The sequence below is a fragment of the Amycolatopsis sp. 3B14 genome, assembly GCF_050958625.1.
In the GTDB taxonomy this organism is placed as follows: Bacteria; Actinomycetota; Actinomycetes; order Mycobacteriales; family Pseudonocardiaceae; genus Amycolatopsis_E; species Amycolatopsis_E thermoflava.
This window is the reverse complement of the sequence record NZ_JBHZEN010000026.1, coordinates 1-54951: the sequence shown is the minus strand read 5'-3', so window position 1 is coordinate 54951 and position 54951 is coordinate 1. Positions and strand designations below refer to the sequence as shown.

The following is a 54951-nucleotide window of genomic DNA, read 5'->3' as shown; positions in this document are numbered from 1 at the left end:
GGCCGAGGCCAAGACGATCATCAACAAGGCGCTGTCCAGCGCGCAGGCGCGGATGGCCGCCCGCCGGGCGCGTGACCTGGTGCGCCGCAAGGGCGCGCTGGAGATCGGCGGCCTGCCCGGCAAGCTCAAGGACTGCCAGTCGACCAACCCGGAGGAGTGCGAGCTCTACATCGTGGAGGGTGACTCCGCGGGCGGGTCGGCCAAGGAGGGGCGGGAGTCGCGGTTCCAGGCGATCCTGCCGATCCGGGGCAAGATCATCAACGTGGAGAAGGCCCGCATCGACCGGGTGCTCAAGAACAACGAGGTCCAGTCGCTGATCACGGCGCTGGGCACCGGCATCCACGACGACTTCGACCTGTCCAAGCTGCGGTACCACAAGATCGTGCTGATGGCCGACGCCGACGTCGACGGCCAGCACATCCGCACCCTGCTGCTGACGCTGCTGTTCCGGTTCATGCGCCCGCTGATCGAGCACGGCCACGTCTACCTCGCGCAGCCGCCGCTGTACAAGATCAAGTGGCCGCGGTCGGAGCCGGAGTACGCGTACTCGGACAAGGAGCGCGACGGCCTGCTCGCCGCCGGCGCCGAAGCCGGGCGGAAGCTGCCGAAGGAAGACGGCATCCAGCGGTACAAGGGTCTCGGCGAGATGAACGCCGAAGAGCTGTGGGAAACCACGATGGACCCGTCCCGCCGGCTGCTGCTGCAGGTCACGCTGGACGACGCCGCCGCGGCGGACGAGCTGTTCAGCGTCCTGATGGGCGAGGACGTCGAAGCCCGGCGCTCGTTCATCACCCGCAACGCCAAGGACGTCCGTTTCCTCGACGTGTAGCGCGCCCCGCCTCCGATTTCCCATTCGTCAGTAGAAGGACCCCATGACGGAAACCTTGCCGCCGGAACACGACCGCACCGAGCCGGTCGACATCCAGCAGGAGATGCAGCGCTCGTACATCGAATACGCGATGAGCGTGATCGTGTCGCGGGCGCTGCCGGACGTGCGGGACGGCCTGAAGCCGGTGCACCGCCGCGTCCTCTACTCGATGTATGACTCCGGGTTCCGGCCCGAGCGCGGGTACAACAAGTGCTCGCGCGTGGTCGGCGACGTGATGGGCAACTACCACCCGCACGGCGACTCGGCGATCTACGACGCGCTCGTGCGACTGGCCCAGCCGTGGTCGATGCGCTACCCGCTGATCGACGGCCAGGGCAACTTCGGCTCGCCGGGCAACGACCCCGCGGCGGCCATGCGGTACACCGAGTCGCGCCTCGACCCGCTGGCCATGGAGATGCTGCGGGACATCGAAGAGGAGACCGTCGACTTCTCGCCCAACTACGACGGGCGCACGCAGGAGCCGGACGTCCTGCCGGCGCGGATCCCGAACCTGCTGGTCAACGGCACGTCGGGCATCGCGGTCGGCATGGCGACCAACATCCCGCCGCACAACCTGCGCGAGGTCGCCGACGGCGTCGTGTGGGCGCTGGACAACTGGGAGGCCGGCGACGACGAGACGCTGGCCGCGCTCATGCAGCGCATCAAGGGCCCGGACTTCCCGACGAAGGGCCTGATCCTGGGCACCTCCGGCATCGAGGAGGCCTACCGGACCGGGCGCGGTTCGATCCGGATGCGCGCGGTGGTCGAGGTCGAGGAGGACTCCCGCGGCCGCACCACCCTGGTCGTCACCGAGCTGCCCTACCAGGTCAACCCGGACAACCTGGTGGAGAACATCGCGAGCCTGGTGCGCGACGGGAAGCTGACCGGCATCGCGGACATCGCCGACGAGTCCAACAGCCGCCGCGGCATGCGGATCGTGGTCACGCTCAAGCGGGACGCGGTCGCCAAGGTCGTGCTGAACAACCTCTACAAGCACACCCAGCTGCAGTACAACTTCGGCGTCAACATGCTGGCGCTGGTCGACGGCGTGCCCCGGACGCTGCGGCTGGACCAGGTCGTCCGGCACTACGTCAAGCACCAGATCGAGGTCATCGTCCGGCGGACCCGGTTCCGCCTGCGCAAGGCCGAGGAACGCGCCCACATCCTGCGTGGTCTGGTCAAGGCGCTGGACCAGCTGGACGAGGTCATCGCGTTGATCCGCCGGTCGCCGACGGTCGACGAGGCGCGCGCCGGCCTGATCGAGCTGCTGGACATCGACGAGATCCAGGCCACCGCGATCCTGGACATGCAGCTGCGCAGGCTGGCCGCCCTGGAGCGGCAGAAGATCGTCGACGAACTGGCGAAGATCGAGCTGGAGATCGCCGACCTGCAGGACATCCTGGAGAAGCCGGAGCGCCAGCGGCAGATCGTCAAGGACGAGCTGACCGAGATCGTCGACAAGTTCGGCGACGACCGGCGCACCCAGATCATCCCGTTCGACGGCGACGTGTCGGTGGAGGACCTGATCGCGGTCGAGGACGTGGTGGTCACCATCACGCGCACCGGCTACGCGAAGCGCACCAAGACCGACCTGTACCGGTCGCAGCGCCGCGGCGGCAAGGGCGTGCAGGGCGCGCAGCTCAAGCAGGACGACATCGTCCAGCACTTCTTCGTGTGCTCGACGCACGACTGGATCCTGTTCTTCACGAACAAGGGCCGCGTCTACCGCGCGAAGGCGTACGAGCTGCCCGAGGCCAACCGCGCCGCCCGCGGCCAGCACGTCGCGAACCTGCTGGCGTTCCAGCCGGACGAGACGATCGCGCAGATCATCGAGATCCCGAACTACGAGGTCGCGCCGTACCTGGTGCTGGCCACGAAGAAGGGCCTGGTCAAGAAGACGCGGCTGAGCGAGTTCGACTCGAACCGCTCCGGCGGTCTGATCGGCATCAACCTGCGCGAGGGTGACGAGCTGGTCGGCGCGGTGCTCGCCGGCCCGGAGGACGACCTGCTGCTGGTGTCGGCCGAGGGCCAATCGATCCGCTTCCACGCCACCGACGAGACGCTGCGCCCGATGGGCCGCCCGACGTCGGGTGTGCTCGGCATGCGGTTCAACGACGGCGACGAGCTGCTCGCGCTGAACGTGGTCAAGCCGGACAAGTTCCTGCTGGTCGCGACCGACGGTGGTTACGCCAAGCGGACGCCGATCGAGGACTACCCGGTGCAGGGCCGCGGCGGCAAGGGCGTGCTGACCATCCAGCACGACCGCAAGCGTGGCAGGCTGGTGGGGGCGCTCATCGTCGACGCCGACGACGAGCTCTACGCCATCACCTCCAGCGGCGGCGTCATCCGCACGCCCGCGGACCAGGTGCGCAAGGCCGGCAGGCAGACGAAGGGCGTGCGGTTGATCAACCTGGGCGAGGGGACGACTCTCCTCGCGGTCGCACGCAACGCTGATGAGCCCTCGGGCGTCGGTAATGGTGAAGGCAACGGAGGAACCGAAGAACCCGTCTCGGAAGAGAGCTAAGTGACGACACCGGAGAACCCCGAACAGCACGGTGCGCAGACCGGTGACGCGGGCACGCCGCCCTGGCAGCGGCTGAGCCGCGACGCCGGTCAGGGCACGACGACCGACCCCAAGGCCGGCGGTTACCGGGACGGGTGGTCGTCGGAAGGCCAGGCCGAGAAAACTGTGTTGTACTCGAACGGTGACGACCAGCCGGTCGTCACCGGTTCGGCGGCGCAGGGTCTGTTCGGCAACCCCGCGGCGCCCGACGACGCGTTGTCAGGGTTGAGGGGGCAGGAAACGGTGAGCGTCGCCAGTGCCGGCACCAAGGGACGTTCGACGCCCAGCGCACTGCGCCGCCCCGGCCGCGGCCCGCGGCGGGCGAGCCTGCAGATCAAGCGGTTCGACCCGTGGTCGGTGCTGAAGCTGTCGCTGGTTCTCGGTGTCGCGCTGTTCTTCGTGTGGCTGGTGGCCGTCGGCGTGCTGTACACGGTGCTCGACGGCATGGGCGTGTGGGACAAGCTGAACGGCACCTACTCGTCCCTGGTGTCCGGCGAGGGCGCCGGCGTGACCAACGAACCACTCATCAGCGCCGGCCGGGTGTTCGGCATCGCGGCCATCCTCGGCGCGATCAACATCGTGCTGCTCTCGGCGCTGGCCACGGTGAGCGCGTTCATCTACAACGTGTCCGCCGACCTGGCCGGAGGCCTAGAGGTGACCCTGTCGGAACGCGAGTAGAAGGCATGTTGTAGTCTTCTCTCCGTTCGAGGGCCCATAGCTCAGGCGGTTAGAGCGCTTCGCTGATAACGAAGAGGTCGGAGGTTCAAGTCCTCCTGGGCCCACAACAGGTCAAGCCCCGTTTCCCAACCAAGGGAAACGGGGGCTGACTTGTTGTTGGCTGCCTACCGTCCAGCGAGCTCGGCGACCACCGGCGCCAGGGCATCGGCGGCGCCAGCGCCGAACACGAAGTAGGAGAAGCCGATCTCCTCGCGTCGCCGTTGGATTTCCTCGGCAGCGGCAGCGGGGTCGCTGGGCAGGAACGCGAGCGAGTCCGCGGCCCGGACGGCGGTGGGGTCCGTGTCGGGTGCGGCCATGAACGCAGCGACCGAGTCGCCGACCACGGGCACGTGCAACGCCAGTTCCGCGCCGCGGCAGTTGTCGAAGCGTTGTACCCGTTGCATCGTCGCCGCCCGCGTTTCGATCTGTGGCATCACGAAGGTCACTGTGTCGGCGAGTTCGGCCGCCACCGCTTGTGCCTTCGGGCCGCGCACGGCCATGGCCACCGGGGTGTGCAGGTCCGGACCGTCGAGCTCACGCAGGGCGGCGACGACGTCACGCACCTGGCTCCACCGTTGGCCCTCCGGAGGGAGCGGCAGACCCAGCTCACGGAGTTGGTCGGCGATCCCGGGCCGGCCGGTGCCGATGCCCATTTCGAACCGCCCTTCGGTGAGCACGGACAGCGAGTGCGCCTCCCACGCGGTGATCCACGCGGGTCGAACCGGAGATGCGTACACCCAGGTGCCCACGCGCAGGCCGGTGATCGTCGCCGCCATGGCGAGCGCCGGGCCCGGTGCCGGCTGCCACTCCGGCACGTCGGGCATCAGGACCGTCGAGAAACCACTGTCGGCCAGCCCACGCAACTGATCGCGCCAAGCCGGCACGTCAGTGGTGATCGGTGCGACGACGCCGAACCGCAGCGGCCTGATCTCGTGTGCCGAACCACCCGTCATCGGTAAACCCCTCCCACGCGGCCCGGCCTGGTGCCGAGCTTCACCTCTGCTACGAACGAGCCACCGCGAATCCGACACGGCCCGCCGCTCCAGGGTTAACCGGCGCGGGTGAGCGGGTACCCACGGCGCCACCGAAGGGAGGGAGCGCGGGGATGTCCGATGTCCCGTCCGGCCTCGCGTCGGTGCTCGCCGCCGCCGAGCGCGCCTCTCCGGTCCGCTCGGTCGACGTGGTCGCCGCCTACCTGGCCGAGCGCTTCGCCGCGTCGGACACCTCGTTCCTGCTCGTCGACCTCGTGGGCCGCGAGCTGGTGCGCCTCGACGGAACGGCACTGCACGGCGCGGACGCCGAGCGCGTGGACCTGGCCGGCAGCGTTTACGAGCGCGTCCTGTACAGCCAGGAGCCGTTCCACGACCAGGGGCGCGTCATCGTGCCCGTCACGCACCGCGGCGACGCCATCGGCCTGCTCGAAACGACCGTGCCTGGCCCCGACGTGCTGCGGCAGGTGGGCGAGGTGGCCCACGCCCTCGCCTACCTGATCGTCACCGACCGGCGCTTCACCGATCTCTACGAGTGGGGCGAGCGCACCACTCAGGTCAGCCTCGCGGCCGAGATCCAGCACCAGCTGCTGCCGCCCGCCCCGTCCTGCGAGGCCCCGGAGTTCACGCTCGCCTGCGCGCTGGTGCCCGCCGACGACGTGGGCGGCGACACCTACGACTACGCCCTCGACCACGACGCGCTGAACCTGTCGATCACCGACGCGGTCGGCCACGACGTCCAGTCCGGCCTGGTCGCGACCCTGCTGATGGGTGCGCTGCGCGGCGCCCGCCGGGCGAACCGGCCCCTCGCCGACCAGGCGGCGGAGGCCGACCGGGCCGTGCTGCGGCACGCGAAGATCCCGTACGCGACCGGCCAGCTGTTCCGCGTCGAACTGGACGGCGGCCGCGCCGAGGTCGTCAACGCCGGACACCCGCTCCCACTGCTCCTGCGCGACGGTCATGTCCACGAGGTGCCGTTGCACCGCGACACCCCGTTCGGCACCGGCCTGCAGGACAAGCCGCACGAGGTCCAGGTCGTCGACCTGCGCCCGGCCGACCGGCTGTTCCTCCTGACCGACGGGATGCTGGAGCGGGAGGCGGCGTCGGTGGACCTGCGACGGCTGGCGCGGGAGACCGCCGGGCTGCACCCGCGTGCCGTGGTGCAGACGCTGACCAGGGCCGTTGTCGACGCCGCCGACGGGCACCCCAAGGATGACGCCTGCGTGATCTGCCTCGACTGGATGGGGTGATTCAGCGGTTCCGGTGCGGTGACTCTGGTAACGACCGGGTCACGGAACGCCGTTCGGCTGGTTATGGTCGCCTGCGGACCACCGACCGATGGGAGCGCCTCCGATGTTCAGCCGCCTGCGTCGACGTGACGGCCGACAGGGGGAGCCCGTCACCTTCGCGGCCGGCGCCGGCCTGGTGAGCGCCCGGCTGCGGGACGAGACGGGCAACCCGCTGGCCGGCGCCGAGATGGTCCTCCGGCACAAGCGCAGCCCGCGGGTCTTCCGCGCGGTGTCCGACGACTACGGGCTGGCGGTCGTCACTGCGGCCACCGGCACCTACCAGGTGACGATCACCGCGGGCGGTTACCGCGAACTCACCCACACCGTCGACGTCGCCAGCGGCGACCACACCTCGTTGGGTGATCTCGAGCTGCACCCCGACGCGAGCGTCCGCCTGCCCGACCCGGGCCGCTGGGTGATCGACCCGGACCACACGTCGATCCGCTTCGTCGCGCGGCACATCGGCCTGTCCCGCGTCCACGGCCGGTTCACGCGCTTCCACGGCAGCATCACCGTCGGCGAGCGGATCGAGAACTCGTCCATCGAGGTCGTCATCGACGCGGCCAGCATCGACACCGCCGCGGAGAAGCGGGACGAGCACCTGCGTTCGCCCGACTTTCTCGACGTCGAACGCTTCCCGAAGATCCACTTCTTCAGCGACCGGGCCCAGCGCGTGGCCGGGGACCGATGGCAGATCGACGGCACACTCAACCTGCGCGGCGCGAGCCGCGGTGTGCGCCTGGACGCGAGCTACCTCGGCTTGCGGTCGTGGAACGGCGAGCGGCTCGGCGCGGTCGCGAAGGCGGAGCTGCACCGCGAGGACTTCACGATCAACTGGCAGCAGACGCTCGCGAAGGGCCTGGTGGTGGTCGGTTCGACGGTCGAGCTCCGCTTCGACGTCCAGGCCGTCCGCGGCGCCTAGGTGTATCCGGTCAGGACGTTGGTAGCGGCGTGTCTGGCTGAGTAAACGAGAACTTCCGGTTGGGATGTGGCTTGTCTAAGGCCCACTCCGATCCGGAGGTTCTCGTGTTCCACGGTAGTGCCCGGCTGACGGTTCACGGTCGGCGACTGATCGTTCAACGCCACCAGGCCGGCTGGAAACAGGCCCACATCGCCGAAGCGATGGGCGTGTCCCGCAAGTGTGTGAAGACCTGGATCGACCGCTACGCCGCCGAAGGCGAGTCTGGCCTGGCCACCCGCTCCTCACGCCCGCACACGAGCCCCACCCGCACGCCCGACGAGGTCGAGCAGCGGGTGTTAGACCTACGTCACCGCGAACGCCGCGGACGGGACTGGATCGGCCTCGAGCTCGGACTCCCACCCCGCACCGTGTCGCGGATCCTGCGCCGCCACGAGGTGCCCTACCTGGCCGAGTGCGACCCGATCACCGGCGACGTCACTCGCGCCTCCCGCGCAACCGGCGTCCGTCACGAACGCGAACGACCGGGCGAGCTGGTCCACATGGACGTCAAGAAGCTCGGCAAGATCCCCGACGGCGGTGGCTGGCGTGTCCACGGCCGCAGCGAACAGGTCCGTGCTCGCGGCATCGGCTACGACTACGTCCACTCACTCCTCGACGACCACTCCCGCCTGGCCTACTCCGAGATCCTGCCCGACGAGAAGGGCTCGACCTGCGCAGCGTTCCTACTGCGTGCCGCCGCCTACTTCGCCGATCACGGGATCTCCCGTATCGAGCGCGTGATCACCGACAACCACCTCAGCTACCGACGATCACGCGACATGGCCGCCGCGGTCGCAGCACTCGGCGCAACACACAAGTTCATCCGACCCCACTGCCCCTGGCAGAACGGGAAAGTCGAGCGCCTCAACCGCACCCTGCAGGCCGAGTGGGCCTACCGGCACGCCTTCACCAGCAACGAGGCACGAGCAGCAGCACTTGCAGCCTGGATCGAGCACTACAACACTGAACGCCGCCACAGCGCACTCGGAGGACGACCGCCCATCAGCCGGCTACCAACCTAACGGCCGGATACACCTAGGCCGCGACGTCGGCGACCACGCAGGCGATGTTGTCCGGGCCGCCACGCCGGTTGGCGAGGTCGACCAGCGTGCCGACGGCGTCGACCGGGGTGGCGGCCGCGCGCAGCTCGGCGTGCAGCACGTCGGGCGGCACCGCGTGGTAGAGGCCGTCGGAGCACAGCAGGTACCGGTCGCCGTCCCGGCCGTCGCGCAGCAGCAGATCCGGCTCGGCCGGCTGGCGGTGCAGGGCCTTGACCAGCGTGGCCGGGATCGCGGTGCCCTGCACGTGGTCCTGTGTCAGCTGGTGGAGCTCGCCGGCGCGTAGCAGGTAGGCCCGCGAATCGCCGACGTGCACGACCCCGAGCCGCGAGCTCGACCACAGGAGCGCGGTCAGTGTGGTGCCGGCGTCCTCCAGGTTCCGGACCGCGGCGCCGGCCGCGCGGAACGCTTCGCTCAGGGCCGCCAGCGGATCGGCGCTCGTCAGCGAGTCCAATGGCTGCACCGCCTCGATCGCGGCGACGCTCGCCTGGTGCCCGCCCTGGCCGAACCCGTCGGCGACGGCGAGCAGGTGCGGCCCCGCGTAGGCGGCGTCCTGGTTCGATTCGCGCACCAGACCACGGTCGGCGCGTGCGGCGTGGATGAATCCCGTCATCGCAGTGTCCTTTCCGGACAGTTGCTCGACGAGGAAGGCGACGAGCCGCCCGCGCGCCGCGACGTCGGCCTCGACCGAACGCCAGTACGCGAGGACCTCGGCTGCCGGTTCGGGGCTGGACAGCGCCAGGGAAATCCGCGCCAACGGCATCCCGGTCCGGCGCAGCAAGCCGATCAGGCGGGCCCGCTCCAGCTGGTCCGGCGAGTACCGCCGGTAGCCGGAGATCGGGTCGACCGACGCGGGCCGCAGGAGGCCCAGGTCGTCGTAGAGCCGCAAGGCCTTCGGGGACAGTCCCGCCGCGCGGGCGAACGCCCCGATCGTGAGCAGTCCCATGTCGCCCTCCTCGTACCGGGCATTTTGCCCGGTGGAAGCGACTGTGGGGCCTGCCCCAGGGGCAAGGTCAACCTTGGTTCCACGTGGAACGGCCAGGACAGACGGGGAACTGTGCCGCGTCTGACCTGGCCGTGTCTCGGGGGTGGATCACTGCTCGCTGCGCTGCCGCGCCTCACCGAGCGCCGCTTCCTCCCGCGCCCGGTCGGCTTCGGCTTCCTTCTCGCTGACGCGCTGCTGCGCGTCCGCCTTCTCCTGCTGCGCGCGGCCTTCCCGCTGGGCCGAGTCGTTCCCCAGGAACGTGCCGGCGGTCTCCTTGACCTTGCCCTTCAGGCCCTCGACCGCGCCCTTGATGCCTTCCTGACGGTCTTCCTTGTCGGTCATTTCTGCCCCTCCTTCATCACCGTCAAGAATCGGCTACCCGGGTGGCAGGGGGGCTAATCACTCACGCGGGTGCCAGTGCGGGTTTGATGTTCGGATTGCGGTGCAGCAGGTTCTCCGGGTCGTAGTGTGCCTTGATCCGGGCCAGCCGCGCGTATTTCGCGGCCCCGAAACTCGCACGCACGCGGTCGTCCTCGTAGTCGGTCATGAAATTGACGTAGCCGCCGGTGCCGGACGAATGCGGTGCCACGGCGTCCCACAGATCCCGGGCCCATTGCCGGTCGCGCGCGAGCAGGTCCGCGTCGGTGGCAAACGCGCCGATGCTGAACAGCACCACGGGTTTCCGGGCGCCGCCGAAAGCCGTGGCGTCGTCGGCGACCTCGGTGAAGGCGCCGCCCGCGAACATGTTGGGTAGGAACGACATCGGCGAGTTCCGCAGCGGCAGCCGTTCGGTGACCGCGGTGATGACCGGCTCCGAGAAACGGTCCAGGTAAAGCGCTTTCTCGTAGGCGAGGATGCCCGGCAGCGCGGTCTCGTCGAGCATTTGCTGGAGCGCGACGTAGGGCATCGGGGTGGTGAACTCGAACAGCGGCGCGAGACCGGCGCGGACCTGCTGCGCGACTTCGGCGAATTCCGGTTCCGGGCCGAACCCGCCGAGGAGGAGCGCGTAACCCGGGCGGAAGCGGTGCTCCTCGGGCACGAAATCGGCGGGCGGAGCGTTCAGCGCCGCGATGATGGCGCCGGCTTTCCGCGGCAACGACTCCACGATCCCCTGCATGTGCCGCAGCGCCTCGGCGCCGCGGTCCTCTTCCCAGAAGAACAGACCGACCTGGACGACCGGGCCGACCGGGTGGAGTCGGAACTCGAACTCGGTGACCACGCCGAAGTTCCCGCCGCCACCACGCAGGGCCCAGAACAGGTCGGTGTTCTCGGTGTCCGACGCGCGCAGCACGTCGCCGGAGGGGAGGACGACCTCCGCGGAGAGCAGGTTGTCGCAGGTCAGGCCGTACTGGTTGGTGAGCCAGCCGAAGCCGCCGCCGAGGGTGAGGCCGCCGACGCCGGTGTCGCTGACGGTGCCGCCGACCGTGGCCAGGCCGTGCCCCTGGGTGGCGGTGTCGACCTGCCGCCACCGCGCCCCGCCGCCGACCCGCGCGGTGCGGGCGCCGGGGTCGACCACGACCTGGTCGAGGCTGCTCAGGTCGATGGTCAGGCCGCCGTCGGCGACCGCGGCCCCGCCGACGTTGTGCCCGCCGCCGCGGACAGCCACCTCAAGCCCCGAGTTCCGGGCGGTCGCGAGCGCCGTGGCGACGTCACGCGGGCCGGACGGCTGGACGATGACCGCCGGATGGCGGTCGATGAGGCCGTTCCACACGGCACGGCCCTGGTCGTAGCCCGGATCGCCGGGTGTGAGGGCGGCGCCGTCGAGGGACCGCCGCAAGGTCTCCACGTCGAAGGGGTTCATGGCATCCTGCTTTCGCGGGCGGACAGTGGACGTGGCGCGAACCACCAGAGGAAGTCGAAGTGGATGTGACCTGCATTACAGGTCAGGGCCGCCCCGCACCGCGCGAACCTCCCCCTGGCGGGTGCAGTAGCATCGTGAGGTCAGCCGGAACGTCGAAGAGGGGCCTGAACGTGAAGAAGCTGCTGGCGCTCGCAGTCGTCGCGGGTGGGGTGCTGTTCGTGATCAAGCGCAACAAGGACGCGAAGGCTGAGGCCGACCTGTGGCGCGAGGCCACCGCTCCGACCGAGCGCCCGCTGGCCGCGGTCTCGACGAACGGCAGCGCGCCGGCGAAGGCCGCCGAGGCGGGCACGAACAACTGAACTTCACGCGGGCTTGGGGGCCCGCGTCCGGGGCTGTAGCTCAATTGGTAGAGCGCTGCTTTTGCAAGGCAGAGGTCAGGGGTTCGATTCCCCTCAGCTCCACGCATCGGAGGCTCGTGCTCGCGGAGAGCGCGAGCCGTTTGCGTTTCGCGTGTTTTGTGGGGGCGCAGCCCCCACGCCCCGCTCGGGGGCGTGCCCCCGAACCCCCGCGTGTGGTTGCGTTGGTCGGGTGAGGTCGCGGTTGTTTTCGCGCACTGGAGGCTCGTGCTCGACGTGTGGGGGGCTCGTGCTCGCGGAGAGCGCGGGCCGTGTGCGTTTCGCGTGTTTTGCGGGCCTGCGTTGGTCGGGTGGGGTCGCGTTGGGTTTGGCGCACGGAGGCTCGTCGCCGAATAGCGTTTGATGTGACATCTTGGGCTGAACCTGTCGCGCGCGGTCTGCCGATCATGGACAATCGGGGCTCGTTGGTCACCTGATCCGCTGGGGTTCCCTTGTCCTCCTTGGCCGTCTGGCTCGCCGCTGCCGCGGTGCTCGTCCTCGCGGGCGGTGGTGTTGTGTTGCTTCCCCGGTGGCGCGACCGGCGCCGCTCCACCGGCACGGCTTGGTCCTCGGCGCGGGCGGCCGTCGCCAGGGCGCAGATCAGCCGGGATGCCGCCCGGACCGACGTCGAAGAGGCCGAACACCTCCTCGCCAAGGCGGAACGCCTCCTCGCCGACGGTGGCGGCACCGGCGCGGCCGAGACCGCCGAGCGCGCCGCTCGTCGGGCCGATCAGCTGTGGCGCGACGCGTGAAGCGCGGGCTCGAATGGCTGCGCTGGGGCTGCCTCGCCGCCGCGATCGGCGTCCTCGTCGTCTTCCTCGTCGCACAGGGACAGACCTTCGACGTCAGCTACGGGCAGTCGCCGACGCGCACCGACCCCATCCGGGAGGGCGAGGCCGGCGAGCTCAGCGACACGACCGTCCCCTCCGTGGCCGAGATGACCGCACTCGTCGCCGCCAACCCGGTCACCCGGCTGCCCGGTTCCATCGCGCAGTGGGACGAACAGCAGGTCCGCGCGGCGATCGGCGCCACCGACGTCCGCATCCTCGTCGCCCCGCCCGGGCTGGACGAGGCCGAGCGCGACCGCGTCCGCGACGTCGAGAACGCGAACATCACGATCATGGGCACCCAGGTCACCGGCGACCCCGGCCAGGTCGTGGCCGACCGGCTCACCGGCTGGCGCGCCCAGTTCGCCGCCGGAGACGTCACCGACCTGCTGCTCTTCCTGATCGCCCACATCCAGGACCGGCCCGAACCACCCGACGCCGACACCATCCGGTACCGCCAGCCGACCGCCGCCGAACTCGAACCCGTCGTCGCCGACCTACGTGCCACCGGGACCCACGGCATGACCGACATCCCGTCCGCGGCCGACGCCTTCCCGAACGGCGCGCTGTTCGTCGTCCTGCCCCGGCAGCAGGCCGGACAGCCCATCCCGGACTACGGCAGCGCGCTGACCAGTGTCTTCCCCGGCAAACCGATCGTCGTCATGTACGGCGAGTGGGTCGAGTACCACGGACCGCAGGCCGCCGACTTCGCCGAGGTCGCCGCCGCCGGCTTCTACGGCCAGTACAGCGACCGGCTCAGCCTCTACGCCTACCCGCAGCGCAACATCCTCGGCGCCTACCTCGACCGCGTCACCGACGTCCGCTACGCGGGCCTGTTCGACCGCCCCCTGCCGTACCAGCCGTTCGACCCCGTCCGGGTCGCGCTGCCCGCGCTGCCGTGGATCTTCGCGGCCTGCGCGGTCGTCTTCCTGGTCCTGACGGCGCGTGCGGTGCGCACGGCCGCGCAGCGGCGGCCGGGCGCGAGCGTGCGGATGGCCGGCCTCACCGCGCTGGCCATCGAGGTCTCCGGCCTCACCGGCGACACCACCGACCCCGCGCTGACCAGGGCGATCGCCACCCTCCAGTCCGCGCGGGAAGCCGTCGCCGAGAACCTGCCGGACCAGCACGTCGCCGCCCTGCTCGACGACGCCGAGGCCGAACTCGACCACATCGCGAAGACCCTGAAGCGCCGCGAGTACCGGCCCGCCGTCTACCTCCGGGGCAGGCTGGCATGACGAAGTTCTTCCGCAGCACCTTCGGCATCGCCACCGCCGTCTGCTTCGTCTTCGCGCTCTGGGCACTGTGGACGGGCGGGATCTTCGAGGGCGCCATGGCCCGCGATGTGCGCACGTCCTCGGTGTACGTCGCGGACGGGGTGGACCTCGACGAGGGCGCGGCCGAACGCGTCATCGGCAACCGTCGGCTCGTCGTCATCGTCGAAGAACCCGGCGCGGACCTCCGCGAAGGCTGCGCCGACGTCGAGCGCGCCGCCGACGGCAACCTCGTCCTGCTGCTCAGCCAGGGCGACGACGAGTACGACACCTACGGCTGCGCGCTCCTGCCCGACCGCGACGACGAAAACTTCGGCAAGGCCTTCGTGGCCGAGCAGATCGTCAAGCGCGGCATCGACCAGTTCGCCGACCGGCCACTGGAGGCGATCAAGGTCGTCGCGGTCAACTACGACCTGCTCGTCCGGGCCGGCACCGTCCCGGACGGCGCGCGGGAGGTCAGCGCGCCGCTGCCGCGGTTCCTCATCGCCGGCGCCGCGGTGCTGGCCGTCGTGCTCGGCGCGGTGGGCCTCAACCTCGCGGCCCGGCGCGCCGCCCGGCTCGCGATCCGCATGCAGGAACAGCGGACGGCGGCCGGTGACGCCCGCAGTAGGCTCAACGCCGGGGCCGCCGTGCTGGCCCAGCAGATCATCGACCTCGACGGCAGGCACCCCGCTTCGATCGTCGACGACTACGTGCGGTTGCTCGACGACATCCCGGACGCCCGCACCGAGGCGGAGTACAACGCGCTGGCCAAGCGGGTCGACGCGCTGAGCGAACGCTGCCGCCGTGTCACGTAGAGTTGCGGCAATGGCAGGAAGAGGCACGAAGCGGCGCGGCACCGCCCGCCCGGTTCCAGGCCGTTATCCGGTCCGCTTCGGACTCGCCGAGTTGCTCGCCGACGCCGACCGCGCCAACGCCTGGCTCCTGACCGTCGACGAGGTCGCGCAGTCCTATGTGGACCTGGACGATCCGACGCACCTGGAGTTCGAGTACGTGCGGCGCATCGGGGACGTGATCGACTGCCTCGCCGACGGCCCGCTGGAGGCGCTGCACCTCGGCGGCGCCGGCTGCACCGTGCCGCGCTACGTCGCGGCGACACGGCCCGGCTCACGGCAGCTCGTCTTCGACGCCGACGAGCCGCTCATCGACCTGGTCCGCGAGCAGCTCGACCTGCGCGCGGTCCCCAACCTGCGGGTGCGCATCTCCGATGGCCGCGAGGGCGTGGCCACGCGCCGCGAAGGCTCGGCCGACCTGGTCGTCGCGGACGTCTTCCAGCGCGCGAAGATGCCGGGCGACGTGGCGACCCTGGAGTTCACCACCGACGTCGCCCGGGTGCTGCGGCCCGCGGGCACGTACCTGATCAACGTCGCCGACGGGCCGGGCCTGAAGTTCGCCCGCCGGGTCGTCGCCACGATCGGCGCCGTGTTCCCGCACGTCGTGATGCTCGCCGACTCGGGCGTGCTGCGCGGGCGGCGGTTCGGCAACGTCGTGCTGGTCGCCTCGCGCGCGGACCTGCCCGTCGACGAGATCACCCGTCGCGCCGCGTCCGCGGCCTTCCCGTCCCGCGTCACCAGCGGCGCGGAGCTGGAGCGGTTCCGCGGCAACGCCAAACCGATCCACGACGACGAGGCGCTGGACACCCCGCGCCCGCCGTGGAACGTCTTCGGCCTGCCGCCTAGGACCTGATCTCGGCCAGGTGGTTGTAGGCCGACGCGCGGGAGATCCCCAGTGCGGCGGCCACCTCCGGCACGGCCTTCTGCAGCGCGAACAGCCCGCGCTCGTCGAGGGCCCGGAACAGGTCCAGGCGCTCGGCGCGCGTCATGCGGCTCACCGGGCGGCCGAGCTTCAGTTCCTCCTCCGCCACGACCGCGCGGATCAGCTGCCCGACGTCGTTGGTGAACGTCGTGGTCGCGTCGGGCAGCGCGGTCACCGCCGCCAGCTCGCCGAGCAGCACGGCCGCGTGCCGCAGGTCGGTCACGTCCAGGTTCACGCACAGCGCCCCGAACACCTCGCCGTCGCGGTCGCGCAGCAGCATCGTGGACGCCTTGATCACGCGCCCGGCCGGCGTCCGCGTCAGGTAGTTGATCTGGTCGCGTGCGTCGCGGCCCTGCTTGAGCAGGCTCAGCCCCAGCTCGCTCATCGAGCCGCCGGGCGCGCGGCCGGTGACCTCGCCCGCGACGGCGACGACGGAGCCCTCCGGCCGGCGGTAGTCGTGCAGGACGACCTCGCAGTTGCCGCCGAAGGTGGCGGCCAGGCCGTCGAGCACGGGTCGGAGCGCGGAGAGCACCGCGTCGGCATCGGTCACCTGGGCATGATGTACAAAACCTGGATCGATTGTCTAGCGCGCCTCGGAGATCAGGATGTCTACCGCCGCGTCGTTGCGTGTCGTCTCCCGCGCGATCTCCTCGTCCGGCGGGTAGAAGCCGGGGAACGGGCTCGTCGGGTACATCTCGAAGGTGAACGTCAGGATCTTGTGGGCGCCCCACATCCAGTCGTTGATGTCGCCGTCGGTGACGTAGAGGTCGCTGGACTGCTGGGCCTTGTACTGGTTCGTCGCCGCCATGCGCTGCCCCACGTCGCGGAAGCGCGCGTTCTCCTCGGCCGTCATGCCCTCGCCGGTGTCGTCCTGGGTGTGCCCGAATGGCCAGAGCACCAGCTCGGAGTAGGTGTGGAAGTCGATGTGCGCCTTGATCCGCTGCTTCCCGCCCGCCGCGCGGGAGTCGACGAACCTCGACACGGCCTGCGTCTCCGGCTCGGAGAAGGCCGACGGGCCGCGGTAGGTGTCCGACGCGGGCCGCGTGCTGGAGCCGTCGCAGCAGCCCCACTTGTAGCCCCAGTTGCGGTTCAGGTCGGTGCCGATCTTGCCGTCCGCGACCGGCCTGCGGTTCTTGCGCCAGTACTTGTAGTCGGTGTCCGAGATGTCGTACTCCGACCCGTCCGGGTTCACGTTCGGGACCACCCAGATCACGTGGCCGTCGACCATCGAGCGGATGTGCGGGTCGTTCGCGTAGCCCTCGGTGAAGCGCTGCACGATGTGCAGGCACATCTCGGTCGTCAGGTGCTCGCGCGCGTGCTGGTTGCAGGTGAACAGCACCTCCGGCTCGCCCTCGTCGGCGGCGGCGTTGTCGCTGATCTTGATCAGGTTCAGCTCGCGGCCCTCGTAGGACTTGCCCACGCTGGACAGCACCGCGATGTCCGGGTGGTTCGCGGCCGCCTTCTGCAGTTCCGTCGTGACCTCGGCGTAGGTGTGGTAGCCCTCGTCGCCGGCCGGGAATTCGGCCGCGACGGCCTGCGCGGGTGCGGTCCCGGCCAGCAGGGCGGCTCCGGTCACCAGGGCGAGCACGCCACCGGCGGCCCGACGTGAATACATTTCGCCTCCGAACGAACACGTAGAGTAGTCTCTTCTACCCTGCTGTAGCGGCGCGCCCGGCACAACCCGGCGGGCGCCGGGTGGTTCACTGATCGGGTTATGCGACGAGTTCTGCCCGCCCTGCTCGCGGCCGCCGCGTTGGCCGGCTGCGCCACCCAGCAGGCTCCGGAGGCGCCCCCACCCCCGAGCGTGCCGCCGACGACCGCCGTGCAGCTGCCGCCGGAGCCCACGCCGGCCCGCGTCGCGCCCTGCCCGTACCTGGAGAACTCGGTCGTCGCGAACGCCAACGGCCAGCGGGTGTCGAAGGTGGAGGTCTCCGCCGACCAGCCGCACCCGACGTGCTTCTTCTACGCGCTCTCCGGGAAGCTCCAGCTGACCGTGCGGGTCTACACCGGCGACCCGGCGGTGGCGGAGGCGATCGTCGACCAGGCGGCCCCGGTGGCCACGAGCAACCCCGCGACCGATCCGCCAGGGTGGCAGGGTGGTTACGCAGCGAAACCGGACGGCGCGGTATATGCCGTGGCCAAGGGCGGTACGGCGGTCGTCGTGACCACCGATCAGCAACAGACGGTGAAGGCGAGAACCGTTGCCCGGCAGGCGATCTCGCGGCTTTAAGGCCGCCAGGGTGCAGTGTCAAGTTGATCTTGTATTACCCTGATCGCACCTCGCAGCCGGGGGAGGACCAGCACGCGTACGGTCGAGACCTGCGGCCGGCGCCGTGCCACGGGCTGCGAGAAGCCCCCCGTGTACCTCGATGTGAAGAAGGACAGACATTCGTGGCTGACACCCTCAAGGAAATCCTGCTCGACTCCAGCAGGCGTCCGGCCGTTGTGACCGACCTGGAGACGCTGGTCGACGAAGAGGTCTCGGACAAGGGCGGCGTGTCCGGCGCCGTCATCAAGACCGGCTTCGCCGCGGTCAAGAAGATCAAGCCGGGCATCATCGGCTCCGCCGTCGACAGCCTGCTCGACGACTTCACCGCCGCGCTCGAGCCGTTCTACGCCGACTTCAAGGGCCAGGGTGGCGGCGACTTCGGCGCCTACCTGTCCAGCCGTGGTGACCAGGCCGCCGACGCGCTGCTGAGCGTGACCGACGCGCGCGCCGCCAAGAGCAGCCGCGACAGCATCAAGAAGGTCTACGAGAAGCTGCGCCCGAACGGCAAGAAGAACGTCGAGGAGGCGCTGCCCCGCCTGGGCAAGCTGATCGACAAGCACGCGGCCGCCGCCTGAGGCAGGCCACGCGCGCGAACGGCCGTTTTCCCTTCGGTACCAGTAGGGAAAGCGGCCGTTTTCGCATGTGCGGGCGTCCCGCGGATGGCGCCCGCGCAAGCGGAAGCGCCGCTCGGCCCAGAGCCGAGCGGCACTTCCCTGGAACGTGTCAGTTCTGCTTTTCCGCGGGTGACGGGCTCGGCGCGTGCTGGCCGTTCGCCGTCGACTCCGGGGTGGCCGGCTTCGGCGCGGCGCGCGGCGGCTCGGTGGCCACCGGCGGCTCCTGCTTGCCACGCAGCGCGACCGCGGCGCCCGCCGCGGCCAGGACGCCCAGCACCAGGAAGAGCGGCCACTTGCGGCTCTTCCGCGTGCCCTTGGCGGCCAGCTTCGCCTCCTCCAGCGCGGCCCGGAAGTCCTTCTTCGCCTGCTTGAAGTCCTTCTTGGCCTTGCGCTTCGACTCGCCCGCCGCCTTCGCGGCCTGTACCGCGGCCTTGCGGGCCTTGCGGCCGGGTTTGCGCAGCTCGGCGAGCCGCGCCGCGGCCTCCTTGCGCGCCTGTTTGCTCGCCTTGCTCAGGTCCTTCCGGGCCTGACGGCCCCGCTTGGCGGCTTCCTTGCGCGCCTCCTCGGTGCTCTCGGAAAGCCGTTTCTCGGCCGCGTGGGCGGCCTGAGCGGTCACCTCGGCGCCTGCCTTGCCGACCTCGACGGCCCGCTTGCTCAGGCCGAGCAAGCCGGCCTTGACCGACTCACCCACCGAGTCCGCAGCTCGGGTCATGGCCTTTCACCTCGACAATCGTTTCGTCTCACGTTCCATCCCCGTAACCATCCTGCCCGTTTCCGGCCGATCTCGCTGCGGATGGCACGATGAAGCGGTGACCCAGAGCAGTGAATCCCTCGTTGGTGCGAAGGCGACCGCCGTGCTGCACACCAACGCCGGTGACATCCGGATCAACCTTTTCCCTGATCACGCCCCCAAGACGGTGGCCAACTTCGTTGGCCTCGCGGAGGGCACGAAGGAGTACCAGCGCCCGAACGCCAAGGGCGAGAACTCCGGCCCGTTCTACGACGGCGCGATCTTCCACCGCGTCATCTCGGGCTTCATGATCCAGGGCGGCGACCCGACCGGCACCGGCCGCGGCGGCCCCGGCTACCAGTTCGGCGACGAGTTCCACCCCGAACTGCAGTTCGACCGGCCGTACCTGCTGGCGATGGCGAACGCGGGACCGGGCACGAACGGCTCGCAGTTCTTCATCACCGTGGCCAAGACGCCGCACCTGAACTTCAAGCACACGATCTTCGGCGAGGTCGCCGACCAGCAGTCGCGCGACGTCGTGGACTCGATCGCGAACACCGCGACCGGCCCGGCGGACAAGCCGCTGCAGGACGTCGTCATCGAGAAGATCGACATCGAACGCGCAGGCTGAGCCAGGGTAGGTTGGAGGCATCGTGAACATGCCTCCCCACCCGCCTGCCTCGCAGCCGCCCCAGCAGTCGGCCCTGCCCGGTTGCTGGTGGCACCCGTCGCGCCCCACCGGGCTCGCCTGTGTCCGGTGTGGCCGTCCGGCGTGCCCGGACTGCCTGCGTGAGGCCTCGGTCGGCTACCAGTGCATCGACTGCGTGCAGACCGGGCGGCGCGAGCAGAACGTCCAGCGCTACACCCCGCGCACGGTCGCCGGCGCCCAGGTTTCGCACCGGCCGGTGGTCACGCCGATCCTCATCGTGCTCAACGTGCTGGTGTACGTGGTCACGGTGTCGCAGGCGGGCAGCCTGACCGGCAACGACACGGCGCCGCTGTTCCGCGACGGCGTGCTGTTGCCGGTGCTGATCGCGGACGACGGCGAGTGGTGGCGCCTGGTGCTGTCCGGCTTCCTGCACTACGGGCCGATCCACCTCGCGGTCAACATGCTCGCGCTGTGGATCTTGGGCCGGGACATGGAAACCCTGCTCGGGCGGGTCCGCTTCACCGCGCTGTACCTGGTGTCGCTGCTGGGCGGCGCGGTGGCGGTGTACCTGTTCGACGGCATGACCAGGGCGACCGCGGGCGCGTCCGGCGCGATCTACGGGCTGCTGGGCGCGATGCTCGTCGCGGTGATCCGGTTGCGGCTCAACCCGGCGTACGCGATCGGCACGATCGTGCTGAACCTGATCATCAGCGTGTCGCTGCCGAACATCTCCCTGCTCGGCCACCTCGGCGGCCTGGTCGTCGGCGCGCTGGTCACGGCGGCGATGGTGTACGCGCCGGCGAAGGGGCGCCAGTACTGGCAGGGCGGCGCGGTGGCGGCGCTGCTGATCGCGTTGGTGGTGCTGGTGTTCGTGCGTGACGCGCAGCTGGCCGGCGTGTCCTGCGAACTGCGCGGGAACCTGCTGTCCTGCTCGGGGCTCGCCGGCTAGGGCTGCAACGCGGTCAGCGTGTCGAGCACGTCCCGCGGATCGGCGCCGAGTTCGAGCCAGCCGAAGACGAACAGCTGGTCGCCCGCTTCGATTTCCAGCGTCGCCGAATCCCGGCCGAAGCGGCGCGTGGTGCGCACGCGGGCGGTCACCTCGGGCCAGTGCAGGTCGTGTTTTCCCGTCGTGGTGCGGATCCGCAGCCCGCGCGGATCCGCCGTGAGACGGGGGCGGACGAGCAAACCGTGCAGTGACAACGCGGTCAGCGCGATCGCCGCGACGGCGAAGAACACGGTGCCCATGCGGTCGCTCGCGAGCACCGCCGCGGCCGCCGCGAAAACGGCCGCGGCACAACCGGCTCCGACCAGAACGGGTCGCGGAGCCCAGTGCGGAGACGAGTTATCCACAGTGGTTATCCACACTGGGGAAAAGTCACAGTGCTGTAATTAGGGGTCAAGCGGCTGTTCGGGGCAATCGTTGTGATCTTCCGCTCAGCGCCAGCGCATCGTCATGAGCAGACCGACGATCATCAACGCGAAGCCCACCGCGAAGTTGCCGTTGCCGAGGTCCGCCATGAACGGGATCTTGTCGCCCGCGATGTAGTTCACGACGAGCCAGACCAGGCCGAGCAGCATCAGCCCGAACATCACGATCTTGTAGACCAGGCTGGACGGCCCAGCGGCGCGCACCTTGACCGGCGTGCGCCGATCGGCCGGCGGCGTGTAAGCCGTCTTCTTGCGGACCTTGGACTTGGGCATCGGAACCTCGCGGTGTTCGTGTCTGGCCAGGTGGTGCGCATCCACCCGTACCGTCACACGTTAACGTAAGCGTCCCCGAGAGAGGAGCGCGCGTGGCAGTCCTCGACGCCCCGCCACCACAGAAGTCCGGTGGCGGTTTCGCCAGGACCGTGCGGACGATCGGCGAACTGCTGATCACCGCCGGACTCGTCGTGCTCCTGTTCGTGGTCTACGAGCTCTACATCACGGACCTGTTCTCCGCGCGCAAGCAGGCCAGCGCGACGGTGGCGCTGGACCAGGACTGGGCGCAGGGCCGCACGCTGCACGCCGACCTGATCGACGGCGAGGCGTTCGCGAAGATGTACATCCCCAGCTTCGGCGCGGACTACCACTTCACGATCCAGGAGGGCACGGACGCGAAGGCGCTCGAAGTCGGGCCGGGGCACTACAAGGGCACCGCGCTGCCGGGCGAGCCGGGGAACTTCGCCGTCGCCGGGCACCGCGTCGGCAAGGGCGCCCCGTTCAACGACCTCGACCTGCTCGCCTCGTGCGACGCGATCGTGATCGAGACGCAGAGCGACTTCTTCGTCTACCGCGTCCTGCCGCACTCCGACGAACTCGCGAACTGGAACGCGGACAAGGCCGCGCGGCCGCAGTGCGCGAACGTCGGCACGCTGCGCACCGACGCGGCGGACGGCGGCCCGTACGGCCGCACCTACGGCCGGGAGATCGTGACGCCGGACCAGGGCGAGGTGGTCGCGCCGGTGCCGCACCAGACCGCCGACGTGCTGCCGCCCGCCCAGCAGGTCGCCCTGCTCACGCTGACCACCTGCCACCCACGGTTCTCCGACAAGCAGCGGCTGATCGTGCACGCCGTGCTGACCAACCAGTACCCGAAGACCCCGGGTGCGACCTACGAACAGCTGCTGCAGGCGATCGGAGGCGTGTGATGTACGGCTGGATCTGGCGCAGGCTGCCCGGACCGGTCGCGGTCCGGGCCCTGATCGCGCTCGTGCTGGTGCTCGGCGTGATCGCGCTGCTGCTGTTCGTGGTGTTCCCCTGGCTGGAGCCGATGCTGCCCTTCAACCAGGTTTCGGTGAACTAGCCGCGCGAGACGCGGATCATCTCGTCGCGCTCCACGACCTTCACGCGCTCGCGGCCCTGCGGCTCGCCGAGGGCGCGTTCGTGCGCGTCGAGCTTGCCCCAGCCTTCCCAGGTGGTGAACGGGACACCGCGGTCGGCGAGGAACGACGTGATCGCGTCCGGCTCGGCCTGCTTCGGCGCGGTCAGCTGGTCCGCGTCGGCCAGCAGGTTGCGGATCGTCTCGGCCGCGTCGCCCTTGGTGTGGCCGATCAGGCCGACCGGGCCGCGCTTGATCCAGCCGGTCACGTACACGCCGGGCACCTGGTCGCCGTCGATGTCCAGCACCCGGCCGCCCTCGTTCGGGACCGTGCCGCTGTCGTGGTCGAACGGGATCTCCGGCAGCTCGGACGACAGGTAGCCGACCGCGCGGTACACGGCCTGGACGTCCCAGTCGTGGAACTCGCCGGTGCCGCGGACGTTGCCGTCGCCGGTCAGCTCGGTGCGCTCGGTGCGCAGGCCGGTGACCCGGTCGTCGCCGAGGATCTCCGTCGGCGAGTGGAAGAAGTGCAGGTGCAGACGCTTCGGCCGGTCGCCCTGGTCGCGGATCGCCCACTCCTGCAGCGTCTTGACCACCATGTCGACCTGCTTGGACGCACGGATCGCGGCGATCGAGCCGTCGTCGAACTCGATGTCCTCGGGGTAGACGATGACCTCGACGTTCGGCGAGTGGTCCAGCTCGCGCAGCTCGAGCGGGGTGAACTTGGCCTGGGCGGGCCCGCGGCGGCCGAACACGTGCACGTCGGTGACCTTGCTGGACTTCAGGCCCTCGTACACGTTCGGCGGGATGTCGGTGGTCAGCAGCTCGTCCGCGGTCTTCGCGAGCACGCGGGCGACGTCGAGCGCGACGTTGCCGACACCGAGGACGGCGACGCTGGTCGCCTCCAGCGGCCAGGTGCGTGGGACGTCCGGGTGGCCGTCGTACCAGGACACGAAGTCCGCGGCGCCGTAGCTGCCGGGCAGGTCCACGCCCGGGATGTTCAGCGCGCGGTCGCTCATCGCGCCGGTGGCGAAGATGACCGCGTCGTAGAACTCGCGCAGGTCGTCCAGCTTGATGTCGGTGCCGTAGTCGACGTTGCCGAGCAGGCGGATGCCGGGCCGGTCGAGCACCTTGTGCAGCGCGGTGACGATGCCCTTGATGCGCGGATGGTCGGGTGCGACGCCGTACCGGATCAGCCCGAACGGCGCCGGCATGCGTTCGAAGATGTCGATGCTGACGTCGGCGTCGGACTTGTCGAGGATGTCGGCGGCGTAGATGCCGGCGGGGCCGGCGCCCACGATGGCGACGCGAAGAGGACTACGGCTCACCCTTGCCACGGTAAAGATAGGTGACCCTTACTTTCACTGTGATATGAATTGCGGTCCACCATGTGGACGCCGGTACTGTGGGCCGGCCGCCTCCCCACCGCCACCCTCAACGGAGACGCTCCACGTCGCATACCCTGATCCAATGCGCGTATTGGTCGTCGACAACTACGACAGCTTCGTCTACAACCTGGTCCAGTACCTGGCCCAGCTCGGCAACGAATGCACTGTCTGGCGCAACGACGTCGTCGACCTCGACCGCGTGCCGGAGTTCGACGGCGTGCTCGTCTCGCCCGGCCCCGGCACGCCGGAGCGCGCCGGCCAGAGCATCGACGTCGTGCGCAGGTGTGCCGACACTCACACCCCGATGCTCGGCGTCTGCCTCGGCCACCAGGCGATCGGCGTGGCGTGGGGCGCGACCGTGGACCGCGCGCCGGAGCTGCTGCACGGCAAGACCAGCCAGGTGCACCACCAGGGCAGCGGCGTGCTGGCCGGCCTGCCCGACCCGTTCACCGCGACCCGCTACCACTCGCTGACCGTGCTGCCGGAGACGATCCCCGACTCCTTCGAGGTCACGGCACGCACCGAGTCCGGGGTGGTCATGGGCATGCGGCACCGCGAGCTGCCGGTCGAGGGCGTGCAGTTCCACCCCGAGTCGGTCCTGACGCAGGGCGGGCACCGGATGCTGGCGAACTGGATGGCGACCGCCGGTCACCCGGTCCAGGCGCCGGTGGTCGACGCGCTGGAGCGTGAGGTCGCGGCGTTGCAGAAGGCCGCCGCTGCGTGATCCGGCTGCTGGGGGTCGGCAAGCGCTACGGTGACGTCCCGGTGCTGACCGGGGTCGACCTCGAAGTGCGCCCCGGGACCGTGGTCGGCGTCGTCGGCGCCAACGGCTCCGGCAAGTCGACGCTCCTGCGGATCCTCGCCGGACTGTCCCGGCCCACATCCGGCACGATCACCGGCCGCCCGCGCGTCGGGTACGTGCCGGACCGGTTCCCGGCCTCGACCCGGATGAGCGCGCTCGCCTACCTGCGGCACCTCGGCCGGATCTCCGCCGCATCCGAAGTGGACCCGCAGGGGCTGCTGGACCGGCTGGCGCTGGCCGGCGGCCCGCGCGCCCCGCTGCGGCAGCTGTCGAAGGGCAATGCGCAGAAGGTCGGGCTGGCCCAGGCGTTGCTGACCGAGCCCGACCTGCTCGTGCTGGACGAACCGTGGTCCGGGCTCGACCCGGACGCGCACGGCGTGCTGGCCGAGATCATCGCCGAGACCAGCGCCCGCGGCGCGAGCGTGGTGTTCACCGAGCACCGCGACGAGCGCGCCCACGCCCACGCGACCGAGGTCCACCGGCTGACCGGCGGCGTCCTGACCACCGTCGACCGGGCCGCCAGGGTGGTGCTGCGCGGTTCCGGCGAGGTGGACCTGCCGGGCGTGCTCGCCACGCGCCGCACCGGCGACCACGTCGAACTGACCGTCGCGGCGCAGCACACCGATGAGCTCCTGCTGAAAGCGCTGAACGGCGGCTGGTCCGTGGCGCGGGTCGACACCCCGGAGGCACGCCGGTGATCCGCTACCAGCTCGCGCTGCTCGGGCATTCGCAGCGCTGGCTGCCGCCGTCGCTGGCCTACCTGATCCTGCTCGCCATCCTGTACAACGACCCGACGGCGCCGGTCCCGCCGGAGTTCGCCGTCAGCGCAGGCGGTCTCACCGTCGTGGCATGCTGGCTGACCGTTGCGCTGGTGGACGCCGAGGACCCCGTGCAGCGGCTCATCACGCTGGTCCACGCCCGCCGGCTGTCCACTGTGCTCGCCGGGTTCGTGGCCACGGCCGCGCTCTGCTGCGTGGTGCTCACCGCGGTGTCCCTGGCGTGGGCGGCCCTGGTGCACCACGGTCTGCCCGCCGCCGTCCTGGCCGACGGGGTGGTCGCGCACGCGGCCTGCGCGGCGACCGGCATCGCGCTCGGCTTGCCCTGCTCCCGACTGCTGCTGCCGCGGATCGGCTACACCGTGCTCGCCGCGCTGGCGCTGCTCGGGGTCGTGCTGCTGGTCCGGTGGGTGCCGGTGGTGAACCCGATGCTGCGCTCCCTGACCGGCGCGGGCTCACACACCGGAGCGGTGGCGCTCGGCCTGCTCGGTGGCGGGCTGCTGCTGGTGGTGAGCGCCGCGGTTACGGGCCGGATCGTGCACCGGCGGGCATAGCGAAGGGCCCGCCTCCCCGGTGGGGAAGCGGGCCCTCGTCGGTCGGACTCTACGGGCCGCCCGGGATCGGGAACCTCGGCGAGCTGGTCGGCGACGTCGTGTCGTTGCCGCCACCGCCGCCGCTGTTGGACTCGCCGATCAGCAGGGTGATCGTCTCGCTCTTGGTGATCTGGGTGCCCGCCGTCGGCACGCTGCCGGTGACCTTGCCGTCCATGTCCTCGTCGGACAGCTTGTCGGACTGGTAGTTCACCGTGCCTTCCCAGCCCATCTGCTGGAGCTTCTGCAGCGCCTCGTTCTGGGTCAGGCCACGCAGGTCCGGCATCGAAATCTTCTGCTGCGACCCGTTCGACACGGTCAGGACCACGGTCGAGTTCTCGCGCTGCTGGCCCGCGTTCGGCTTCTGGTTGAGGACCTGGCCCTCCGGCTGGTCGGAATCGGCCTCCTGCTTGCTGACCTTGAAGCCGAGCGCCTCCAGGCCGGCCTTCGCGACGTCGTACTGCTGGCCGGTGTAGTCGGTGACCTCCACCATGTTCGGCGTCTTGCCGACCTTGATCGTCACCGTGCTGCCCTGCGCGATCTGCGTGTTCGCGTTCGGGTTCTGGCTCTGGACCTTGCCGTACTGGTCCTCGTCGTCGACGTCGACCTCCTGGACGTTCGGGTCCAGGATCAGCCCGGCCTGGTTGAGCAGTGCCTCGGCCTCGTCCCGGGTCTTGCCGAGCAGGCTCGGCACCGCGACGTTCCCCGGCGCGCGCCCGATGTACAGCGTGATCTTCTGGTCGAGCGCGACGCTCACGCCGGCGGCGGGATCGGTGTTGATCGCTTTGCCGATCGAGTCGGCCGAGCAGGTCTCCACGCCGTTGGGCTGGCGCACGCACGGCTTGTCCGCGAGCACGATGTTGGTGAAACCCTTGTCCCGCAACGTCGCCTCGGCCTGCGCCTGCTGCTGGCCGTTGACCTCGGGGATCATCGCGGTCGCCGGCTTCGACTCGAACGCGCCGGCCAGCCACATGATGAACGCGATCAGGCCGAGTGCGATCAACGTGAAGATCACCGCGGCCGTGATGCGCCTGCGCTTGCGGCGCTTCTCGTCCTCTTCGACCGCCTCGGGGTCGTAGTCGTAGTCGGCCGCGTGGCCGGGCGCCCCGCCGATCACCTGCGTGCGCTCGTCGGCCGTCATCACCATCGGCGCCGACGGCCGCTGCCCGGACAGCGTCCGGACCAGGTCGGCGCGCATCTCGGCGGCCGACTGGTACCGGTTGGCCGGGCCCTTGGCCAGCGCCTTCAGCACGATCGCGTCGAGCTCCGCCGACACCGCGGGGTTGACCGCCGACGGCGCCTTCGGGTCCTCCCGCACGTGCTGGTAGGCCACCGCGACCGGCGAGTCACCGGTGAACGGCGGCTCGCCGGTGATCAGCTCGAACAGGACGCAGCCGGCGGCGTAGACGTCGCTGCGGGCGTCCACACCTTCGCCGCGCGCCTGCTCCGGCGACAGGTACTGGGCCGTGCCGATCACCGCGGCGGTCTGGGTCATCGCGGCCTGGCCGTCGTGCATCGCGCGCGCGATGCCGAAGTCCATCACCTTGACCGCGCCCTGGTCGGTGATCATCACGTTGGCCGGTTTCACGTCCCGGTGCACGATGCCGTGCCGGTGCGAGAAGTCGAGCGCGGCGCAGACGTCCGCCATGACCTCCATGGCCCGCTTCTGCGACAACGGCCCCTCGGTCTTGACGATGTCGCGCAGCGTCCGGCCGCGGACGTACTCCATCACGATGTAGGGCAGCGGACCGTACTCGGTCTGCGCCTCACCGGTGTCGTACACGGCGACGATCGCCGGGTGGTTCAGCGCCGCGGCGTTCTGCGCCTCGCGGCGGAACCGCTCCTGGAACTGGGGGTCGCGGGCGAGGTCGGCACGCAGGATCTTCACGGCGACCTCGCGGCCCAGCCGGACGTCCGTGCCGTGGTGGACCTCGGACATGCCGCCGTAACCGAGCGTGTCGCCCAGTTCATAGCGGTTGGACAGCATCCTGGGTGCAGTCATCGGAGAAAGCCGTTCCGTTCCGTCCAAGGTGTGCTCATCATGCCTCGTAGGTCGTCTCTTCAGGGGGAGGGAGTTGCCGCGTGCCGGGAACCATGTCGGTCGTGCCGACCTGACCGCCCGGGACCCGGCCGGTTCCGCGGTCGCCACCCCAGTCGGGCAGGAACACCAGCAGAACCACCACGATCCCGGCCACCAGAACGGCCAGCAGCACCCACACGGCGATCGGCACCCGCCGCCGCGGTGGCACCGGCATCGGCAGCACCCCGCTCGGGTGCGGCATACCGGGTGGGTTGACCGGCTGCATCGCCGGCTGCGAAACCGGGCCGACGGCAGCCACCGGGCCGACGACCGGGGCATAAGTCTGCACCAGTCCGGACGGCGTCGGTAACGCGTGCCCGTTGCGGACCGCGGCGATGGCGGCCGCGAACTCGCCGCCGCTGTTGTAGCGCTGCCGCGGGTCCTTGACCAGGGTCGCCTCGATCACCGCGCGGGCGTGCGGTGGCACGTCCGGCGGCAGCGGCGGCGGCAGGTCGCGGATGTGCATCATCGCGACCGTGACCGCGTTCTCGGACAGGAACGGCCGGTGCCCGGCCAGGCACTCGTAACCGCACACGGCCAGCGAGTACACGTCGCTCGCCGGTTCCGCGTCGTGGCCGAGCGCCTGCTCCGGCGCGATGTAGTGGGCGGTGCCCATGACCATGCCGGACCTGGTCACCGGCGCCGCGTCGGCGGCCTTCGCGATGCCGAAGTCGGTGACCTTCACCGTGCCGTTCGGCGTGACCAGGATGTTGCCCGGCTTGACGTCCCGGTGGACCAGACCGCGTTCGTGCGCGGCCTGCAGCGCGTTGCCCGCCTGCTCGAGGATGTCCAGCGTCCGGTCGGCCGCCAGCCTGCCCTCGCGCATCAGGATCCCGGCCAGCGGCTCGCCGTCGACGTGCTCCATCACGAGGTAGGCGATCGCGTGCTCGCCGGCGACCGTCTCGCCGTAGTCGTGCACGGCCGCAATGCCGGGGTGGTTCAGCGACGCGGTCGTGCGCGCCTCGGTGCGGAAGCGGTGCAGGAACTCCGCGTCCTGGGACAGCTCGGCCTTGAGCACCTTCACCGCGACGATCCGGTCCAACCGGGTGTCGCTGGCCTGCCAGACCTCGCCCATCCCGCCGACGGCGATCCGGTGGACGAGACGGTAGCGATCGGCCAGCAGCTGACCGGTGGACAGCATGCGCTACCCACCCCCGAGCTGGGCGTTGATCGCGGCGCGGCCGATCTCGGCCGCCACGGTGCCACCGGTCGCCTCCAGGCCGCGGTTGCCGCCGGACTCGACGATGACGGCGACGGCGATCTGCGGGTCGGCGGCCGGCGCGAACGCGGTGTACCAGGCGTGCGGCGGCGTCGCCTTCGGGTCGGTGCCGTGCTCGGCGGTGCCGGTCTTGGACGCGATCTGGATGTTCGCGCGCTTGCCGCCGCCCTTGGTGTTGGCCTCGGAGGCGATCATCATGTCGCGCAGCACGGCCGCGTTCTCCGCGGACAGCGCCGGCGTGCCGGTCAGCTCCTGCGGCGAGAAGGTCTCCAGGTCGGACAGGTCCGGCGCGAGCAGCTTCTTGATCAGCTGCGGCTTCATGGCCATGCCGCCGTTGGCGATCGTGGCGGACAGCATCAGGTCCTGCAGCGGGGTCAGCCGCACGTCGCGCTGGCCGATGCCGCTCTGGTACAGCGCGGCCTGCGAGTCCATCTCGCCGAGGCTGGACGGCGCGACGTTCATCGGGATCGACAGCGGCGTGCCGATGCCGAAGTTGACCGCGATCTGGTTCAGCTTGTCCGCGCCCAGCTCGCCGGCGAACGTCGCGAACGGCACGTTGCAGGAGTGCGCCAGTGCCTCCTTGAACGTGGTGCCGGGGCAGGCCGCGCCGCCGTAGTTCTCCAGCGTGGTCCGGGTGCCCGGCAGCTGCACGTTCGGCGCGTTGCTCACCGGGGTGTCGGGGGTGGCGCCGTTCTCCAGCTCGGCGGCCGCGACCAGCAGCTTGAACGTCGAGCCCGGCGGGTACGTCTGCGAGATGGCCCGGTTGAGCATCGGCTCCTTCGGGTCGTCCGCGAACTGCGTCCACGCCTCCTGCTGGGCGGTGCTGTCGTGTGAGGCGAGCGCGTTCGGGTCGTAGGACGGGGTGGAGACCATCCCGAGGATCTCGCCGGTCTTCGGGTTCATCGCGACCGCGGCGCCGGTGTAGCCCTTCGACGTCATCGCGTTGTACAGCGCCGCCTGGACGGCCGGGTTGATCGTCAGCTGCACGTTGCCGCCGCGCGGGTCCCGCCCGGTGACCATGTCCGACAGGCGGCGCACGAACAGCCGCGGGTCCTCGCCGTTGAGGATGTCGTCCTCGGCGCGCTCCAGCCCGCCGGAGCCGTAGCGCACCGAGTAGTAGCCGGTGACCGGCGCGTACATCGGGCCGTCGGTGTAGCGGCGCGCGAACTTCAGCTTGTCGTTCGTCGCCACGACGTCGGCGAGCACCTGGCCGTCGTACTGCGACACGATGCTGCCGCGCTGCCGGGAGTACTGGTCCAGCAGCACCCGCTGGTTGCGCGAGTCGGTGCGGTAGTCGTCGGCCTTCACCACCTGGATGTAGGTGATGTTGACCAGCAGCAGCACCACCATGGTGATCATGGCGATGCCGACGCGGCGCATGGGCTTGTTCATGCCGTCGGTTCCCCTGTCGGATTGCCCCCGGCCGGCGGCCGCTGCACCATCACCGTGTGCGCCTCGGCCAGCGGAGCCTGCTGCTGCGGCTGCTTGGGCCGGGGTTTCTGGGCAGGCCGCCGCGCCGCGTCCGAGATGCGGAGCAGCAGGGCGACCAGGATGTAGTTGGCCAGCAGCGACGAGCCGCCGTAGGACAGGAACGGCGTCGTGATGCCGGTCATCGGGATCAGCTTGGTCACCCCGCCGACGATCACGAACACCTGCATGACGATCGCGAACGACAGGCCGCAGCCGAGCAGCTTGCCGAACGTGTCCCGCACCGCCAGGGCGCTCCGCATGCCGCGAGTGGCCAGGAGCAGGTAGATCATCAGGATCGCGGCGAGCCCGACGAACCCGAGCTCCTCGCCGAGACCGGCGGTGATGAAGTCGGTGTTGGACTCCGGCACGATCTCCGGGCGCCCGGCGCCGAGGCCGGTGCCGCCGACCCCGCCGGTGCCGAGGCCGAACAGGCCCTGCGCGATCTGGTAGCCGCCGCCCGGGTCGGAGTAGGTCTCCAGCGGGTCGATCCAGTTCGCCACGCGCTGCTCGACGTGCGTGAACAGCTGGTAGGCGATCAGGCAGCCGACGATGAAGAAGCTCAGGCCGGTGACCACCCAGATCGCCCGCTCGGTGGCGACGTAGAGCATCACCAGCACGATGCCGAACAGCAGCAGCGAGGTGCCCAGGTCCTTCTCGAACACCAGGACCAGCAGGCAGACACCCGCCGCGATGAGCAGCGGGCCCAGGTCACGCGCGCGGGGCAGCTCGACGCCGAACACCTTGCGGCCCGCGATCATGAACAGGTCGCGTTTGGCCACCAGGAAGGAGGCGAAGAAGATCATCAGCAGGATCTTCGAGAACTCCGCTGGCTGGATCGAAAAGCCCGGCAGCTTCAGCCACACCTTCGCACCGTTGACCTCGGACAACGAGCTGGGCAGCAGTGCGGGCAGCGCCAGCGCGACCATGCCGACCAGGCCCGCGGTGTAGCCGTAGCGGGTCAGCGTCCGGTGGTCCTTGACCAGGATCAGCACGGCGAGGAACAGCACCAGCGCGAGCGCGGTGAACAGGACCTGCTTCGGCGCGTCCGCGGTGAAGTCCTTGCTGGCCTGCGTCGCCTTCTCCGCGTTGGCCAGGTCGATCCGGTAGATCATCACCAGGCCGAGGCCGTTGAGCAGCGCGACGCACGGCAGGATCAGCGGATCCGCGTACGCCGCCCACTTGCGCACGGCGGCGTGGGCGACCGAGAACAAGCCCAGGTAGGCCAGCCCGTACCAGACGATCGACCAGGACAGCTCCTGCTCCTGGTTCGCCTGCACGAGCACGAACGCGCACGTCACGATGAACGCGGCGAAACCCAGCATGGCCAGTTCCGTGCCACGCCGGGTCGGCATTTCCCGCGGGGGGTTGGTCGCGTAGATGGAGGCTGCCTGGTCCGACAGCGGTGGCTGGCTCATCAGCCACCGCCACCTGGCACCGTCGTCGTCGCGCAGTCCCTCCCCGCCTGCTGGCTCGTCGATTCACTCGGCAGCGTCGGCACGCCGGGAATGGTGGTCTGGGTGCAGTCCCGCAGCGTCTTGTAGCGCAGGAAGTTGTCGATGTAGTCGCGCGCGTCGGCCAGGCTGTCCTTCTTCACGCCGTTGCGCACCGCGGCCTGCGCGTCCTGCTGCAGCTGGGGCACGGTCAGCTCGTCGCACACCTGGTCGCCGGACGGGCACGAGCCCTCGGCCTGCTGGTGCAGCGGGATGCCGAGGATGCTGCCGGGCACGCCGCGGAAGATCGCGACCTCCGAATTGGCGCCCTCGCCGACGTAGTACTGGCTGAGCACGAAGTAGCGGGTCGCGATCGCGCCCGCGCCCAGCACCACCAGCACCAGCAGGACGCCGACGATCCAGCGCCACTTGCGGCGCTTCTTCGGTTCCTCCGGCGGCGCGATCATCTGCGGCGGCGGAGGCGGCGGCTGGGTCAGCGCGCGGGCCCTGGCCGCGGGGGAGTCGCCCTGGTGGTCGTACTGGTCGCTGCCGTCACCGGCCGCGCCGCCCACGATCGGGGCGTTCTCGCCGTAGTCGACGTCCACCACGTCGGCGACGATGACCGTCACGTTGTCGGTGCCGCCGCCCTTGAGCGCGAGCTCGATCATCCGGTCGGCGCAGTCCTGCGGATCCGGGATGCGGATCGCCTCGGCCAGCGTCTCGTCGCTGACCATGCCGGACAGGCCGTCCGAGCACAGCAGGTACCGGTCGCCTGCGCGGGCTTCGCGCACGGTCAGGCTCGGCTCCACCTCGTGCCCGGTGAGCGCCTTGAGCAGCAGCGAGCGCTGCGGGTGCGTCGCGGCCTGGTCGGCGGTGATGCGGCCCTGCTCGAGAAGCTCGTTGACGAAGCTGTCGTCGCGCGTGATCTGGGTGAGCTGCCCGTTGCGGAACAGGTAGGCGCGCGAGTCGCCGACGTGCACCATGCCGAGGCGCGAACCCGAGAACAGCATCGCGGTGAGCGTCGTGCCCATCCCGTCGAGGTCCGGGTCGTTCGCCACCAGTTCGCTGATGGCCGCGTTGCCGCCTGCCACCGCGTCTCTCAGCATGGTCAGCAGGTCGTCGCCGGGCTCGTCGTCGTCGAGCGGGGCGAGCGAGGCGATCACGACCTTGCTGGCCACCTCACCCGCGGCATGGCCACCCATGCCGTCGGCGAGTGCGAGCAGGCGGGGGCCCGCGTACACCGAGTCCTGGTTGCTGGACCGCACCAGGCCACGGTCGCTGCGGGCCGCGTAGCGAAGAACGAGTGTCATGGGCGAAGCTCGATCACCGTCTTGCCGATCCGGATGGGGACACCGAGTGGAACTCGGAGGGGTGCAGTGACCTTAGCCCGGTCCAGGTAAGTCCCGTTGGTCGATCCCAGATCTTCCACGTACCAGTCCGTGCCGCGCAGCGACAGCCGGGCGTGCCGGGTCGAGGCGTAGTCGTCGTCCAGCACCAGGGTGGAGTCGTCGGCCCGGCCGAGCGTGATCGGCCTGCCGTCGAGGGTGATCCGGGTGCCGGCCAGCGCCCCGTGGGTGACGAGCAGCTGGCGGGGCGTCTTGGCGTTGCCCCGCGGCTTCTTCTGCTCCTTGGCGCGGCGCAACCCGGGCATCGCGACCTTCAGGCCCGACGCCGCGTACAGGTCCGAGCGCACCACCCGAAGGGCAGCCAGCACGAACAGCCAGAGCAGCACGAGAAAGCCCACTCTGGTGAGTTGAACGACCAGCTCCGGCACGTGTCTCCGCCTTCTGTTCTCCCGACCGTGGCACGCGTGCGCCGCGGCGTCCCGCAGGGGTCATTCTGCGGGACACGGGATTTCGGGTGCGAACCCGGTCAGGCGCAGGTTACCGGCGCGCGTGTCAGCCCTGCGTGCGGAACACCAGCGAGGAGTGGCCGACCCGGATCACGTCGCCGTCCGCGAGCTGCCACGTCTGCACCGGGGTGCCGTTGACCGTGGTGCCGTTCGTGGAGCCGATGTCGGCGAGCGTCGCGCTCTGGCCGTCCCAGGTGATCTCCAGGTGGCGGCGGGAGACACCGGTGTCGGGCAGGCGGAAGTCGGCGTCCTGGCCGCGGCCGATGACGTTGCCGCCCTGCTTGAGGGTGTAGTTCCGGTTCGAGCCGTCGTCGAGCTGGAGAACGGCCTGCAGCTGGCGGCCCGCGCCCGGCGCTGCGGGCGGCGGAGCGTAGCCCTGCTGCGCGTACGGGTCCGGAGCGCCCTGCGGCGGACCGTAGCCGCCCGGCGGGGTGCCGTAGCCGGGCTGCTGCCCGTAGCCCTGGTCGTAGCCACCCTGCGGCTGGCCGTAGCCCTGGTCGTAGCCGGGCTGCTGGCCGTAGCCCTGGTCGTACCCGCCCTGCGGCTGGCCGTAGCCCTGGTCGTAGCCGGGCTGCTGCTGCCCGTAACCCTGGTCGTAACCCGGCTGGCCGCCGTAGCCGGCGCCCTGGTCGTAACCGGGCTGACCACCGCCGTAGCCGCCCTGGTCGTACCCGGGCTGCTGGCCGTAACCCTGGTCGTAACCCGGCTGGCCATAGCCACCCTGGTCATAACCGGGCTGTCCCTGCTGTCCGTAGCCGTACTGGCCCTGCTGGCCGTACGGGTCACCCTGGTCGTATTGGCCTTGGCCGTAGCCGGGGGGCTGGCTCATTGCTGGGTCTCCTGCGTTGCTGGGTCGTGCTGACCGTCCTGCACCCGCGACGTTACGCGCGCTGACGTCGGGGTCGACGGATGAACGGGTCTTGAATTGTCCAGTATGCAGCGCGTCGTTGCGCTCGAGCGAAACTACGACGTCACCATAGGTGTCCCAACCGTGTTCGGCGAGGTGCTCCTTGACGGCTTCCGTGAGTACCCGGGTGACGCGCAACTCATCGCCGGCCATCCGGTCGTAGTCAGTCGGCCCCAGCGACACGATGTAGTGGTTGGGGGCGAGCAGCCTGCCACCGGCCAGCTCACGAACGTTGTCCTCGCCTTCGCGTTCCAGGGCCTGCGCCACCTCTTGCGTGACGACATTGCCGCCGAACATGCGTGCGAAGGTGTTTCCCACCAGGGATTCCAGGCGTCGATCGAAGCGCTCAACGCGACCCACGGAAACCCTCACCCTCCTCCGCACCATGTGCTTTCGCATCGATCCTATCGGGATCCGCGCCCTTCGACACGACCCCCGGTGAAGGGCCCCGAAACGGCCTGCTAGAGTTCTCTTCGCTGTCGCAGGCAACTCGGGCGAGTGGCGGAATGGCAGACGCGCACGGTTCAGGTCCGTGTGTCCGAAAGGACGTGAGGGTTCAACTCCCTCCTCGCCCACCCGATGACCCGGGCTCTGGATCCCAGAGCCCGGGTTTTTTCGTTGCTCGACGTATCTGAACGACGGCGACTGCCGAGGCCTCGGATGCCCGCCCTGGCCGGGTGCTCGTGAGTGCCGTGGTGATCTCAGAAGCTGATGTTGCCCTGGATGTCCCGCGCCTGGACGACGTTGCCGTGGACCGTGCCGGAAATCTGGTTGTTCGCGCCGTCGCCGTGCTGGCTCCACGCCTCGCGCAGGGCGCCGGCGAACTCCGGGTCCTCGCGGCCCGCCTGGTCGAGGCGCTCGGCGAGGACCTCGATAGTCTCCGGCGCCTCAGGCGTCGCGGTCTCGAGCACCGCGGTCGCCTCCGGGTCGTCGGCGAACCGCCGTTTGATCAGCTCGTACAGGCCCTGCACGGCCTTCGTCGCAGCGGCGGTGGCGATGCTCACCAGGATGGGTTCCGGCATGGACCCAGGGTATTCACGGCGTCCAGTCCGCGTTGGCGCCGCAGAGCAGGACGCAGGGCACTTCGCCGGGCACGGCGCCGGCCAGCCACGCGGCGAACGGCACCGCGGCCGCCGGTTCGACGGCCAGCCGGAATTCGTCCCACAGGCGGTCCCGCGCTGCCAGGATCTCCGCTTCGCCGACGACCAGCGACCGCACGCCCGGCCCGGACAGCACCTCGAACGGGACCTCCCCGACGCGGGTCGCGCCCAGCGCCGACGCGGCGACCGAGTCCACCTCCGCGTCCACCGGGTGACCGGCGGCGAGCGCCTGGTGCAGGCAGGAGCACCGCTCCGGCTCGACCGCGACCGTCAGCCGCCCGCCGGAGCCGAGCGCCACCCCGGCCGCGAGCCCGCCACCGCCGACGGCCACCGCGATCGCGTCCACCTCGGGCGCGTCGGCGATGATCTCCGCCGCCACCGTGCCCTGGCCGGCGACCACGACCGGGTCGTTGTACGCCTCGACGTACCGCGCTCCCGGCGCCTGCGCGGCTTCGCGGGCGGCAGCCGCCGCGTCCGAGTACCGCGTGCCCGCCCGCACCAGCCGGGCGCCGGCCGCTTCGACCCGGCGTGCCTTGCTCGGCGGCACGCCGTCCGGCACGAACACGGTCGCGGGCAGGCCGAGGATCGCCGCGGCGGTCGCCACGCCGATGCCGTGGTTGCCGCCGGACGCCGTGACGACCTGCTCCGGCCGCTCCCCGGTAAGCAGGGCGTTCAGCGCGCCACGAAGCTTGAACGAGCCGGTGCGCTGCAGGTGCTCGAGCTTCAGCACGAGCGGGCGGCCGTCGACTTCGGCACGCAGCACCGGGGTGTGGCGGACGTACGGGCGGATGCGTTCCGCGGCGGCGGTGACGTCGGGGACGACCGTGCTTGTCATGACTCCACTGTGCGCAGCACGGCCGTAAGCCGCCAGCGCTTTCCCGTTGCCCGGCATTAGCGATACTTACGGCATGCTTGTCGCCGAACGGCTGCGCGTCCTGGTCGAGGTCGCCCACGCCGGGTCCATCGCCACCGCGGCGCGGAACATGGGATTCACCGCATCCGCGCTGTCCCAGCAGCTGGCGCGCCTCGAACGCGAGGCGGGCTGCGCGCTGCTGGAGCGCCGGGCGACCGGCACGGTGCTCACCGAGGCCGGACGGCTGCTGGTCCGGCACGGCGAGGCGATCGCCGGGGAGCTGCGGGAGGCGGAGCAAACGCTTGCGTCCCTGCGCGACCAGCCGCCCGCCGCGTTGACGGTGGGCACCTTCGCGACCGCGGGGCAGGTGCTGTTGCCGCAGGTGGTGGGGGAGTTCCGGCGCGCGTACCCGGCGACCCGGCTGCGGCTGGTGGACCTGGAGCCGCCGGAGGGCTACGACCTGGTGGTCTCGGGCGAGCTCGATCTGTTGATCACCCACCGCTACCCGGGGCGGCAGCTGCCGCCGTCACGCGGGCTGACGCGGGTGCCGCTGCTCGCCGACCGGCTGCGGCTGGTGTTGCCCGCCCACCACCCGGCGGCGCGCAAGCCCGAGGTGAAGCTGGTCGACCTCGCCGACGACGACTGGATCTCGGCCGACCGCCCGTGCCTGGACCTGCTGGCCGCCAAGGACGGGGTGGAGCCGCGGATCGCCTACGAGACCCGGGACTACGCGGCGATCCTCGCGCTGGTCCGGGCCGGGCTGGGCGCGGCGCTGGTGCCGGCGAGCGTGGTGCGTGGCGCCGACGGGATCGTGGTGCGCGACCTGGCCGGGAGCGCGCTGGACCGCGAGGTGTACGCGGTGCACCGGCCCCGGCCGGCCGCGCACGTCGAGGCCGTGGCCGGCCTGCTGGCGGGGGTGGCGTCCCGGCTCAGCTGACGTCGACCAGGTCCACCACGAAGACGAGGGTCTCGCCCGGCTTGATGACGTTGCCCGCGCCGCGGTCGCCGTAGGCCAGGTGCGGCGGGATGACCAGACGGCGGCGGCCGCCGACCTTCATGCCCTGCACGCCCTGGTCCCAGCCCGGGATGACGTGCCCGGCGCCGAGCGGGAAGCGCAGCGGCTCGCCCCGGTTCCAGGACGCGTCGAACTCCGCGCCGGTCGAGTGCGAGACGCCGACGTAGTGCACGGACACGACGTTGCCCGCGGCGGCTTGGGGGCCGTCGCCGACGGTGAGGTCGGTGACCTCCAGCTCGGCCGGGGGCGGCCCGGTCGGCTTGTCGACCTCGGGGCGTTCGAGTGCCATGCGTGTTCCTCCCTGTGTTTGCGGTCGCTGCACGGTACCCAGCGGCTCCGGGGGTCGCACGCCCAGCTCACGGTCGGCTGTTGTAATGAGCAGCGTGAACCTCGACGACCTCACCCCGCGCAGCCGCGCGGTGGCCGCCGGGCGGCCGGACGAACCCGGTGAGCCGCTGAACACCCCGCTGGTGCCGGCGAGCACCTACCTGGCCGGCGCGGGCTTTCGGTACGCGCGGGAGGACGGCACGCCGACCTGGGCCGCGCTCGAAGAAGCGGTGGGAGCGCTCGAAGGCGGGCACGCGACGGCGTTCGCGTCCGGCATCGCCACCGCGGCCGCGGTGCTGGACCTGCTGGACGTCGGCGCCGAGGTCGCCGTGCCGGTCTACAGCTATGCGGGCACCCGCGGGCTGCTCGACCACGCCGCGGCCAAGGGGCGGCTGAAGGTGCGCCGCATCGAGCCGTCCGACCGGGAGGGCTGGCTGGCCGCCGCCCGCGAGGCCGACGTGGTGTGGGTCGAGTCGCCGACCAACCCGACCCTGGACCTGATCGACATCGCCGCGCTGACGGGCCACCGCGCGCGGGTCGTCGTGGACAACACGTTCGCCACCCCGCTCGGCCAGCAGCCGCTGTCGCTGGGCGCGGACATCGTCGTGCACAGCGCGACCAAGCTGATCGGCGGGCACAGCGACCTGCTGCTCGGGCTGACCATCGCGGCGGACGAGGGCGTGGCCGGGGAGCTGCGCGACGCCCGCACCCGCAACGGCGCCACGCCCGGCGCGCTGGAGGCGTGGCTCGCGTTGCGCGGGCTGCGGACGCTGCCGGTCCGGCTGGCCGAGCAGTCCCGCACCGCGGCGCTGCTCGCGGAGCGGCTCGGCGAGCACCCCGCGGTGACGAAGGTGCGTTACCCCGGCCAGGGCACGATGATCGCCTTCGACCTGGCCGACGCGGACGCCGCCGACCGCCTGTGCGCGTCGCTGCGGCTGATCCGGCACGCCACCAGCCTCGGCGGGGTGGAAAGCATCGTCGAGCGCCGCGCGATGTGGCCGGGCGACGCGCACGTGCCTGCCGGCCTGGTGCGGTTCAGCGTCGGCCTGGAGGACCCGGAGGACCTCTGGCGGGACCTGGCTCAGGCGCTGACCTGAGCCCGCCGCGTCAGCTGGTCCGGGTCCAGGTGCCAGGCGTGCACGACGCGCGGGTGGATCCGGATCAGCTCGTCGCTGAAGAAGCCGCGCCCGAACGACGGCGGCTCGACGCCGGTGAGCAGTTCGGCCGTGCCGCGGACCTCGACGCCGCGCCCCCAGCCGGGCTTGACGGCGCCCGGCTCGTCGGGGGCGATGTCGTCGACGACGAACGACACCTCGGGGTTGCGTTCGAGGTTGCGCCACTTCTGGCTCTTGCTGAGGTCGGGGCCGCCGATGTCGATCGTGCCGTCGTCGTTGAGCCGGAAGCCCAGCGGCCGGACCTGCGGGCGCCCCTTGGCGTCGACGGTGCCCATGCGGCCGAGCCGCTGGCCGGCGAGGTACGTGCGCTCGCGTTCGGTGAAGATCATGGCATTCACGCTAGAACCTCCAGATAACTGGAGGTCAAGGAAATGCGCGTGCCCGCCCGGCGCGAGCCCGTTAGGGTCGCGCCTGACATGAGTAAGCACATCGCCATGGTCGGGGTCCCGGCCGTCAGCCACGTCCTGCCCAGCCTCGAAGTGATCCGCGAGCTGGTCGCCCGCGGCCACCGCGTCACCTACGCCAACGACCCGGCCGTGGCCCACCTGATCGAGCCGACCGGCGCCGAACTGGTGCCGTGCACCTCGACGCTGCCGGTGGCCGACAACGACTGGCCCGCCGACCCGATCGCCGCGATGGACCTGTTCCTCGACGACGCCATCCAGGCGCTCCCGCAGCTGCGCGCCGTCTACGACGCGGCCCCGGCGGACCTCTACCTCTACGACATCGGGGCGTACGGCGCGCGTGCCCTCGCCGAGTCGCAGGGGCGCCCGTTCGTGCAGTTGTCGCCGACGTTCGTGGCCTGGAAGGGCTACGAGGAAGAGGTCGCCGCGCAGTTGTGGGCGCTGCCCGGCGCCGACGCGCACCGGGCGAAGTTCGCCGATTGGCTAGCCTCGTGCGGGGCGACCACTTTGGACAGCGACGCGTTCTCCGGCCGGTCGCCGCGCGCGCTGGCGTTGATCCCCCGCGCGATGCAGCCGAACGCCGACCGGGTGGACGACAGCGTGACCTTCGTGGGTCCGTGCCTCGGCGATCGCGCGGACGCGGGCGGGTGGACGCGGCCCGCCGACGCCGGGAAGGTCCTGCTGGTCTCGCTCGGCTCGGCCTACACACGCCAGGCCGCGTTCTACCGGGAGTGCCTCGCCGCGTTCGGGAACCTGCCCGGCTGGCACGTGGTGCTGCAGATCGGCAAGTTCGTCGACCCGGCCGAGCTGGGGGAGGTCCCGGCCAACGTCGAGGTCCGGTCCTGGGTGCCGCAGCCGGCGATCCTGGCGCAGGCCGACGCGTTCGTCACGCACGCCGGCATGGGCAGCAGCGCCGAAGGACTGCACGCGGGCGTGCCGATGATCGCGGTGCCGCAGGCCGCCGAGCAGTTCATGAACGCCGACCGCCTGGTCGAACTCGGCGTGGCGCGGCGGATCGACACCGCGGACGCGACGGCCGAACTGCTGCGGACCACCCTGCTGGAACTCGTCGCCGACCCCGAGGTCGCCCGCACGTCCGCCCGGCTGCGCGACGAGACCCGCGCCGAGGGCGGCTCGACGCGGGCGGCCGACCTCGTCGAGGAGCTGCTCCGCTAGACACCCGCGGCCGGGTATGGGAAGTCCGCCGGTGGCTTGGCCTTCGGGTCGACCCACCGGCGCATCCCGGCGTCGCAGATGGCGTAGCCCCAGTTGATCAGCCGCTCCTGCACGACGGCCGGGGTGCGCCGCAGCCGGGTGGGTGACTCCGCGAGCGCGCGGGTCCGGCCGAGCGGCGCGGGGAGCGCGTCGTCGACCTCGAAGTTGTCGATGTCGCTGTAGCTGCCCCAGTAGGCGCCCGCGAACGTGCCGTCCACATAGGACTTGATCAGCGAGGACGTGCGCAGCGCCCGGACCTGGTTGTCCATGATGTCGAGCGTGCGCAGCAGCTGACCCGGCCAGTTCCGGGACACCGACCGCAGCTTGTCCATGCGCTTGCCGGCGTCGCTGACGAGGACCGTGTCGCAGTGCCCGATCACCGGGTCCAGGCCGAGGTTGTCGAACACGCCGGCGTCGCTCAGCTCGATGCGCCGGTCCTCGCCCGGCACCGGCGTGGTCAGCACGACCGGCGACAGGAACGGCGGGAACGCCGACGACGCCGCGACCGCGGTCGCGAGCTGCACGGGCGGGTCCTGCTGCCGTTCCCGGTAGAACCACCACTGGTCGCCGTCCTGCAGGTCGGTCGCCGTGAATACGAAGTGCGGGCCGTGCGCGGGCAGGTCCGGCAGCAGGAGGTCGCCGAACAGGTGCTTCCGGTACGCCGCCGCGAGGGCTTCCCCGGTGCTGTGGCCGGGTGTCACCAAGCCGCGCAGGATCACCGGCACGTCGAGGGTCCGCCCGGCGAGCGCGCGGACCGGCCGCACGACCTCGTCGGTGAAGTTCGCCGCCACCCCGCCGGTGAACTCCAGCCGCGGCCATGCGACGGCGAGCGCGCCCGCGGTGATCGAGCCGCCGGAGACGCTGGAGATCCGCGTCAGCTCGGGCAGCCAGCCCAGTTCGTTGATGCGCCACAACGCGCCCAGGTGGAACAGCATCGCGCGGTAGCCGCCACCGGACAGGCAGAGCCCGACCCCAGTCATACGGACGGGTGTACTACGGGTGTCCCGCCGGGAGCAAGGAGTCACCTCTTGCCAGACGGTTCCGCGGCCACTAACGTACAACCATGTGGTTGTAAGTCAACTCGACGACGCGGAGATCGACCGGATCTTCCACGCACTCGCGGACGCCACCCGGCGCGACATCGTCACCAGGGTGCTCCGTCAGGAGGAGTCGATCTCGCAGCTCGCCCGCAGGTACGACATGAGCTTCGCCGCCGTGCAGAAACACGTGGCGGTGCTCGCGCGGGCATCGCTGGTCGTCAAACAGCGGAGCGGGAGGCAGCAGCTCGTGCACGGCAATCCCGAGGTCCTGCGCAAGGCGGCCCGCCTGCTCGACGAATACGAACAGATCTGGCGCCACCGCGCCGACGCGATCGGCGACATCCTGTCCGAGGAGGACGAATGACGGTCATCAGCTCGCACAAGGACACCGAGGCCCTCACCCTCACGATCGTCGCGGAGTACGACGCCGCGCCGGAGCGGGTCTGGCGCGTGTGGGAGGACCCGCGCAGGCTCGAGCGGTGGTGGGGCCCGCCGACCTGGCCCGCCACCTTCGAGCAGCACGACTTCAAGGCCGGCGGCCGCTCCAGCTACTTCATGACCGGCCCGGACGGCACGAAGTCCCACGGCTGGTGGGAGATCACCGCGATCGAGGCCCCGCGCCGGCTGGAGTTCGACGACGGTTTCGCCGACGACAAGGGCGAGCGGAACACCGAGATGCCGGTCATCCACTGCGCGGTCACGCTGGAGGCGAACGGCAGCGGCACCCGGATGACCACCGTGAACTCCTTCGACAGCCTGGAGCAGCTGGAAAAGCTGATCGAAATGGGCATGGAGGAAGGTATGAAGCTCGCCGAGGGCCAGATCGACGCCCTGTTGGCCGAGGACTAGTTCCGGAACTCCCAGAGGATCATCGACGGGACATCGGCGCCGGCGGCCTGCGCGGCCGCCGGCGCCAGTCCGGCCAGCGACCACGGCCACGTCTCCCACGGGCCCGGCTCGGCCGCCGGGATCTCCCGCACCGGCGCCACCGGTTCCTCGCACCGCACCGGTTCGAGCCCGGCGGCGAACGCGGCCCGCAGGTAGTCGCCGGTGCGGTGGCAGTGCGAGCGCACCCGGCCCGGCGCGCCGTCCGCGCGCCGCACCGCCGGAACGTGCCCGCGCGCCACCTGTTCCGGGTGTACGTCGGCGATCACCACGCGCCCGCCGGGGCGCAGCACGCGCGCGAACTCCGCGAACACCGGGCCCAGGTCCGGCACGTGCGTCAACGCGAGCGAGCAGGTCACCAGATCGACCGGCCCGGACGGCAGCGCGGTGAGGCTCCCGACGTGGAACTCCCCGTCCGGCAAGCGTTTCCGGGCCTGTCCGAGCATCCCGGGCGACGAGTCGACGCCCACCACCCGGTGGCCGCACTCCGCGAGCACCGCCGCCACCCGTCCGGTTCCGCAGGCCGCGTCCAGCGCCACCCCCGGGGACAGCCGGCAGGCGACCTCGCGCACGAACGGCTCGTCGAAGTCGAACGCCGGGTTCGGGGCGTCGTAGGTCGGCGCCCACAGGTCGTAACCCTCGACCGGGTCGACGTGCGCGACCTCCACACCGTCCGGGGACTCCGCCAGCAGCCGCCGGATCTCGGCGAGGCGCTCCGCGACGAACGCGTGGTCGTGCTCGCCGCGGAAGGATCGCAGCAGCGCCAGGCCTTCCAGTCCGAGTACGTAGGCCAGCGGGTGTTCGTACGCCATGCCCCGGACCGTAACGATCACCCGAGGCGGCCACCACGGATTTTCAGTCCAGCAGGTGTTCCAGCACGACCCGCTCGTCCGCGCCGACGTACTCGGCGTAGTAGTCGAACAGGGCGCGCCGCGCCAGGCGGGCGGCCAGCGGGCCGTCGCCGTCCTCCACCGCGCGCAGCACTTCCTTGTGGTGCGCGACCGACGCCGCCATCAGCGCCTTCCGGTCGGTCGAGTTCGCCAGCTTGCCCGCGATCAGGTCCAGCACCACCCCGCGCACGACCTTGCCGCACACCACGATCAGCGTGTTCCGCCCGGCCCGCGCGACCACGTCGTGGAAGGCGACGTCGGCGCGGCTGAACGTCGCGTAGTCGTCCAGGCTCTCCGTCATCGCCGCCAGCGCCGCGCGCAGCTCGGACAGGTCCTCCTCGGTGCGCAACTCCGCGGCCAGCCGGTACGCGGAGCCCTCCAGGATCATCCGGAACTGCAACAGCTCCGCCAGCCCCAGCGTTTCCGCACGCGCCAGCCGGTCCAGCGACTTCTGCAGGCTCGCCGGGGACGCGGGCAGGACCTCCGGCCCGCGCGGATCGCCAGGGCGCGAGCGGATCACCTCGCCGGCCTGCAGGACCCGCAGCGCCTCACGGATCGTGGAGCGGCTGACCCCGAACTGGGCCATCAGCTCGCGTTCCCCGGGCAGCCGCTCGCCCGGCCGGAGCCGGCCGGTGAGCACGGCCTGCTCGATCTGTTCCACGATCCGCTCGTAGGCGCGGACCGGGCTGACCGGCTCGAACTCCATCGTCGTCTTGACCTTCACCCCGTGTGGTGCAAACCTAGGCTACTGGTCGGACCAGCATACTGACTCGGGGTGAGGATGAAAGTCCGAATTTCCGCGGCACTGGCGCTCCTGCTGGTGGTCTCGGCCTGCTCCGCCGGATCCACGGCCTCGGTCAGCTCCGGCCCGGACACGCTCGCCGTCGGGTTCACCGCCGAGCCGGCGAACTTCGACTTCACCCGCACCGACGGCACGGCCATCCCGCAGGCCCTGCTCTACAACGTCTACGAGGGCCTGGTGAAGCTCGACGGCAGCGGCAAGATCGTGCCGTTGCTCGCCCGGTCCTGGACGGTGAGCGAGGACAGGCGGACCTACGACTTCCAGCTCCAGCCCGGCGTGACGTTCAGCAACGGCGCGCCGTTCACCGCCGACGACGTGAAGTTCTCCATCGACCGCGTCAAGACCGACTGGACGATCTCCATCAAGTCCAAGATGGACGTCGTGGACCACGTCGAGGTGGTCGACCCGCTGCACGCCCGCGTGGTGCTGAAGAAACCCAGCAACGGCTGGCTGTTCGACATGACCGGCCGCGTCGGCGCGATGTTCAGCCCCACCGGGGTCGCCGACCTGGCGGGCAAGCCCGTCGGCACCGGGCCGTACGAGGTGCAGTCCCGGCGGCGCGGAGACTCGATCGTGCTGGCCGCCAACCCGGCCTACTGGGGCCGGAAACCGGTCTACCGGACCGTGATCCTCAAGTACATCAAGGATCCGACCGCGTTGAACAACGCGCTGCTCAGCAACGGCATCGACGTCATCGCGCAGATCACCGCGCCGGACTCGATCCCGCAGTTCGAGAACGACAACCGGTTCACCGTCCTGCAGGGCACCACGAACGGCGAGGTCGTGCTCTCCTTCAACGGCGCGAAAGCCCCGTTCAACGACGTGCGCGTCCGCCGCGCCCTCACCCTGGCCATCGACCGGAAGGCCTTGCTGGACACCGCGTGGGCGGGTCGCGGCACGGTGCTCGGCAGCATGGTCCCGCCCACCGATCCCTGGTACGAGGACCTCGCCGGCTACTACCCGCACGACCCGGTGCAGGCGAAGACGCTGCTGGCCGAGGCGGGGCAGACGAACCTGTCGATCCGGCTGCGCGTCGCGAACCTGCCGTACGCGACGGCCGCCGCGCAGGTGGTCGCCTCGGATCTGGCCGACATCGGCGTGCGCGTCACGATCGAGCCGCTGGACTTCCCGGCCGTGTGGCTCAAGCAGGTCTTCACCGACCACGACTTCGACGCCTCGATCGTCCAGCACGTCGAAGCCCGCGACATCACGACCTTCGGCAACCCCAGGTACTACTGGGGCTACGACAACCCGCGGGTCAAGCAGCTCATCTCGGATGCGGACGCGGGCACGCCGGAGCAGCAGGTCGCGAACATGCGCGAGGCCGCCCGCACCATCACCGCGGACGCGGCGGCCGACTGGCTGTTCCTGTACCCGAACGTCGTGGTGGCGAAGAAGAAGGTGACCGGGCTCGCCGCAAACCAGGTCAGCGAGTCCTTCGACCTGACGGGGCTGGGCTGATGGCGCTAGCGATCCTGCGCCGTGTGGCGATCCTGGTGGTCAGCGTGCTGGTCGCCTCCATCGTGGTGTTCGCGTTCATGGCGGTGCTGCCCGGCGATCCGGCGCAGGTCGCGCTCGGCATCAACGCCACCCCGGAGCTGCTCGCCCGCACCCGCGCCGACTTCGGGCTCGACCGGCCGCTGGTCGAGCAGTACCTGGGCTGGATGGGCGGGGTGCTGCAGGGCGATTTCGGCCGCTCCTACGTCACCGGCGAGGCGATCGGGCCGCAGCTGGTCGACCGGCTGGGCGTGACGTTGTGGCTGGTGGGCGCGGGGATGCTGGTCGCGGTCGTGCTCGCGGTGCCGTTCGGCGCGCTGGCCGCGGTGTGGCACCGGCGCTTCGGCGGCACGGCCATCTCCGGCCTGTCGCAGCTCGGTGTCGCGGTGCCTGCGTTCCTTGCCGGGATCCTGCTGGTGCAGGTGTTCGCGGTGCAGCTGCGGTGGCTGCCGTCCGGCGGGTGGACGCCACCGAACCAGGACGCCGGCGAGTTCCTGCGCGGCCTGATCCTGCCCGCCCTGTCGCTCGGTCTCGTGCAGGGCGCGGTGCTCACCCGGTACGTGCGCTCGGCGGTGCTGGACACGCTCGGCCAGGACTACCTGCGCACCGCCCGCTCGAAAGGCCTGCGCCCGTACCCAGCGCTGATGCGGCACGGCATGCGCAACGCCGCCGTCCCGGTGGTGACCGTGCTCGGGCTCCAGCTGACCACACTGCTGGTCGGCGCGGTCGTGGTGGAGCGGGTGTTCGTGCTGCCCGGTCTGGGCAGCATGCTGCTGGACTCGGTGTCCGCGCGCGACCTGCTGTCGGTGCAGGGCATCGTGCTCGTGCTGGTGGTCGCGGTGCTGGTGGTCAACTTCGTGGTCGATCTGCTGTACGTGGTGATCGACCCCCGGCTGAGGACGGCGCGGTGAAGGGGCGGACATCGCCGGCGTTGATCGCCGGCGCGGTACTGGTCGGGCTCGTGGTGCTGGCGGCGCTGGTGTCGTTCGTGTGGACGCCGCACGATCCGCTGAAGGTCGAATCGACCGCCCGGCTGCTCGGGCCGAGCGCCGAGCACTGGTTCGGCACCGACAAGTTCGGCCGGGACGTGTTCAGCCAGATCCTCGTCGGCGCGCGCACCACGCTGTACGTCGGCGTGATCGCGGTCGGCGTCGCCGCGCTGGTCGGCACGCCGCTGGGCATCCTGGCCGGGATGTCGATGCGGTGGCTCGGCGAATTCGTCATGCGGGTCAACGACCTGGTGCTCGCGTTCCCGGCGCTGCTGCTGGCGATCATGCTCGGCGCGGTCTACGGCGCCAGCACGGTCACCGCGATGATCGCGATCGGCGTCGCGACCATCCCGTCGTTCGCGCGGGTGGCCCGCTCCGGCACGTTGCAGGTGATGAGCACCGAGTACGTGCTCGCGGCGCGCTCGGCAGGCCGGTCGCGGTTCTTCATCGCGCGGCGGCACGTGCTGCCGAACATCGGCGGGCTGGTGATCGTGCAGTGCTCGGTGTCGTTCGGCATCGCGGTGCTGGCCGAGGCGGCGCTGTCGTTCCTCGGGTTCGGCACCCGGCCGCCGACGCCGTCCTGGGGGCGCATGCTGCAGGAGTCCCAGGAACTGCTGACGGTGCAGCCGCGGCTCGCGCTGGTGCCGGGTCTGGCGATCGCGATCGCGGTGCTCGGGTTCAACTTGCTCGGCGACGGTCTGCGTGACCGCCTCGACCCCCGGCTGGAGCGGCGATGACCCTCGAAGTGTCGGAACTGTCCGTGCACGCCGGTGCGCATGCGCTGGTGCGCGGGGTGTCGTTCGCGGTCGGCGCCGGTGAGCGGGTCGGGCTGATCGGCGAGTCCGGGTCCGGCAAGTCGCTGACCGCGTCCGCGGTGATGGGCCTGCTGCCGGAGGGGTTGCGGGCGAGCGGTTCGGCGAAGCTGACCGGCACCGAGCTGCTGGGCGCGCCCGAGCGCGAGCTGTCGCGGCGGCGGGGGCGGGACCTGGCGATGGTGTTCCAGGAGCCGATGACCGCGCTGAACCCGCTGATGCGCGTCGGCCGCCAGGTCGCCGAGGCGATCCGGCTGCACACCCGCAAGTCCCGGCGGGCGGCCCACGAGGCCGCGGTGGCGTTGCTGGACGCGGTGAAGCTGCCCGATCCGGAGCAGCTCGCCCGCGCCTACCCGCACCAGCTCTCCGGCGGCCAGCGGCAGCGGGTGGTGCTGGCGATCGCCCTGGCCAACGACCCGGCGCTGCTGATCTGCGACGAACCGACCACGGCGCTCGACGTCACCGTGCAGGCGCAGGTTCTCGACCTGATCCTGACCGGGGTCGCCGAACGGGAGACGGCGCTGCTGTTCATCACGCACGACCTCGCGGTGGTGGCGCGGGTGTGCACGCGGGTGCTCGTCATGTTCGAGGGCCGGATCGTCGAGGAAGGGTCCACTTCGGACGTCCTCACCCGGCCGCGGCACGACTACACGAAGAAGCTGCTGGCCGCGTCGGACCTGGAGGCGGCGTGATCGAACTGCGAGACGTCCACCGCCACTACCGGCGGCCACGCGAGGTGCGCGCGCTCCGTGGGGTGTCGTTCACCGTCGCGGCCGGGCAGCGATTCGGCATCGTCGGCGAATCCGGCTCCGGCAAGTCCACCCTGGTGCGCCTGCTGGCCGGGCTGGACCGGCCCACCTCCGGCGAGATCTCCTTCGACGGCAGGCGGATCGACGGCCTGCCCGAGCGGAAGCTGGGGTTCCTGCGCCGCGCGGTGCAGGTGGTGTTCCAGGACCCGATGGGCTCGCTCGACCCGCGGATGCGCGTGCGGGACATCATTTCCGAGCCACTGGGCCGCCGCGACCCGGACCGCGTCGCGGAGCTGCTGACCGCGGTCGGGCTGCCCGCGGACGCGGCGAGCCGCTACCCGCACCAGTTCTCCGGCGGGCAGCGGCAGCGGATCTCGATCGCCCGCGCGCTCGCGCCGCACCCGCGGGTGCTGATCGCGGACGAGCCGGTCAGCGCGCTGGACGTGTCGGTGCGCAAACAGATCCTCGACCTCCTCGCCGAGCTGACCGAACGCTTCGAGCTGACGCTGGTGTTCGTTTCGCACGACCTCGCCGTGGTACGCCGGGTCTGCGACACGGTCGCCGTGATGCGCTCCGGGGAGCTCGTCGAGCTGGGCGCGGTGGAACAGGTCTACGGCGATCCGCGACATCCCTACACGAGGGAGCTCGTCGCGGCGGCCCCGAACCTGCGTGCGGAACTGGCCAGGCTGCAGGGAGGACGATGATGTTCGACCCCTATCCCGACGGACTGCCGATCGGGTCCGACTGGGTGTCCACACCGGACACGACGGAGATCAGGTTCCCCTACGACGGCTGCGTGGTCGCGCGGGCGCCGGTCGGCACGCCCGACCTGGCGCACCTCGCGGTCAACGAGGCGGTGCTCGTCGCGCGGGAGGTGGCGAAGCTGCCCTCGCACGTGCGCCGCGAGGTGCTGCTCGGCGTGCACCGGTCGCTGCTGGAGTGGCGCGACGAGCTGGAGGGGTTGCTGGTCGTGGAGACCGGCAAGCCGCTCGTCGACTGCCGCGTCGAGGTCGCGCGGACGCTGGTGACGTGGCAGGCCGCGGCCGAGGAGGTCGCGCGGCTGCACGGCGAGACCGTGCCGCTGGACCTGCTGCCTGCCGGCGAGGGGCTCACCGGGTTCTGGGTGCGCAAGCCGATCGGCGTGGTCGTCGGCATCGCCGGGTTCAACTACCCGCTGCTGCTCGCCTCGCACAAGATCGCGCCGGCCATCGCGGCCGGGTGCCCGGTGATCGTGAAGCCGGCGCCGCAGACGCCGCTGTCGACGCTGTGGCTGGTGCACCTCGTGCGCGAGGCGGCGGCTGGCGTCGGCGCGCCGCTGCCGATGGTCCAGCTGGTCACCGGCGACGCCGAGGTCGGATCGGCGCTGGTCACCGACCCGCGGATCGGTGCGGTGTCGTTCACCGGCTCGGCTGCCGTCGGGCACCGCATCGCGAAGGACGCGGCGCCGCGGAAGACCCTGCTGGAACTGGGCTCGAACTCGGCGCTGGTGGTCGCCGAGGACGCGGATCTCGACGCGGCCGTGGACGCGGTGCTGCGCGGCGGGTTCTACGCGTCCGGGCAGGCGTGCATCTCCGTGCAGCGGCTGCTGGTCGTCGACGCGGTGGCGGACGAGTTCACCGAACGCCTGCTGGCCCGGCTGCCCGAGGTCGTCACCGGCGACCCGCGGGACGAGAAGACCCGGGTGTCGGCGCTGATCGACGAACGGTCCACCCGTCGCGTGCTCGACTGGATCTCGGCGGCGGTCGCCGCGGGCGCGCAGGTGGCCGCGGGCGGCGAGTCGGTGGACGGGATCATCCGGCCGACTGTGCTGACCGACGTGCCGGACGGCGTGGACTGCTGGGACGAGGAGATCTTCGGGCCGGTGGTGTGCCTGCGTCGGGTGCCCGACGTGGACACGGCGTTCACGCAGGTCAACGACTCGCGGTACGGGCTGCACGCGAGCGTGTTCACCCGCTCGCTGCGCACCGCGATGCGGGCGCTCGACGAGCTGGAGGTCGGCGGTGTCGTGGTGAACGAGGTGCCCGGGTTCCGGTCGGACACCATGCCCTACGGCGGCGTGAAGGACTCCGGCATCGGGCGCGAGGGGCCGCGGTTCGCGATCGACGAGCTGACCGTGACGCGGATGGCGGTGATCAGGGCGTGAACTACGAGAAGCTGTTCCGGCTCGACGGGAAGCGGGCCGTGGTGCTCGGCGCGGGCAGCGGCATCGGCCGCGAGTCGGCGCTCGCCCTCGCCGCGCACGGCGCGGAGGTGATCTGCGCGGACCGCAACGCCGCCGCCGCGGCGGAGACCGCGCGCGAGATCCGCGGCGAGTCCTACGAGATCGACGTGCTGGACTCATCGGCGGTCGAGCGGGCGGCGGGCGAGCTGGGCGCGCTCGACGTCGTCGTGCTGACCGCGGCGACCAACGTGCGCAAACGCCTGCTCGACTACCGGCGCGAGGAGTTCGACCGGGTCGTCGCGCTCAACCTCGGCGCGACCTTCGACGTCGTCCGGGCCTTCGGCGCCGGCATGGTCGAGCGCGGGCGGGGCAGCATCATCGGGTTCTCCTCGATCCGCGGCACCACCGTCGAACCGGGTCAGGGGCCGTACGCGGCGACCAAGGCGGGGCTCGTCCAGCTGTTCCGCACCGCGGCAGCCGAGTTCGGGCCGTCCGGCGTGCGGGTCAACGCGATCGCGCCCGGCGTGGTCGAAACGCCGCTGACCGAACAGATCAAGGCCAGCCCCGACTGGTACGCCGCCTACGCGGGCAAGAGCGCGCTCGGCCGCTGGGCCAAGGCGTCCGAGCTGGCCGGGGCCGTCGTCTACCTGGCCTCCGACGCCGCGAGCTTCGTCACCGGGGCGGTGCTGGCCGTCGACGGCGGCTGGACCGCGGTGGACGGCCGCTACACACCGCCGGAATGAGGAGGGACCCGTGGAGCCGACCGATCTGACCGCGACCGAACTGCTCGCCGCCTACCGCGCCGGGACGTTGTCCCCGGTCGAGGTCACCGAGGCGGTGCTGACCCGCATCGACGCGCTGGAACCGTCCCTGCACGCGCTCTACGCGTACGACCCATCGCAGGCGCGGGACGCGGCCAAGGCGTCCGAACAGCGGTGGCTCGCGGGGGAGGCGGGGCCGCTCGACGGCGTGCCGCTCACGTTGAAGGAGAACATCGCGACCAAGGGCACGCCGGTGCCGCTGGGCACCGCGGCCACCGAACTGGTCCCGGCCCCGGCTGACGCGCCCGCCGCCGCCCGCGTCCGCGAGGCCGGTGCGGTGCTGCTCGGCAAGACCACGATGCCCGACTACGGGATGCTGACCTCGGGGTTGTCCAGCTTCCACACCGCGAGCCGCAACCCGTGGGACCTCTCGCGGACGCCCGGCGGGTCGAGCGCGGGCGCCGCCGCCGCGGCCGCCGCCCGGTATGGGCCGCTGCACGTCGGCACCGACATCGGCGGCTCGATCCGGCTGCCCGCCGGGTGGTGCGGGCTGGTCGGTCTCAAGCCGAGCTTCGGGCGGGTGCCGGTGCACCCGCCGTTCCCCGGCCGGGTCGCCGGGCCCCTGACGCGCACGGTGGCGGACGCGGCGTTGCTGATGGGTGTGGTGTCCGCGCCGGACAGCCGGGACCACCTGAGCCTGCCCCCGGCGGAAATCGCCTGGTCACAATTGGAACTCGACGTCACCGGACTGCGCCTGGGCCTGCAGCTGGACGCCGGGGTCGGGCTGCCGGTCGAGGACGACGTGCGGGCCGCGGTGCTCGACGCGGCCCGCCGGTTCGAGGCGGCCGGCGCGATCGTCGAACCGGTCGAACCCTTCCTGACCAGGGAAATGCTGGACGGGCTCGACGACTTCTGGCGCGTGCGGGCGTGGTGCGACATCAGCGCGCTGCCACCGGAACGGCAGGCGCTGGTGCTGCCGTACATCGCCGCCTGGGCGCAGGGCGGCGCGGAGGTTTCCGGTGTCGCGGCGTACCGCGGGTTCGCCCAGATGGACGCGATCAGCGTCGCCGCGCTGGGTGCCGGTGAGCCGTACGACTTCGTCCTGTCGCCGACCTGCCCGGTTTCCGCCCCGCCCGCGGAGTGGGCGTCGCCGACGAACGACCCGGAGCGGCCGTTCGAGCACATCGCGTTCACCGTGCCCTACAACATGTCCGGCCAGCCCGCGGTGTCGTTGAACTGCGGTTATACGAGTGGGGGACAGCCGGTCGGGCTGCAGATCGCCGGACGGCGCTTCGACGACCTCGGTGTGCTGCAGCTGGCTGCAGCATTCGAAGGAATTCGCGGCCCGCAGCGGTCGCCGGGGGTGTGAAGACGCGCCATCTGGGGGACGATCGGACCCATGCGGATGGTGTACACCGGAGCGGACGAGGAAGAGTTCATCGACGCCCGGCAGCGGCTGCTCGTCGAGCTGGACGCCTGGTCGCAGATGCGGCAACGGGTGGTGGACCCGGTGGTCGCCGGGGCGATGCTGGACTTCCGCTTCGAACGGGACGGCCTGCTCGGCCGCTGGACGCGTGACATCCTCCGCAACGCGCTGCTGGTGTGGTTCCCGCGCAAGGTCGTGCTGCTCGACCCGCACTCCTCGGCCGTGCTGTCCACGGTCGAGGCGCTGATGGACTTCTTCGACGACGCCGACCTGCTGGACGAGCGCAGCGAGCAACCGGCTGTGCTGCGCACGTACCTGACCGCGATCGCCGACCGGTTCGACACGGCGATGAACGAGCCGTCGAACTTCGGGCTGGCCAAGTTCTGGGCCGTCGCGATGGCCGAGCACGGCATCGACCCGCTGAACGAGGTCGCCGCGCAGGCGTTCATCGACCGGGTGCGGCGGGGTGAGGTCGAGGTCGACCAGACGTTGCTGCACGACCTGGCCTACCGCCACTACCAGGGCGACCCGGACGCGGAGGCGGCCGCGCCGTCCCCGGTGTTCCCGCTCGCGTCGCCCGACCGGCTGGCGGCGGAGGCCGAGGTCACGGCGGTGGTGCCGCAGCTGCGCCGGTTCGTCGAGTGGATCGGCGACGGCCGGGACCTGGCGGAGATCAGCGCGCCCGCCGAGTTCGTCGCGATGGCCAAGCGGGCCGGGGTGGTGCGGGTCTACCGCGGACGGCTGGTGCCGGTGAAGAAGGCGGCGCGGCGGCTGGCCGACCCGGTCGAGCTGTGGCGGGCGGCGGTGGCGTCGATCCTGGGCAACCCGGTCGCGGCCGAGATGGTCACCGAGCTGGCTTCGGAGCCTGCCACCATCCCGATGCTGGTGGAGATGCTGGGCGGCGACGGCGGCACGATCCTGCGGGTGGTGCACCGGCTGGCCGAATACGGGCTGGTGGAGATCTTCCCCGCGGGCGAGGAGCACGTCGAGGACCTGCTGGACTTCGCCGGGGTGGACTACCTCGACGAGGTGCCCGAGGAGGAGCGGCAGGTCGTGCAGCTGCTGCCACTCGGCGTGCAGGCGGCCTACGAACTGCGGGTCGCCGAGGGCGAGCCGGTGCTGACGGTGGACGACCTCGCGACCGAGACGGCGGAGGTCCTGTTCGCACGCCTGGCGCCGCTGGACGCGCAGGTGCTCGACGAGGGCTCGGCGACGTGGCTGCGCGCGCGGGACCCGGAACGCGCGATCGCCGAGCTGTCGGCGCTGGCCCGCCGGACGGACGACTTCGAGCACCTGATGCTGACGTTCCGCCTGCTGGCGCGCCTCGGCGGCGACGGCGTCGCGGCGATCGCCGCACTGCGGGACCACTCGGCAGCCGGCCCAGCCGCGACGACGTGGCTGTTCGACGCGGGCCTGATCGACCGCAGCGAGGTCGCCGGCCGCGAGCGCACATACAGCAAGGTGGACCTACTGGCGGCGGACATCCGGACGGAAGGCCGGGAAAAGGCCCTCGCCGACTTCGCCTCACAACCCCGACCGGACCAACTGCTGTTCCTGGCAGGCGCGACGATCTGCGGCCACCCGAGCGCGCGGGAAGTGCTCGAATCGGTCGTCGTGGCACACCCCGACCGCGCCGTGTCGAATGCGGCGCGCAAAGCACTGGACTGGCTCCACGACGAGCCGTTTTGAACAAACAAACCAAGGTAGCTGGGTGGTCATCCCGTCGCCTGACACGTGACGATCACCTTGAGCCAGGGCCGCAACCCGCGCTGGGTCCGGCAGCCGAGAACACAAA

The 54951-nt window shown here is 71.0% G+C and carries 58 protein-coding genes and 3 tRNA genes (1 of these 61 only partly in view); 37 read left to right on the top strand and 24 right to left on the bottom strand.

Annotation, left to right across the window (positions count from 1 at the left end; translation table 11 throughout):
• From gyrB to ACCP09_RS16785, 4 genes are all read left to right on the top strand, one after another.
• A protein-coding gene (gene gyrB, locus ACCP09_RS16800) for a DNA topoisomerase (ATP-hydrolyzing) subunit B (RefSeq protein WP_378362304.1) crosses the window boundary here: on the top strand, positions 1-829 show its 3' end. It extends 1139 nt beyond the left edge of the window; only the last 829 of its 1968 coding nucleotides appear in the window; its start codon lies beyond the left edge, outside the window; it ends in the stop codon at positions 827-829.
• 43 nt (positions 830-872) lie between these two features.
• Positions 873-3392 carry a DNA gyrase subunit A gene (gene gyrA, locus ACCP09_RS16795; RefSeq protein WP_433747695.1) on the top strand — a complete coding sequence of 840 codons (2520 nt, stop codon included), beginning with the start codon at positions 873-875 and terminating at the stop codon, positions 3390-3392.
• Positions 3393-4109, top strand: coding sequence for a DUF3566 domain-containing protein (locus ACCP09_RS16790; RefSeq protein WP_027933176.1), 717 nt, complete (start codon positions 3393-3395; stop codon positions 4107-4109).
• Positions 4110-4139: 30 nt separating this feature from the next.
• Positions 4140-4213, top strand: a tRNA-Ile gene (locus ACCP09_RS16785).
• Positions 4214-4273: 60 nt separating this feature from the next.
• On the opposite strand, the gene ACCP09_RS16780 is transcribed toward ACCP09_RS16785, so the two are convergent.
• On the bottom strand, positions 4274-5101 hold the full coding sequence (locus tag ACCP09_RS16780; protein ID WP_027933175.1) for an LLM class flavin-dependent oxidoreductase: 828 nt from the start codon (positions 5099-5101) through the stop codon (positions 4274-4276).
• A 152-nt stretch (positions 5102-5253) separates the two neighbouring features.
• Here ACCP09_RS16780 and ACCP09_RS16775 point away from each other — a divergent pair, with 152 nt between their 5' ends.
• The 3 genes from ACCP09_RS16775 to ACCP09_RS16765 all read left to right on the top strand — a co-directional run bounded on the left by ACCP09_RS16775 (position 5254) and on the right by ACCP09_RS16765 (position 8409).
• Positions 5254-6387 carry a PP2C family protein-serine/threonine phosphatase gene (locus tag ACCP09_RS16775; RefSeq protein WP_433747690.1) on the top strand — a complete coding sequence of 378 codons (1134 nt, stop codon included), beginning with the start codon at positions 5254-5256 and terminating at the stop codon, positions 6385-6387.
• A 103-nt stretch (positions 6388-6490) separates the two neighbouring features.
• Positions 6491-7348, top strand: a complete 858-nt coding sequence (locus tag ACCP09_RS16770; RefSeq protein WP_433747687.1) for a YceI family protein — start codon at positions 6491-6493, stop codon at positions 7346-7348.
• Positions 7349-7452: 104 nt separating this feature from the next.
• Complete coding sequence (locus ACCP09_RS16765; protein ID WP_433747684.1) at positions 7453-8409, top strand: IS481 family transposase; 957 nt, start codon at positions 7453-7455, stop codon at positions 8407-8409.
• A gap of 13 nt (positions 8410-8422) precedes the next feature.
• On the opposite strand, the gene ACCP09_RS16760 is transcribed toward ACCP09_RS16765, so the two are convergent.
• The 3 genes from ACCP09_RS16760 to ACCP09_RS16750 form a co-directional block, all read right to left on the bottom strand.
• Positions 8423-9391, bottom strand: a complete 969-nt coding sequence (locus ACCP09_RS16760) for a MerR family transcriptional regulator (protein WP_433747681.1) — start codon at positions 9389-9391, stop codon at positions 8423-8425.
• A 147-nt stretch (positions 9392-9538) separates the two neighbouring features.
• Positions 9539-9772 (bottom strand): microaggregate-binding protein 1, encoded by a 234-nt coding sequence (gene mbp1 / locus ACCP09_RS16755; protein ID WP_020416244.1) that lies wholly within the window; start codon positions 9770-9772, stop codon positions 9539-9541.
• A gap of 61 nt (positions 9773-9833) precedes the next feature.
• On the bottom strand, positions 9834-11231 hold the full coding sequence (locus tag ACCP09_RS16750; RefSeq protein ID WP_433747678.1) for an FAD-binding oxidoreductase: 1398 nt from the start codon (positions 11229-11231) through the stop codon (positions 9834-9836).
• A 170-nt stretch (positions 11232-11401) separates the two neighbouring features.
• Between ACCP09_RS16750 and ACCP09_RS16745 the strand changes: the two genes are divergently transcribed.
• From ACCP09_RS16745 to ACCP09_RS16720, 6 genes are all read left to right on the top strand, one after another.
• Positions 11402-11590 (top strand): DLW-39 family protein, encoded by a 189-nt coding sequence (locus ACCP09_RS16745; protein WP_017985983.1) that lies wholly within the window; start codon positions 11402-11404, stop codon positions 11588-11590.
• Positions 11591-11619: 29 nt separating this feature from the next.
• Positions 11620-11692, top strand: a tRNA-Ala gene (locus ACCP09_RS16740).
• A gap of 395 nt (positions 11693-12087) precedes the next feature.
• A complete protein-coding gene (locus ACCP09_RS16735; RefSeq protein WP_378332951.1) occupies positions 12088-12378 on the top strand; it encodes a DUF6403 family protein in 291 nt (96 codons plus the stop codon).
• Positions 12363-13688 (top strand): hypothetical protein, encoded by a 1326-nt coding sequence (locus ACCP09_RS16730; RefSeq protein ID WP_433747673.1) that lies wholly within the window; start codon positions 12363-12365, stop codon positions 13686-13688. Before ACCP09_RS16735 ends, ACCP09_RS16730 begins: the two co-directional genes overlap by 16 nt.
• On the top strand, positions 13685-14521 hold the full coding sequence (locus ACCP09_RS16725; RefSeq protein ID WP_433747670.1) for a hypothetical protein: 837 nt from the start codon (positions 13685-13687) through the stop codon (positions 14519-14521). Before ACCP09_RS16730 ends, ACCP09_RS16725 begins: the two co-directional genes overlap by 4 nt.
• Before the next feature lie 10 nt (positions 14522-14531).
• Positions 14532-15410: a spermidine synthase gene (locus tag ACCP09_RS16720; protein WP_431903389.1), complete on the top strand. Its 879-nt coding sequence runs from the start codon at positions 14532-14534 to the stop codon at positions 15408-15410.
• Here the strand turns inward: ACCP09_RS16720 and ACCP09_RS16715 are convergent.
• Together ACCP09_RS16715 and ACCP09_RS16710 are read right to left on the bottom strand one after the other, a co-directional pair.
• Complete coding sequence (locus ACCP09_RS16715; RefSeq protein ID WP_017985988.1) at positions 15400-16029, bottom strand: helix-turn-helix transcriptional regulator; 630 nt, start codon at positions 16027-16029, stop codon at positions 15400-15402. The genes ACCP09_RS16720 and ACCP09_RS16715 overlap by 11 nt on opposite strands.
• Positions 16030-16062: 33 nt before the next feature.
• Positions 16063-17067 carry a M14 family metallopeptidase gene (locus tag ACCP09_RS16710; RefSeq protein WP_433747724.1) on the bottom strand — a complete coding sequence of 335 codons (1005 nt, stop codon included), beginning with the start codon at positions 17065-17067 and terminating at the stop codon, positions 16063-16065.
• 126 nt (positions 17068-17193) lie between these two features.
• On the opposite strand from ACCP09_RS16710, the gene ACCP09_RS16705 reads away from it, so the two are divergent.
• Both ACCP09_RS16705 and ACCP09_RS16700 read left to right on the top strand, forming a co-directional pair.
• Positions 17194-17709 (top strand): DUF2020 domain-containing protein, encoded by a 516-nt coding sequence (locus ACCP09_RS16705; RefSeq protein WP_433747665.1) that lies wholly within the window; start codon positions 17194-17196, stop codon positions 17707-17709.
• A gap of 161 nt (positions 17710-17870) precedes the next feature.
• Positions 17871-18323, top strand: a complete 453-nt coding sequence (locus ACCP09_RS16700) for a DUF6918 family protein (protein ID WP_027933164.1) — start codon at positions 17871-17873, stop codon at positions 18321-18323.
• 148 nt (positions 18324-18471) lie between these two features.
• Here ACCP09_RS16700 and ACCP09_RS16695 read toward each other — a convergent pair whose 3' ends face one another.
• Positions 18472-19074 (bottom strand): hypothetical protein, encoded by a 603-nt coding sequence (locus ACCP09_RS16695; protein ID WP_228685000.1) that lies wholly within the window; start codon positions 19072-19074, stop codon positions 18472-18474.
• Positions 19075-19171: 97 nt separating this feature from the next.
• Here ACCP09_RS16695 and ACCP09_RS16690 point away from each other — a divergent pair, with 97 nt between their 5' ends.
• Both ACCP09_RS16690 and ACCP09_RS16685 read left to right on the top strand, forming a co-directional pair.
• The gene (locus ACCP09_RS16690) at positions 19172-19723 is read left to right on the top strand and encodes a peptidylprolyl isomerase (RefSeq protein WP_017985993.1); all 552 of its coding nucleotides are present in this window, start codon (positions 19172-19174) and stop codon (positions 19721-19723) included.
• 28 nt (positions 19724-19751) lie between these two features.
• Positions 19752-20690: a rhomboid family intramembrane serine protease gene (locus ACCP09_RS16685; RefSeq protein WP_433747721.1), complete on the top strand. Its 939-nt coding sequence runs from the start codon at positions 19752-19754 to the stop codon at positions 20688-20690.
• Here the strand turns inward: ACCP09_RS16685 and ACCP09_RS16680 are convergent.
• Together ACCP09_RS16680 and crgA are read right to left on the bottom strand one after the other, a co-directional pair.
• Entirely contained in the window at positions 20687-20986 is a 300-nt protein-coding gene (locus tag ACCP09_RS16680; protein ID WP_433747660.1) for a PH domain-containing protein, read from the bottom strand. The genes ACCP09_RS16685 and ACCP09_RS16680 overlap by 4 nt on opposite strands.
• A 189-nt stretch (positions 20987-21175) precedes the next feature.
• Positions 21176-21442 (bottom strand): cell division protein CrgA, encoded by a 267-nt coding sequence (crgA, locus tag ACCP09_RS16675; RefSeq protein WP_017985996.1) that lies wholly within the window; start codon positions 21440-21442, stop codon positions 21176-21178.
• A gap of 92 nt (positions 21443-21534) precedes the next feature.
• Here crgA and ACCP09_RS16670 point away from each other — a divergent pair, with 92 nt between their 5' ends.
• A complete protein-coding gene (locus tag ACCP09_RS16670; protein WP_027933160.1) occupies positions 21535-22371 on the top strand; it encodes a class E sortase in 837 nt (278 codons plus the stop codon).
• Positions 22371-22526, top strand: a complete 156-nt coding sequence (locus tag ACCP09_RS16665) for a hypothetical protein (protein ID WP_017985998.1) — start codon at positions 22371-22373, stop codon at positions 22524-22526. Before ACCP09_RS16670 ends, ACCP09_RS16665 begins: the two co-directional genes overlap by 1 nt.
• Here ACCP09_RS16665 and ACCP09_RS16660 read toward each other — a convergent pair.
• Complete coding sequence (locus tag ACCP09_RS16660; protein ID WP_123684349.1) at positions 22523-23839, bottom strand: FAD-dependent oxidoreductase; 1317 nt, start codon at positions 23837-23839, stop codon at positions 22523-22525. The genes ACCP09_RS16665 and ACCP09_RS16660 overlap by 4 nt on opposite strands.
• Before the next feature lie 172 nt (positions 23840-24011).
• On the opposite strand from ACCP09_RS16660, the gene ACCP09_RS16655 reads away from it, so the two are divergent.
• From ACCP09_RS16655 to ACCP09_RS16645, 3 genes are read left to right on the top strand one after another with little or no spacing between them, the layout of a single operon-like run.
• Complete coding sequence (locus ACCP09_RS16655; RefSeq protein WP_027933158.1) at positions 24012-24653, top strand: aminodeoxychorismate/anthranilate synthase component II; 642 nt, start codon at positions 24012-24014, stop codon at positions 24651-24653.
• The gene (locus tag ACCP09_RS16650) at positions 24650-25429 is read left to right on the top strand and encodes an ABC transporter ATP-binding protein (RefSeq protein WP_027933157.1); all 780 of its coding nucleotides are present in this window, start codon (positions 24650-24652) and stop codon (positions 25427-25429) included. Before ACCP09_RS16655 ends, ACCP09_RS16650 begins: the two co-directional genes overlap by 4 nt.
• A complete protein-coding gene (locus ACCP09_RS16645; protein WP_378365078.1) occupies positions 25426-26061 on the top strand; it encodes a hypothetical protein in 636 nt (211 codons plus the stop codon). Before ACCP09_RS16650 ends, ACCP09_RS16645 begins: the two co-directional genes overlap by 4 nt.
• A gap of 49 nt (positions 26062-26110) precedes the next feature.
• Here ACCP09_RS16645 and pknB read toward each other — a convergent pair whose 3' ends face one another.
• From pknB to ACCP09_RS16610, 7 genes are all read right to left on the bottom strand, one after another.
• Positions 26111-28099: a Stk1 family PASTA domain-containing Ser/Thr kinase gene (gene pknB / locus ACCP09_RS16640; protein WP_027933155.1), complete on the bottom strand. Its 1989-nt coding sequence runs from the start codon at positions 28097-28099 to the stop codon at positions 26111-26113.
• Between the two features lie 37 nt (positions 28100-28136).
• Positions 28137-29318: a protein kinase domain-containing protein gene (locus ACCP09_RS16635; protein ID WP_027933154.1), complete on the bottom strand. Its 1182-nt coding sequence runs from the start codon at positions 29316-29318 to the stop codon at positions 28137-28139.
• A gap of 3 nt (positions 29319-29321) precedes the next feature.
• Positions 29322-30788, bottom strand: a complete 1467-nt coding sequence (locus tag ACCP09_RS16630) for a peptidoglycan D,D-transpeptidase FtsI family protein (RefSeq protein ID WP_123684345.1) — start codon at positions 30786-30788, stop codon at positions 29322-29324.
• A complete protein-coding gene (locus ACCP09_RS16625; protein WP_027933152.1) occupies positions 30785-32281 on the bottom strand; it encodes an FtsW/RodA/SpoVE family cell cycle protein in 1497 nt (498 codons plus the stop codon). Before ACCP09_RS16625 ends, ACCP09_RS16630 begins: the two co-directional genes overlap by 4 nt.
• A complete protein-coding gene (locus ACCP09_RS16620; RefSeq protein ID WP_020416272.1) occupies positions 32281-33606 on the bottom strand; it encodes a PP2C family protein-serine/threonine phosphatase in 1326 nt (441 codons plus the stop codon). The genes ACCP09_RS16625 and ACCP09_RS16620 overlap by 1 nt, the downstream gene beginning before the upstream one ends.
• Positions 33603-34070: an FHA domain-containing protein FhaB/FipA gene (locus tag ACCP09_RS16615; RefSeq protein ID WP_026153666.1), complete on the bottom strand. Its 468-nt coding sequence runs from the start codon at positions 34068-34070 to the stop codon at positions 33603-33605. The genes ACCP09_RS16620 and ACCP09_RS16615 overlap by 4 nt, the downstream gene beginning before the upstream one ends.
• A gap of 124 nt (positions 34071-34194) precedes the next feature.
• Positions 34195-35415, bottom strand: coding sequence for a DUF3662 and FHA domain-containing protein (locus ACCP09_RS16610; protein WP_027933151.1), 1221 nt, complete (start codon positions 35413-35415; stop codon positions 34195-34197).
• A 132-nt stretch (positions 35416-35547) separates the two neighbouring features.
• Here ACCP09_RS16610 and ACCP09_RS16605 point away from each other — a divergent pair.
• A tRNA-Leu gene (locus tag ACCP09_RS16605) sits at positions 35548-35630 on the top strand.
• Positions 35631-35756: 126 nt separating this feature from the next.
• Here ACCP09_RS16605 and ACCP09_RS16600 read toward each other — a convergent pair.
• Together ACCP09_RS16600 and ACCP09_RS16595 are read right to left on the bottom strand one after the other, a co-directional pair.
• Complete coding sequence (locus ACCP09_RS16600; RefSeq protein ID WP_027933150.1) at positions 35757-36077, bottom strand: hypothetical protein; 321 nt, start codon at positions 36075-36077, stop codon at positions 35757-35759.
• A 13-nt stretch (positions 36078-36090) separates the two neighbouring features.
• Positions 36091-36990, bottom strand: coding sequence for a serine/threonine dehydratase (locus ACCP09_RS16595; protein WP_433747647.1), 900 nt, complete (start codon positions 36988-36990; stop codon positions 36091-36093).
• Positions 36991-37063: 73 nt separating this feature from the next.
• Between ACCP09_RS16595 and ACCP09_RS16590 the strand changes: the two genes are divergently transcribed.
• Positions 37064-37945 (top strand): LysR family transcriptional regulator, encoded by an 882-nt coding sequence (locus tag ACCP09_RS16590; RefSeq protein WP_433747644.1) that lies wholly within the window; start codon positions 37064-37066, stop codon positions 37943-37945.
• On the opposite strand, the gene ACCP09_RS16585 is transcribed toward ACCP09_RS16590, so the two are convergent.
• On the bottom strand, positions 37938-38312 hold the full coding sequence (locus ACCP09_RS16585; protein ID WP_017986021.1) for an FKBP-type peptidyl-prolyl cis-trans isomerase: 375 nt from the start codon (positions 38310-38312) through the stop codon (positions 37938-37940). The genes ACCP09_RS16590 and ACCP09_RS16585 overlap by 8 nt on opposite strands.
• An 85-nt stretch (positions 38313-38397) precedes the next feature.
• Here ACCP09_RS16585 and ACCP09_RS16580 point away from each other — a divergent pair, with 85 nt between their 5' ends.
• A complete protein-coding gene (locus tag ACCP09_RS16580; RefSeq protein WP_037322745.1) occupies positions 38398-39447 on the top strand; it encodes a trans-sulfuration enzyme family protein in 1050 nt (349 codons plus the stop codon).
• Here the strand turns inward: ACCP09_RS16580 and ACCP09_RS16575 are convergent.
• Positions 39432-39854, bottom strand: a complete 423-nt coding sequence (locus ACCP09_RS16575) for a PPOX class F420-dependent oxidoreductase (protein ID WP_433747640.1) — start codon at positions 39852-39854, stop codon at positions 39432-39434. The genes ACCP09_RS16580 and ACCP09_RS16575 overlap by 16 nt on opposite strands.
• Before the next feature lie 27 nt (positions 39855-39881).
• On the opposite strand from ACCP09_RS16575, the gene ACCP09_RS16570 reads away from it, so the two are divergent.
• On the top strand, positions 39882-41105 hold the full coding sequence (locus ACCP09_RS16570) for a macrolide family glycosyltransferase (RefSeq protein ID WP_433747716.1): 1224 nt from the start codon (positions 39882-39884) through the stop codon (positions 41103-41105).
• Here ACCP09_RS16570 and ACCP09_RS16565 read toward each other — a convergent pair.
• Positions 41102-42124 (bottom strand): patatin-like phospholipase family protein, encoded by a 1023-nt coding sequence (locus tag ACCP09_RS16565; protein WP_433747637.1) that lies wholly within the window; start codon positions 42122-42124, stop codon positions 41102-41104. The two genes, ACCP09_RS16570 and ACCP09_RS16565, sit on opposite strands and share 4 nt — an antisense overlap.
• Before the next feature lie 85 nt (positions 42125-42209).
• On the opposite strand from ACCP09_RS16565, the gene ACCP09_RS16560 reads away from it, so the two are divergent.
• Positions 42210-42548: an ArsR/SmtB family transcription factor gene (locus ACCP09_RS16560; protein WP_433747634.1), complete on the top strand. Its 339-nt coding sequence runs from the start codon at positions 42210-42212 to the stop codon at positions 42546-42548.
• Positions 42545-43033 (top strand): SRPBCC family protein, encoded by a 489-nt coding sequence (locus ACCP09_RS16555; RefSeq protein WP_027933142.1) that lies wholly within the window; start codon positions 42545-42547, stop codon positions 43031-43033. The genes ACCP09_RS16560 and ACCP09_RS16555 overlap by 4 nt, the downstream gene beginning before the upstream one ends.
• Here ACCP09_RS16555 and ACCP09_RS16550 read toward each other — a convergent pair.
• Together ACCP09_RS16550 and ACCP09_RS16545 are read right to left on the bottom strand one after the other, a co-directional pair.
• A complete protein-coding gene (locus ACCP09_RS16550; protein WP_027933141.1) occupies positions 43030-43881 on the bottom strand; it encodes a class I SAM-dependent methyltransferase in 852 nt (283 codons plus the stop codon). The genes ACCP09_RS16555 and ACCP09_RS16550 overlap by 4 nt on opposite strands.
• A 43-nt stretch (positions 43882-43924) precedes the next feature.
• Positions 43925-44665 (bottom strand): FadR/GntR family transcriptional regulator, encoded by a 741-nt coding sequence (locus ACCP09_RS16545; protein WP_431903584.1) that lies wholly within the window; start codon positions 44663-44665, stop codon positions 43925-43927.
• Between the two features lie 75 nt (positions 44666-44740).
• Between ACCP09_RS16545 and ACCP09_RS16540 the strand changes: the two genes are divergently transcribed.
• From ACCP09_RS16540 to ACCP09_RS16500, 9 genes are read left to right on the top strand one after another with little or no spacing between them, the layout of a single operon-like run.
• On the top strand, positions 44741-46222 hold the full coding sequence (locus tag ACCP09_RS16540) for an ABC transporter substrate-binding protein (RefSeq protein WP_433747713.1): 1482 nt from the start codon (positions 44741-44743) through the stop codon (positions 46220-46222).
• Positions 46222-47169, top strand: coding sequence for an ABC transporter permease (locus ACCP09_RS16535; protein WP_433747631.1), 948 nt, complete (start codon positions 46222-46224; stop codon positions 47167-47169). Before ACCP09_RS16540 ends, ACCP09_RS16535 begins: the two co-directional genes overlap by 1 nt.
• Complete coding sequence (locus ACCP09_RS16530; protein ID WP_027933137.1) at positions 47166-47984, top strand: ABC transporter permease; 819 nt, start codon at positions 47166-47168, stop codon at positions 47982-47984. Before ACCP09_RS16535 ends, ACCP09_RS16530 begins: the two co-directional genes overlap by 4 nt.
• On the top strand, positions 47981-48751 hold the full coding sequence (locus ACCP09_RS16525; RefSeq protein WP_433747628.1) for an ABC transporter ATP-binding protein: 771 nt from the start codon (positions 47981-47983) through the stop codon (positions 48749-48751). The genes ACCP09_RS16530 and ACCP09_RS16525 overlap by 4 nt, the downstream gene beginning before the upstream one ends.
• Entirely contained in the window at positions 48748-49512 is a 765-nt protein-coding gene (locus tag ACCP09_RS16520) for an ABC transporter ATP-binding protein (RefSeq protein WP_433747625.1), read from the top strand. The genes ACCP09_RS16525 and ACCP09_RS16520 overlap by 4 nt, the downstream gene beginning before the upstream one ends.
• Positions 49512-50951, top strand: a complete 1440-nt coding sequence (locus ACCP09_RS16515) for an aldehyde dehydrogenase family protein (protein WP_027933134.1) — start codon at positions 49512-49514, stop codon at positions 50949-50951. The genes ACCP09_RS16520 and ACCP09_RS16515 overlap by 1 nt, the downstream gene beginning before the upstream one ends.
• Positions 50948-51712 carry an SDR family NAD(P)-dependent oxidoreductase gene (locus ACCP09_RS16510; protein ID WP_027933133.1) on the top strand — a complete coding sequence of 255 codons (765 nt, stop codon included), beginning with the start codon at positions 50948-50950 and terminating at the stop codon, positions 51710-51712. The genes ACCP09_RS16515 and ACCP09_RS16510 overlap by 4 nt, the downstream gene beginning before the upstream one ends.
• 10 nt (positions 51713-51722) lie before the next feature.
• A complete protein-coding gene (locus ACCP09_RS16505) occupies positions 51723-53099 on the top strand; it encodes an amidase (RefSeq protein ID WP_433747621.1) in 1377 nt (458 codons plus the stop codon).
• Positions 53100-53129: 30 nt separating this feature from the next.
• The gene (locus ACCP09_RS16500; protein WP_123684333.1) at positions 53130-54845 is read left to right on the top strand and encodes a hypothetical protein; all 1716 of its coding nucleotides are present in this window, start codon (positions 53130-53132) and stop codon (positions 54843-54845) included.
• Positions 54846-54951: the final 106 nt, after the last annotated feature.

Excerpts from the sequence above, each read along its gene's own strand:
- gyrA (WP_433747695.1), top strand. The coding sequence starts at position 873 with ATGACGGAAACCTTGCCGCCGGAACACGACCGCACCGAGCCGGTCGAC.
- ACCP09_RS16780 (WP_027933175.1), bottom strand. The coding sequence starts at position 5,101 with ATGACGGGTGGTTCGGCACACGAGATCAGGCCGCTGCGGTTCGGCGTC.
- ACCP09_RS16775 (WP_433747690.1), top strand. The coding sequence starts at position 5,254 with ATGTCCGATGTCCCGTCCGGCCTCGCGTCGGTGCTCGCCGCCGCCGAG.
- ACCP09_RS16770 (WP_433747687.1), top strand. The coding sequence starts at position 6,491 with ATGTTCAGCCGCCTGCGTCGACGTGACGGCCGACAGGGGGAGCCCGTC.
- ACCP09_RS16760 (WP_433747681.1), bottom strand. The coding sequence starts at position 9,391 with ATGGGACTGCTCACGATCGGGGCGTTCGCCCGCGCGGCGGGACTGTCC.
- mbp1 (WP_020416244.1), bottom strand. The coding sequence starts at position 9,772 with ATGACCGACAAGGAAGACCGTCAGGAAGGCATCAAGGGCGCGGTCGAG.
- ACCP09_RS16750 (WP_433747678.1), bottom strand. The coding sequence starts at position 11,231 with ATGAACCCCTTCGACGTGGAGACCTTGCGGCGGTCCCTCGACGGCGCC.
- ACCP09_RS16725 (WP_433747670.1), top strand. The coding sequence starts at position 13,685 with ATGACGAAGTTCTTCCGCAGCACCTTCGGCATCGCCACCGCCGTCTGC.
- ACCP09_RS16720 (WP_431903389.1), top strand. The coding sequence starts at position 14,532 with ATGGCAGGAAGAGGCACGAAGCGGCGCGGCACCGCCCGCCCGGTTCCA.
- ACCP09_RS16705 (WP_433747665.1), top strand. The coding sequence starts at position 17,194 with ATGCGACGAGTTCTGCCCGCCCTGCTCGCGGCCGCCGCGTTGGCCGGC.
- ACCP09_RS16695 (WP_228685000.1), bottom strand. The coding sequence starts at position 19,074 with ATGACCCGAGCTGCGGACTCGGTGGGTGAGTCGGTCAAGGCCGGCTTG.
- ACCP09_RS16685 (WP_433747721.1), top strand. The coding sequence starts at position 19,752 with ATGCCTCCCCACCCGCCTGCCTCGCAGCCGCCCCAGCAGTCGGCCCTG.
- ACCP09_RS16680 (WP_433747660.1), bottom strand. The coding sequence starts at position 20,986 with ATGGGCACCGTGTTCTTCGCCGTCGCGGCGATCGCGCTGACCGCGTTG.
- crgA (WP_017985996.1), bottom strand. The coding sequence starts at position 21,442 with ATGCCCAAGTCCAAGGTCCGCAAGAAGACGGCTTACACGCCGCCGGCC.
- ACCP09_RS16665 (WP_017985998.1), top strand. The coding sequence starts at position 22,371 with ATGTACGGCTGGATCTGGCGCAGGCTGCCCGGACCGGTCGCGGTCCGG.
- ACCP09_RS16655 (WP_027933158.1), top strand. The coding sequence starts at position 24,012 with ATGCGCGTATTGGTCGTCGACAACTACGACAGCTTCGTCTACAACCTG.
- pknB (WP_027933155.1), bottom strand. The coding sequence starts at position 28,099 with ATGACTGCACCCAGGATGCTGTCCAACCGCTATGAACTGGGCGACACG.
- ACCP09_RS16635 (WP_027933154.1), bottom strand. The coding sequence starts at position 29,318 with ATGCTGTCCACCGGTCAGCTGCTGGCCGATCGCTACCGTCTCGTCCAC.
- ACCP09_RS16630 (WP_123684345.1), bottom strand. The coding sequence starts at position 30,788 with ATGAACAAGCCCATGCGCCGCGTCGGCATCGCCATGATCACCATGGTG.
- ACCP09_RS16625 (WP_027933152.1), bottom strand. The coding sequence starts at position 32,281 with ATGAGCCAGCCACCGCTGTCGGACCAGGCAGCCTCCATCTACGCGACC.
- ACCP09_RS16620 (WP_020416272.1), bottom strand. The coding sequence starts at position 33,606 with ATGACACTCGTTCTTCGCTACGCGGCCCGCAGCGACCGTGGCCTGGTG.
- ACCP09_RS16600 (WP_027933150.1), bottom strand. The coding sequence starts at position 36,077 with ATGCCGGAACCCATCCTGGTGAGCATCGCCACCGCCGCTGCGACGAAG.
- ACCP09_RS16595 (WP_433747647.1), bottom strand. The coding sequence starts at position 36,990 with ATGACAAGCACGGTCGTCCCCGACGTCACCGCCGCCGCGGAACGCATC.
- ACCP09_RS16590 (WP_433747644.1), top strand. The coding sequence starts at position 37,064 with ATGCTTGTCGCCGAACGGCTGCGCGTCCTGGTCGAGGTCGCCCACGCC.
- ACCP09_RS16585 (WP_017986021.1), bottom strand. The coding sequence starts at position 38,312 with ATGGCACTCGAACGCCCCGAGGTCGACAAGCCGACCGGGCCGCCCCCG.
- ACCP09_RS16580 (WP_037322745.1), top strand. The coding sequence starts at position 38,398 with ATGAGCAGCGTGAACCTCGACGACCTCACCCCGCGCAGCCGCGCGGTG.
- ACCP09_RS16575 (WP_433747640.1), bottom strand. The coding sequence starts at position 39,854 with ATGATCTTCACCGAACGCGAGCGCACGTACCTCGCCGGCCAGCGGCTC.
- ACCP09_RS16565 (WP_433747637.1), bottom strand. The coding sequence starts at position 42,124 with ATGACTGGGGTCGGGCTCTGCCTGTCCGGTGGCGGCTACCGCGCGATG.
- ACCP09_RS16555 (WP_027933142.1), top strand. The coding sequence starts at position 42,545 with ATGACGGTCATCAGCTCGCACAAGGACACCGAGGCCCTCACCCTCACG.
- ACCP09_RS16550 (WP_027933141.1), bottom strand. The coding sequence starts at position 43,881 with ATGGCGTACGAACACCCGCTGGCCTACGTACTCGGACTGGAAGGCCTG.
- ACCP09_RS16545 (WP_431903584.1), bottom strand. The coding sequence starts at position 44,665 with ATGGAGTTCGAGCCGGTCAGCCCGGTCCGCGCCTACGAGCGGATCGTG.
- ACCP09_RS16540 (WP_433747713.1), top strand. The coding sequence starts at position 44,741 with ATGAAAGTCCGAATTTCCGCGGCACTGGCGCTCCTGCTGGTGGTCTCG.
- ACCP09_RS16535 (WP_433747631.1), top strand. The coding sequence starts at position 46,222 with ATGGCGCTAGCGATCCTGCGCCGTGTGGCGATCCTGGTGGTCAGCGTG.
- ACCP09_RS16525 (WP_433747628.1), top strand. The coding sequence starts at position 47,981 with ATGACCCTCGAAGTGTCGGAACTGTCCGTGCACGCCGGTGCGCATGCG.
- ACCP09_RS16515 (WP_027933134.1), top strand. The coding sequence starts at position 49,512 with ATGTTCGACCCCTATCCCGACGGACTGCCGATCGGGTCCGACTGGGTG.
- ACCP09_RS16500 (WP_123684333.1), top strand. The coding sequence starts at position 53,130 with ATGCGGATGGTGTACACCGGAGCGGACGAGGAAGAGTTCATCGACGCC.